43 protein-coding genes (2 of these 43 only partly in view) are annotated in these 57,671 nt (G+C 47.3%); 29 read left to right on the forward strand and 14 right to left on the reverse strand.

Annotation, left to right across the window (positions count from 1 at the left end; genetic code table 11):
- Positions 1–254, reverse strand: the 5' portion of a protein-coding gene (locus ACYVF1_RS14350) for a Gfo/Idh/MocA family protein (protein WP_461079847.1). Its footprint begins 844 nt before the window's first position; the window shows 254 of its 1,098 coding nt (coding positions 1–254); the start codon lies at positions 252–254; its stop codon lies beyond the left edge, outside the window.
- A 202-nt stretch (positions 255–456) separates the two neighbouring features.
- Between ACYVF1_RS14350 and ACYVF1_RS14355 the strand changes: the two genes are divergently transcribed.
- The 6 genes from ACYVF1_RS14355 (at position 457) to ACYVF1_RS14380 (ending at position 7,748) form a co-directional block, all read left to right on the forward strand.
- Entirely contained in the window at positions 457–2,121 is a 1,665-nt protein-coding gene (locus ACYVF1_RS14355; protein WP_461079849.1) for an SBBP repeat-containing protein, read from the forward strand.
- Between the two features lie 353 nt (positions 2,122–2,474).
- Positions 2,475–3,347 carry a carbon-nitrogen hydrolase gene (locus ACYVF1_RS14360; RefSeq protein WP_461079851.1) on the forward strand — a complete coding sequence of 291 codons (873 nt, stop codon included), beginning with the start codon at positions 2,475–2,477 and terminating at the stop codon, positions 3,345–3,347.
- 80 nt (positions 3,348–3,427) lie between these two features.
- Positions 3,428–5,038, forward strand: a complete 1,611-nt coding sequence (locus ACYVF1_RS14365) for a hypothetical protein (RefSeq protein ID WP_461079853.1) — start codon at positions 3,428–3,430, stop codon at positions 5,036–5,038.
- Positions 5,039–5,126: 88 nt separating this feature from the next.
- The gene (locus ACYVF1_RS14370; protein WP_461079855.1) at positions 5,127–6,059 is read left to right on the forward strand and encodes an ROK family protein; all 933 of its coding nucleotides are present in this window, start codon (positions 5,127–5,129) and stop codon (positions 6,057–6,059) included.
- Between the two features lie 67 nt (positions 6,060–6,126).
- Positions 6,127–6,699, forward strand: a complete 573-nt coding sequence (locus ACYVF1_RS14375) for a D-sedoheptulose-7-phosphate isomerase (RefSeq protein WP_461079857.1) — start codon at positions 6,127–6,129, stop codon at positions 6,697–6,699.
- 101 nt (positions 6,700–6,800) lie between these two features.
- Complete coding sequence (locus ACYVF1_RS14380; protein WP_461079859.1) at positions 6,801–7,748, forward strand: glycerophosphodiester phosphodiesterase; 948 nt, start codon at positions 6,801–6,803, stop codon at positions 7,746–7,748.
- Positions 7,749–7,860: 112 nt separating this feature from the next.
- Here ACYVF1_RS14380 and ACYVF1_RS14385 read toward each other — a convergent pair whose 3' ends face one another.
- The 5 genes from ACYVF1_RS14385 to ACYVF1_RS14405 all read right to left on the reverse strand — a co-directional run bounded on the left by ACYVF1_RS14385 (position 7,861) and on the right by ACYVF1_RS14405 (position 16,803).
- Positions 7,861–8,553 carry a sulfite oxidase-like oxidoreductase gene (locus ACYVF1_RS14385; RefSeq protein ID WP_461079861.1) on the reverse strand — a complete coding sequence of 231 codons (693 nt, stop codon included), beginning with the start codon at positions 8,551–8,553 and terminating at the stop codon, positions 7,861–7,863.
- Positions 8,554–8,648: 95 nt separating this feature from the next.
- Positions 8,649–9,722, reverse strand: coding sequence for a prephenate dehydratase (gene pheA, locus ACYVF1_RS14390; RefSeq protein WP_461079863.1), 1,074 nt, complete (start codon positions 9,720–9,722; stop codon positions 8,649–8,651).
- A gap of 178 nt (positions 9,723–9,900) precedes the next feature.
- A complete protein-coding gene (locus tag ACYVF1_RS14395; RefSeq protein WP_461079865.1) occupies positions 9,901–11,379 on the reverse strand; it encodes a RagB/SusD family nutrient uptake outer membrane protein in 1,479 nt (492 codons plus the stop codon).
- Between the two features lie 14 nt (positions 11,380–11,393).
- Positions 11,394–14,579 (reverse strand): SusC/RagA family TonB-linked outer membrane protein, encoded by a 3,186-nt coding sequence (locus ACYVF1_RS14400; protein WP_461079867.1) that lies wholly within the window; start codon positions 14,577–14,579, stop codon positions 11,394–11,396.
- A gap of 328 nt (positions 14,580–14,907) precedes the next feature.
- The gene (locus ACYVF1_RS14405) at positions 14,908–16,803 is read right to left on the reverse strand and encodes a DNA topoisomerase IV subunit B (protein WP_461079869.1); all 1,896 of its coding nucleotides are present in this window, start codon (positions 16,801–16,803) and stop codon (positions 14,908–14,910) included.
- Positions 16,804–17,210: 407 nt separating this feature from the next.
- Here ACYVF1_RS14405 and ACYVF1_RS14410 point away from each other — a divergent pair, with 407 nt between their 5' ends.
- The 16 genes from ACYVF1_RS14410 (at position 17,211) to ACYVF1_RS14485 (ending at position 37,211) form a co-directional block, all read left to right on the forward strand.
- Entirely contained in the window at positions 17,211–19,565 is a 2,355-nt protein-coding gene (locus ACYVF1_RS14410; protein ID WP_461079871.1) for a polysaccharide biosynthesis/export family protein, read from the forward strand.
- Positions 19,566–19,581: 16 nt separating this feature from the next.
- Entirely contained in the window at positions 19,582–20,700 is a 1,119-nt protein-coding gene (locus ACYVF1_RS14415; RefSeq protein WP_461079873.1) for a hypothetical protein, read from the forward strand.
- A gap of 102 nt (positions 20,701–20,802) precedes the next feature.
- Positions 20,803–21,642 (forward strand): ABC transporter permease, encoded by an 840-nt coding sequence (locus ACYVF1_RS14420; RefSeq protein ID WP_461079875.1) that lies wholly within the window; start codon positions 20,803–20,805, stop codon positions 21,640–21,642.
- An 84-nt stretch (positions 21,643–21,726) separates the two neighbouring features.
- On the forward strand, positions 21,727–23,007 hold the full coding sequence (locus ACYVF1_RS14425) for an ABC transporter ATP-binding protein (protein ID WP_461079877.1): 1,281 nt from the start codon (positions 21,727–21,729) through the stop codon (positions 23,005–23,007).
- Between the two features lie 59 nt (positions 23,008–23,066).
- Positions 23,067–24,170, forward strand: coding sequence for a DegT/DnrJ/EryC1/StrS family aminotransferase (locus tag ACYVF1_RS14430; protein WP_461079879.1), 1,104 nt, complete (start codon positions 23,067–23,069; stop codon positions 24,168–24,170).
- A gap of 76 nt (positions 24,171–24,246) precedes the next feature.
- Positions 24,247–26,313, forward strand: coding sequence for an ArnT family glycosyltransferase (locus ACYVF1_RS14435; RefSeq protein WP_461079881.1), 2,067 nt, complete (start codon positions 24,247–24,249; stop codon positions 26,311–26,313).
- Between the two features lie 16 nt (positions 26,314–26,329).
- Positions 26,330–27,034, forward strand: coding sequence for a WbqC family protein (locus tag ACYVF1_RS14440; protein WP_461079883.1), 705 nt, complete (start codon positions 26,330–26,332; stop codon positions 27,032–27,034).
- A 112-nt stretch (positions 27,035–27,146) separates the two neighbouring features.
- Positions 27,147–27,800, forward strand: coding sequence for an acetyltransferase (locus ACYVF1_RS14445; protein WP_461079885.1), 654 nt, complete (start codon positions 27,147–27,149; stop codon positions 27,798–27,800).
- Complete coding sequence (locus ACYVF1_RS14450; RefSeq protein ID WP_461079887.1) at positions 27,800–28,993, forward strand: glycosyltransferase family 4 protein; 1,194 nt, start codon at positions 27,800–27,802, stop codon at positions 28,991–28,993. Before ACYVF1_RS14445 ends, ACYVF1_RS14450 begins: the two co-directional genes overlap by 1 nt.
- 250 nt (positions 28,994–29,243) lie before the next feature.
- On the forward strand, positions 29,244–30,488 hold the full coding sequence (locus tag ACYVF1_RS14455) for a glycosyltransferase family 4 protein (RefSeq protein ID WP_461079889.1): 1,245 nt from the start codon (positions 29,244–29,246) through the stop codon (positions 30,486–30,488).
- A complete protein-coding gene (locus tag ACYVF1_RS14460; RefSeq protein ID WP_461079891.1) occupies positions 30,489–31,490 on the forward strand; it encodes a glycosyltransferase family protein in 1,002 nt (333 codons plus the stop codon).
- A 114-nt stretch (positions 31,491–31,604) separates the two neighbouring features.
- Entirely contained in the window at positions 31,605–32,432 is an 828-nt protein-coding gene (locus ACYVF1_RS14465) for a DUF5672 family protein (protein ID WP_461079893.1), read from the forward strand.
- A 9-nt stretch (positions 32,433–32,441) separates the two neighbouring features.
- Positions 32,442–33,464 (forward strand): glycosyltransferase, encoded by a 1,023-nt coding sequence (locus ACYVF1_RS14470; protein ID WP_461079894.1) that lies wholly within the window; start codon positions 32,442–32,444, stop codon positions 33,462–33,464.
- Positions 33,465–33,573: 109 nt separating this feature from the next.
- On the forward strand, positions 33,574–34,596 hold the full coding sequence (locus ACYVF1_RS14475; RefSeq protein ID WP_461079896.1) for a hypothetical protein: 1,023 nt from the start codon (positions 33,574–33,576) through the stop codon (positions 34,594–34,596).
- 112 nt (positions 34,597–34,708) lie between these two features.
- Positions 34,709–35,818 carry a glycosyltransferase family 4 protein gene (locus tag ACYVF1_RS14480; protein WP_461079897.1) on the forward strand — a complete coding sequence of 370 codons (1,110 nt, stop codon included), beginning with the start codon at positions 34,709–34,711 and terminating at the stop codon, positions 35,816–35,818.
- A 7-nt stretch (positions 35,819–35,825) separates the two neighbouring features.
- Positions 35,826–37,211, forward strand: a complete 1,386-nt coding sequence (locus tag ACYVF1_RS14485) for a hypothetical protein (RefSeq protein ID WP_461079899.1) — start codon at positions 35,826–35,828, stop codon at positions 37,209–37,211.
- 123 nt (positions 37,212–37,334) lie between these two features.
- On the opposite strand, the gene ACYVF1_RS14490 is transcribed toward ACYVF1_RS14485, so the two are convergent.
- Complete coding sequence (locus ACYVF1_RS14490) at positions 37,335–38,441, reverse strand: acyltransferase family protein (protein WP_461079901.1); 1,107 nt, start codon at positions 38,439–38,441, stop codon at positions 37,335–37,337.
- Positions 38,442–38,570: 129 nt separating this feature from the next.
- Between ACYVF1_RS14490 and ACYVF1_RS14495 the strand changes: the two genes are divergently transcribed.
- Complete coding sequence (locus tag ACYVF1_RS14495; RefSeq protein ID WP_461079903.1) at positions 38,571–39,740, forward strand: glycosyltransferase; 1,170 nt, start codon at positions 38,571–38,573, stop codon at positions 39,738–39,740.
- 20 nt (positions 39,741–39,760) lie between these two features.
- Positions 39,761–40,912 carry a glycosyltransferase gene (locus tag ACYVF1_RS14500; RefSeq protein ID WP_461079904.1) on the forward strand — a complete coding sequence of 384 codons (1,152 nt, stop codon included), beginning with the start codon at positions 39,761–39,763 and terminating at the stop codon, positions 40,910–40,912.
- 109 nt (positions 40,913–41,021) lie between these two features.
- Here the strand turns inward: ACYVF1_RS14500 and ACYVF1_RS14505 are convergent, their stop codons facing one another.
- From ACYVF1_RS14505 to ACYVF1_RS14515, 3 genes are all read right to left on the reverse strand, one after another.
- The gene (locus ACYVF1_RS14505; RefSeq protein ID WP_461079906.1) at positions 41,022–41,876 is read right to left on the reverse strand and encodes a polysaccharide deacetylase family protein; all 855 of its coding nucleotides are present in this window, start codon (positions 41,874–41,876) and stop codon (positions 41,022–41,024) included.
- A 96-nt stretch (positions 41,877–41,972) separates the two neighbouring features.
- Positions 41,973–42,737 (reverse strand): methionyl-tRNA formyltransferase, encoded by a 765-nt coding sequence (locus tag ACYVF1_RS14510; protein WP_461079908.1) that lies wholly within the window; start codon positions 42,735–42,737, stop codon positions 41,973–41,975.
- A 61-nt stretch (positions 42,738–42,798) separates the two neighbouring features.
- Positions 42,799–44,790, reverse strand: a complete 1,992-nt coding sequence (locus ACYVF1_RS14515) for a sialate O-acetylesterase (protein ID WP_461079909.1) — start codon at positions 44,788–44,790, stop codon at positions 42,799–42,801.
- A gap of 138 nt (positions 44,791–44,928) precedes the next feature.
- Between ACYVF1_RS14515 and ACYVF1_RS14520 the strand changes: the two genes are divergently transcribed.
- From ACYVF1_RS14520 to ACYVF1_RS14540, 5 genes are all read left to right on the forward strand, one after another.
- Positions 44,929–45,861, forward strand: a complete 933-nt coding sequence (locus ACYVF1_RS14520; protein ID WP_461079911.1) for a glycosyltransferase family 2 protein — start codon at positions 44,929–44,931, stop codon at positions 45,859–45,861.
- Positions 45,812–46,468, forward strand: a complete 657-nt coding sequence (locus tag ACYVF1_RS14525) for a WcaF family extracellular polysaccharide biosynthesis acetyltransferase (protein WP_461079912.1) — start codon at positions 45,812–45,814, stop codon at positions 46,466–46,468. The genes ACYVF1_RS14520 and ACYVF1_RS14525 overlap by 50 nt, the downstream gene beginning before the upstream one ends.
- Positions 46,465–47,235, forward strand: a complete 771-nt coding sequence (locus ACYVF1_RS14530; RefSeq protein WP_461079913.1) for a glycosyltransferase family 2 protein — start codon at positions 46,465–46,467, stop codon at positions 47,233–47,235. Before ACYVF1_RS14525 ends, ACYVF1_RS14530 begins: the two co-directional genes overlap by 4 nt.
- Before the next feature lie 164 nt (positions 47,236–47,399).
- On the forward strand, positions 47,400–48,608 hold the full coding sequence (locus ACYVF1_RS14535; RefSeq protein ID WP_461079914.1) for an MraY family glycosyltransferase: 1,209 nt from the start codon (positions 47,400–47,402) through the stop codon (positions 48,606–48,608).
- Between the two features lie 196 nt (positions 48,609–48,804).
- Complete coding sequence (locus ACYVF1_RS14540) at positions 48,805–49,125, forward strand: hypothetical protein (protein ID WP_461079916.1); 321 nt, start codon at positions 48,805–48,807, stop codon at positions 49,123–49,125.
- A gap of 653 nt (positions 49,126–49,778) precedes the next feature.
- Here the strand turns inward: ACYVF1_RS14540 and ACYVF1_RS14545 are convergent.
- The 4 genes from ACYVF1_RS14545 to ACYVF1_RS14560 form a co-directional block, all read right to left on the reverse strand.
- A complete protein-coding gene (locus ACYVF1_RS14545; RefSeq protein ID WP_461079918.1) occupies positions 49,779–51,731 on the reverse strand; it encodes a KUP/HAK/KT family potassium transporter in 1,953 nt (650 codons plus the stop codon).
- Between the two features lie 1,018 nt (positions 51,732–52,749).
- Entirely contained in the window at positions 52,750–55,188 is a 2,439-nt protein-coding gene (locus ACYVF1_RS14550; RefSeq protein ID WP_461079920.1) for a glycoside hydrolase family 2 TIM barrel-domain containing protein, read from the reverse strand.
- Between the two features lie 6 nt (positions 55,189–55,194).
- A complete protein-coding gene (locus ACYVF1_RS14555) occupies positions 55,195–57,393 on the reverse strand; it encodes an alpha-amylase family protein (RefSeq protein ID WP_461079922.1) in 2,199 nt (732 codons plus the stop codon).
- A 127-nt stretch (positions 57,394–57,520) separates the two neighbouring features.
- On the reverse strand, positions 57,521–57,671 hold the 3' portion of the coding sequence (locus tag ACYVF1_RS14560; protein ID WP_461079924.1) for a sugar porter family MFS transporter. The gene runs 1,232 nt beyond the window's last position; the window shows 151 of its 1,383 coding nt (coding positions 1,233–1,383); its start codon lies off the right edge, out of view; its stop codon occupies positions 57,521–57,523.

Consider the following 57,671-nt stretch of genomic DNA (forward strand, 5'->3'; position numbering starts at 1 on the left):
TCGGGAATATTGTACTGTTTCTTCCATTTTTCGGCTTTTTCGGGCGTACCAGTTACAATACCAGCGAGGTAGCAGTGTTTTGTTTTTTGCAAAGCCGGGGCCAGTAAATCGGTACTGTAATAACCCAAGCCGACCAACGCCACACCAAGCCGGTCTTTGGCGGGTTTTGTAGCAGCCCAGAGGGCATTGGGGAGTATCGAAGCGGCAACTCCAGTAAGGGCAGTTGTATGCAGGAATGTTCGTCGCGTTGTCATATCATGCGTTTTGCTGAATACTACGTTGGTTAGACAATTTAAAGTATTCACAGCTGAGGTCCTACTATGTTTCTGACGTAACGCTAAAGCCATTTGTTACGTCAATTCATTTGAAATGAGCCGAATTTGACTTTTGAGTAAGCGGTTTGGCAGGCTGGGAAGGATTCTATAGTATTGTTCTGGTTATGAACAAATTACCCTTATGTCTATCAAACTCAACGGCTTCTATAAACTACGCCACCCCAAGTATCTGCTGTATCTCCTTGTGGCCTATTTAAACGTAGTTGTTTCTGCTCAGGCTCAGAACCTTATCTGGGCGAAGCAGATGGGGGGCGTAGAGCGTGATTATAGTAACGCCGTAACTGTCGACGGTTCAGGAAATGTATACACGACCGGTTATTTTGGGGGAACAGCCGACTTCGATCCGGGTCCTGGTGTAGCGAATCTCACCTCGGCAGGCATGGAAGATATTTTCGTCAGCAAGTTAGATGCATCCGGTAACTTTCTATGGGCTAAACGAATGGGTGGAACAGGGTACGATCAAGGAACTGCGATAGCCGTTGATCGCTCTGGAAATGTCTACACAACCGGTCAGTTCGTAGGAACAGTAGATTTTGATCCGGGGGCAGGCACGGCCAATCTCACTTCGGCAGGCTCGGAAGATGTATTTATCAGCAAGTTAGATGGGTCGGGAAATCTGGTCTGGGCCAGGCAAATCGGCGGAGCAATGGACGATAATGGTTTGTCCATTGACGTAGACCTGACAGGCAACGTTTACACAACTGGCCGTTTTGCTGCCACTGCCGATTTCGCACCGGGGCCATCTACTGCTACTTTGACATCGGCGGGCGCCAGCGACGTTTTTGTTAGCAAATTGAATACATCGGGGATGTACGTTTGGGCCAAGCGAATGGGTGGCCTATCAGGCGATGTTGGGAAATCAATAGCGCTTGGCAGCTTTGGTGAAATTTTAATCACCGGCCATTTCTACGAAACGGCCGATTTCGACCCTGGTCCTAATACATTTAACCTGAATTCGACTGGCAACAGCGACATATTCATTACCAAACTTGACGCGTCAGGGAATCTCATCTGGGCCAGACGCACCGGAGGGTCAAATTTTGATTTTGGTATCTCCTTGGTTTACCGAAGCGGCTATATCTATACCGTTGGCCAGTTCGAAGGAACGATAGATGCCGATCCCTACATTTTAGGATTATATAATCTCACTTCAGCGGGTGACGACGATGCTGTCCTTAGTAAACTTGACGAGTCGGGAAATCTGGTCTGGGCAAAACAGTTTGGCGGAACAGGGTCTGATTATGGCAGTTCAGTCGCCGTAGATGGACTTGGAGACGTTTATCTGGCAGGATACTTTGAGAACACCGCTGATTTTAACCCTGGTACCGGTTTAGCCAATCTTACATCGGCAGGGCTTCGAGATATTTTTGTGGTAAAACTCAATGCATCAGGAAATTACATTTGGGCTCGACGGATGGGCGGCAGCAGTCATGACGAGTGTTTTGGCATGTTTATCGATGAACTGGGAAATGCGGCTCTGACTGGCCAATTTGGCGGTACATCCGATTTTGACCCCGGTCCCAACGTAGCTAATCTAACATCTGCCGGGATATACGACGTTTTCGTGCTTAAGTTCAGCGGAAACCCCGTTTCGATAAGGGACGGTGCCTGGACTAACCCCACTACGTGGTCTTGTACCTGCATTCCTACAGCTACTGATGTTGTATTTCTCAGGCATTTAGTCAACATACCTAGTGCCAGTACGCAACCAGTCCGTCGAATTATTTACACCAATACAGGTCGGCTTGCTTTCGGAAACGGAGCTACTATTGAGGTATCATATTAAACTCAACGTATTTCAGAAACGACAATGAATACCTTCACAGTTACCATTTTTAGCTTACTCGTTGCTTCGTGTGTCTTTTACGCGCTCAGATCACGTTCTAATTGGTGGGAGCTGGCAGCGGCCTTGTCGTGTCTGTTAGCATCAATTCTCTGCTTGTGGAATAGTAAATGGTTTGTGTTTAATAGCTCGCTGGCAACCGGAATTTTTACGGAAATTTTATCAATTAGAGGTTTATATAATTGGTGGCTCAGGAGCAAGTTAAGTTGAGCTACTCCCGAATTTTTCGAACCCAGCCAGCACGCTTTTTTGTTATAGATAGGGTCTGATCATGCAGAAGGTCCTATTTTTGCTCCATGTCTAAAAACGTCAATATCGGTTTAGTACAAATGAGTTGCTCGGCAGATGTCGAGGCCAACATTCAGAAAGCCATCGATGGCATCCGCGAAGCAGCCCAGAAAGGCGCTCAAATTGTTTGTTTGCAAGAATTATTCCCCTCGCTCTACTTTTGCGACGTAGAGGATCATCATAATTTTAGTCTGGCCGAAGCCATTCCCGGCCCCACCACCGACCGGCTAAGTAAACTCGCGGGTGAACTGAACGTAGTGATTGTGGCCTCACTTTTCGAGAAACGGGCGCAGGGGCTGTATCATAACACAACTGCCGTACTCGATGCCGACGGTACGTATCTGGGTAAATACCGCAAAATGCACATTCCCGACGACCCCGGCTATTACGAGAAATTCTACTTCACGCCCGGCGACCTTGGCTACAAGGTGTTCGATACGAAGTTTGCCCGTATTGGTGTGCTCATTTGTTGGGATCAGTGGTATCCGGAAGCGGCACGTATTACGTCGTTGATGGGTGCCGAAATTCTGTTCTACCCGACGGCCATTGGTTGGGATACCAACGAACCCGACCCGAAGCAGAACGAGGAGCAATACAATGCCTGGCAAACCATTCAGCGGAGTCATGCCATCGCCAACGGTGTACACGTAGTGGCCGTGAACCGCGTCGGTCGCGAAGCCGATCAGCAATTTTGGGGCGGTTCATTCGTGGCAAATCCGTTTGGTTCATTGCTGTATCTGGCCCCGCACGATCAGGAACTGGTCCACGTACAAACCGTCGATCTGGCGCTGTCTGAGAAATACCGTACTACGTGGCCCTACTTCCGCGACCGACGTATCGATTCCTACCAACCCATCACCCGGCGGTACATCGACGAATAGAATACGGTTCTGAGTAACCGCTACGTTAGTTATGGTACGTTCAGGTGAACGTCGTAATCTCTATTTCTTTGCGAGCAGTAATGAAACTTCCCATCATTTTAGCCATGACGGTGGCAGGCAGTCTAGGTTTCTGGTACCTACGTCCTCACGGCCTTCCCGATCCAGATCCGGTGTATTTGACCGGTTCGTTGCCCCCGCAAACTGCCCTGACCCCAACACCTCGTTCGCGTTTTACGCCTACCACACGTAAAGGTTATTACAACATCGACGTAGTAGACGACTTTACGTTACCCGCCACTAAAACCATTACGTTCTGCGGAGCCGGTAGAAACTTACACGTATCAAAAGACCGAAATAAGCTGTTCCGACGCGGTTTTTCGGCGGTGGATCAGAGTCGGATGGTACCCAACGTAGAGATCTGGAAAGATGGGTTTCCAGCCAAAGGTTGGAAAAGTGCGCTGGATATTCGGCAACGGGCATGGATTGTGTATCGGAATTATTTTACGGATTCGTTTGGGTTAAACTGGGCGATCAATAGCGATATGGGCAACGAGACGATGTACAAAGCGCCTGCGCCCAAGCCCGGAGCACGTATCAACCGTAATACGTTGTATCAGGCTACGTCTGAATTAAGCGGTGGGTGCGTTGGGTTTGGCGATTGCCCGCCGGGTGGAATGAAAAGTACGTATGGTTTCATTTTTCTGGATATTGAAAACGAAACGTATACGGTAAAAGATCGTCAGGAACAGGCGAATCTGTACATATTCATGGTGAAAACCATTAAGGATAATTCCAGTCCGCAAACCCATGTTGGCTCCATTGATCCAGTTGCGCACAACAGTTTCGGATACTCGCGCGCTGAAGATTATACAGACACCATACGTTGGTTGTATGACATGCCCGCCAAACACACGGCCACCAGCCGCCAGCGGGGCATGACCGACGATATTCTGGGAAAATCCTTTGCCGATTTGGCTGATTTTCAGATGCCTGGTACGTATTTTCTCTATCCAGAATTTGATTATTCGTTTCCGCACACCGGCAATGGCGACCGTCACTGGCTGGCTGCCGTATTGGGTGAGCAGGAAGTAAACCGGAAATTATCGCCCAAAAAAAGGATTGCCTGGCAGTGGGTTTTCAACACACAGGGCGACTTTCCAAAGAGCGCCAAAGCCGAACACCCGGCCCCACCTGCTGTAGCTGAAGGAACCGCTATTTTCTATTGGTTTACAGGTGCTTACGGGGCATTATTCTGGGATGACCACAACGAATTAACGCCCGACCAGCCCTCTCCTACCGACCCAGCTTTGCAAGGCCTTGGCAACGACCGCAACTATGCCTGCTACGAACATTACATCCACGGGTTGTGGCGTTTATTTAAGCATCACGGCGATCTGTTCAACGGCAAAGAAACTTACCTCAACGAAGCCACCGAATGTTCGTATGATGGGGGCAAAACCTGGTACAAATACAATGCGAATCAAATCAAAACGCACGACGTACCGTTTGTGCGAGCTATTGTAAATGGCAATCAGGTTCTGATAGCAGCCACAAAAGCCTACGCACAGCCTCAGCAAAATAGCCAGGTTATGTTCCGCTATATTCAGGGTGGTTATTCGTTTTATACGACAATCAGCCTGAAAGGCGACGAAATTTATTTGGGTCGGGCCACGATGAACCGCGCGAAATAAAGCAACTAGTCCGGTTTCCTATTTTGCCAGTATATTAACTTTCGGCTCTCCTCTTTTTTCTGGCAACGTTCTATAGTTATTTTACCCCATGAAGCTTGGTATTGAAATCGGTGGCACAAAATTACAACTCATAACCGGCGACATGACGGGCCAGATTACCCAGCGATTTCGCTACGCTGTTGATCCGAAAAAAGGGGCAAACGGCATTTTAGCGCAAATCGCGGCTACCATCCAGCAATTACCCGAGCCGCCACAGGCCATCGGCGTCGGCTTTGGCGGACCGGTTGATTGGCAAACCGGACGTATCGCTACGTCGCACCAGATTGGTGGCTGGTCGGGATTTGAGATGGTAAACTGGCTTCAGCAACAGGCTCCAGGTGCTCATGTGCGTGTGGAAAACGACGCGAACGTAGCAGCGCTCGGCGAAGCTCGTCGGGGAGTAGCGGTTGGATTTAAGCACGTCTTTTATGTTACGCTGGGTAGCGGTGTAGGCGGAGGGATGGTCGTTGACCGTCACCTTTACCACGGCGCATTGCCAGGAGAATCTGAAATTGGCCATTTGTGGCTGGTTCCTCCCAGCGCCAATTCAGACGGGCAAACAATAGAACAAACCATTTCCGGCTGGGCTATTGATAAGCAAATTCGTGATTTGTTGCCTCAACTGCCAGAAGATTCAGCATTGAAAATAGCCGTTCAGCAGAGCCATGAAGCCGGGTCAGTTGGCAAAGAAGCCCGGTTTCTTCACCCAGCCTATGAAGCCAGCGACCCAGCCGCCCGAATGCTGATCGAACAGATTGGCTCAGTGTTGGCTCTTGGCCTGTCGCACGTAGTACACCTGTTTCACCCGGATGCGATTGTGCTCGGTGGTGGCTTGTCGATGATCGAAGAACCGTTACGTGCCGCCGTTCGACAGGCACTTCCCAAATTTGTTATGAAAGCGTTTCACCCTCCGCTGGTTCTATTAGCGAAACTGGGCGAAGATGCCGTACCAGTCGGCGCTCTTGAACTGGTCTACGATTGATACGTATCGAATCGAAAATTTAACGTAACAATTACTGCTACGTCCTTATAAACTAAGTTTTTGCAGAATGAATCAGGCCTATTTTCAGACGTACCTTTCCAGCCAGAAAGCTACTTACGATGCCATTCCAGTAGATCGGGTGGAACGGATTATTCAACTCATGAAACAGTGCTGGGAAGACGACCGGCAACTGTTCACTTTTGGCAATGGAGGGAGTGCGGCCAACGCTTCTCATTTCATCACCGATCTAGGTAAAGGCGCTTCTGACGTATTGGGCAAGCGTTTTCGCTGCATGTCGCTCAATGATAACGTAGCCTGGATAACGGCCCTCGGTAACGACTATGCCTACGAAGACATATTTGTTCGTCAGCTCGAAAATTACGCTCGTCCGGGTGATTTAGTCCTGATGATGAGTGTTAGTGGAAACTCGCCGAATTTGGTGAAAGCGGCAAAATGGGCTAATGATAATGGTTTATTAACCATCGCTTTGGTGGGTGCCAAACGAGGTCAGTTAGCAGATTTGGCGAAAGAAGTTATTGTTATTGAAGACACGCACTACGGCCGGGTCGAGGATGCGCAAATGACGATTTGCCACATGCTTTGCTATGGTTTTATGGAAGAAGAGATATCAGGTCAATAAGCTTATTCTCGTAAAAACTCATTTCGATTATGAAAAAAACAGGTATTTACTTTATATGGCTCTTTTGTATTACCCTCTCGGGGGTTTCACTTGCTCAGCCTATGCTTTATCTCACCAATTACACCTATTCGCCGACGCAACTTATTGTGGGTACGCTTCAAGCAAAGCAAACCGATGCACGCTATGTTGTGAGTGGCCCAAACGCCAATTTGTTCAGTATCGACAAAGCGAATCAGCTGTCAATCAAGCCTGAAGCGGCTAAATCTTCAGAACCTTTTTATGATGTTACCATAGAAGTCAAAAACAAGTCGGGTGCGCAAAAGGCTGAATTTCGACTAGTTAAAGACCAGTTTATCCGTAACCAGGTTATTGCCCACCGGGGGGCCTGGAAGCAAAGCAATACAACCGAAAATTCGCTGACGTCGCTGAATAATGCCGTTAAGCTAGGTTGTATGGGAAGTGAATTTGATGTACACATGTCGTCCGACTCGGTCATGTTTGTACATCACGACCCCACCATCGACGGTATCAACATCGAAAAAACATCGGCTCAGGAGTTAGCGAAACTCAAACTGAGCAACGGCGAAAGTTTACCCACGCTCGAAGCCTATTTGAAAGAAGGCATGAAGCAGTACAAAACCAAGTTGATCCTGGAAATAAAAACCTCGAAGCTGGGCCGATCAATTGAACTGACCGACCGTGTAGTAGCGATGGTTCACCAGTTGAAGGCGCAAGCCTGGGTAGAGTACATTGCGTTCAGCTACGATGTGTGTAAACGAGTGAGAGAACTGGACCCGGTTGCTAAAATATCTTACCTGAACGGCGACAAAACCCCAGCCGAACTAGCCGCCGACAAGCTGAATGGATTCGACTACTACCTCAGCGTGCTAAAGAAAAACGAAAACTGGATTCAGGAAGCCAAACAGCGTAACCTGACTACAAACGCCTGGACAGTAAACTCCCGTTCCGACCTTCAATGGTTTCTGGACCAAAAGGTTGACTACATAACAACTAACGAACCCGAATTACTGCTGGATTTAGTAAAGTAATCTGAACCGGGATTAAACAGATTTAGGGATTTACACGATTTTGTTTTTCGCTTCATTGAAGCGAAAAACAAAATCGTGTAAATCCCTAAATCTGTTTAATCCCGGTTCAGAATTACGAATACCGATCATTTCGCCAGGGGTAGGCGGTGTTGGAATACCCGCGCTCTTCCCAGAAACCAAGCTGGTTTCGTGTTAGAAATTCGATACGTTTTATCCATTTGGATCCTTTCCAAGCGTAAAGTTGCGGGGTTATCATACGTAGCGGTCCGCCATGTTCCCGAGTAAGCGGTTGTCCATCGGCCGTATGTACCAGCAATACGTCTGGTTTGAGTGCCTCCTCGAGTGCTACGTTGGTGGAGTAACCGTCATAGCCGTAACACATGATGTGCGTAGCCGTACCTTTCGGATCGGCCAGGGCCGCTACGTCCATAAACCGAACGCCCACCCACGGTACGTTCAGCCGCGACCAGGTCGTTACACAGTGAAAATCGCTGGTATCTTCAACTTGTGGTAAGGCCATCAAATCGTCCCATTTTAAACGAATTGGATTATTGACTTCCCCGTCAATGTTAAGCTGCCATTTATCGAGTGGAATACTCGGTTGATAGCCTAAATCCAGAACTGGCCATTTGGCTGTTACGGTCTGACCTACTGGCACTTCGGGCATCCCATGTCGATTAATCGGCCCCGAACCGCGCGGTTGTTCATCCTTAACGGATGGCGTTTGCGCCATTTTCTCCTCAAACCGACGCTTGAGTTTCATTCTGGCCTCTACAATTTTATCAGTCTTTTCGTTGGCTTCCATATCTGTCTTAAACAGGTGCTTACTACATAAACCCCGATTTTGATTTTGTAGTTTTACACCAACGAAAAACGCATGCTTCGGCCGTTCGTTATTTTCTACGCTACCCGAACGTAGCTACCCAACAGTTTCACTTCGGCAGCATGGTGATTTAGAATATCCTGTAAATCTGGGTCAGTAGCGTGGCCTTCGCACTCCAGCAAAAACCAGTACCGGAACGTAGCACCTTCACGTAGTGGGCGACTTTCAATTTTGGTGATATTGATACGTCGTAAGTTGAATTCCTGTAAAAATTCCGCCAGCACACCCGGCCTGTCTGTATTGGGCAGACGAGCAATCATGGTCGTTTTATCGTGCCCACTTGGTTGGTTCACAAAGTCTTTTGCCAGAATCAGAAATCGGGTACGGTTCAAATTGCTGTCCTCGATGTTGTCGAAAAGGATGGGTACGCCGAAAAGTTTAGCGGCAATGGTTGAGCACAGGGCAGCGGAATTAGGATTCTGAGCCGCCATTTTTGCCGCTTTTGACGTCGACTCCACAGGAACCATTTCGACCTGTAGCCCATCAAATGAATCGTTCAGGAATTTGCTGCACTGTCGGAAAGCAATATCCTTCGAATAGATGTGCGTAATGTCAGCGAGGTTTTCAGCTTTGGTAGCGAACGTAAAATGAACCGGAATCTGTGCTTCGGCGGCTATAGCCAGATCTTTTTCGAGCAATAAGTCAATGGCCTCACTCACTACCCCTTCCTGATTATTCTCGATGGGAACCACGCCAAACCGAACCCGCCCTGTTTCGACACTTTCGAATACCGAACGTATCGTAGGGAGCGCCACATACGTACTCATCGCTCCGAAACGGCTCTCGGCGGCCTGATGCGTAAAACTTCCTTCAGGACCAAGGTAAGCCACCCGTTCTGGTAATTCAAGGTTACGCGAAACGGCGAAGATTTCCAGAAAAATAGCTTCAATAGCTTCTCGATTCAGCAAGCCGCTATTTTGTTCGTGAAGCCGATCCAGAATCTGCTTTTCGCGTTCGGGGCGGTAAATAACGGCGTTCGTTGAGCGTTTGAGTTCGCCAACCCGACGTACCAGTTCCATGCGCTGATTCAGCAGATTTAACAATTGGTCGTCGAGGGCGTCGATTTCGTTACGAAGGGATTCAAGACTCATTCTAGAAAGTAGTGCGCTACGTAGTCTGCAAAAGTACGTTACTGACCGCCTACTGCAAACTATAATCCATGAAAAGCATAAATCTTCTCTACTACATACCTTGCATTTTTTCAGAAATGACAACGGGCCAGACTGGATTATCAGTCTGGCCCGTTACGTTGTTTGCCTCTTTATTCAACTAAAGCGGATTCTGCACAATTTTCGCGTTGGCGTTAATCTCGCGTCGTGGAATCAGAAATTCCCACTGGTTATCACCGGCTTTTACGTCGAAGAGAACCACAACCGCACTGCTGAGGTTGGCCCCATTGCGGTTTAGTGGCTGGTTCATCCGTTTCAGGTCAAGGAACCGGAATCCTTCGCCCCACAGTTCGATACGTCGGTTGAAGATAATTTCATCGATTAACGCAGTGCCCGTTTTGGTCGACAGTTTGTAAGACGGATCGCGTTTACTCACCAGATCAAACAGTACGCTGGCTGCGGCCGTAGCATTACCCAAACGAGCTTGTGCTTCAGCTTCAATCAGGTACATTTCAGCGGCCCGCATGTACGGAATGTCACCCATCGTGCTCGTTGACGGCGTACCGGGCAGACGAAACTTCTGGTTCAGGTAAGGAGCCCGCACACCACCCGTTGGCACAATCGAGTTAGCGGCCGTTGCATTTTTCACCCACATTTTCGAACGCACATCTGTGGTAGGTATCTGATCGTAAAGTGTGCTGTTGATGACTTTTGGCGTTACGCGAATGTTGGTCGAGTTAAAATTGCAGGAGATATACGAGTGATACGCTCCAAAAAACTCCGATTGATCTTCGAGGTGATCGAAGCCCCACATCCATTCCGGATTGCTGATGTCGGCAAAACCATCCTGATACTGCGTCACCGTCATGGGTGTATATCCTTTACGCGCTTCAGCCGCAAATTTGGCAGCATCGGCCCAGTTTTGCTGCGTCAGGGCAACCCGGGCCTGAAGGCCTTTTACGACCTCAAGATTAATATGCGACTTATAGGCACGTGTCGACGTAAGTAGTGCGGCAGCATCGGCTAAGTCCTTGTTTATCTGCGTATAAACTTCTTCAACAGTTGCTCTGGGCAGACCTTCGGTTGTTGGCGTTAACACTAAAGGAACACCAAGTTGGCTGTTAGGCTTGTTCGCAGAATCGTACCGTTTGCCATAGAGTTGAACCAGGTTGAAATACGAAAAGGCACGTAGCGCTAAAGCCTCGCCCTTAATCTGGTTTTTCTCCGTTTGCGCACCCGCTGCATTGTCGATATTAGCAACGGCGATGTTGGCATTACCAATCAATCGGTAATACATCTGATACCCTAACTGATCGCCTACCGCCGTTTCGGAGCGGTGCGCCTGCCAGCGCGTTTCGGTCAGGTGCCACGTATTCGACGTATTACTGATCACTACGTCTTCGCCCAGTACGTCCAGAATAATCATCATGGCCGGGTGCCCAAAGTGTCCCTGCGAATCCAGGTAACGTACTACCATGGCGCGGTAAATTCCGTTGATGGCTGCGGCCGCATTTTTTGTGGTCGCATAAGCGGCACCGGCATCGATACTGCCCGTTGGCGATGTTTCTAAATATTCCTGCTCACAAGCCGTTGTCATCAGGCCCAGAGCAACTAGTATGGTCAGAAATTGCTTTTTCATGAGTTTGTTGCTACTTAAAGTGTGAATGAAATACCTAATACGACGCTCTTAGCCGGGCTGAATACGTTGCTGGTAACACCCGTGAAAGTCTGCTGAACGTTCATCCCTTTCCGTTTGGAAAGGATGAGGAAATTTTCAGCACTGACGTAAACCTGTGCATTTTCCAGGAAAACCTTCTTCGCCAACGTAGTAGGAATGGCATACGAAAGTGTTACCGCACGAAGGTTGAGGTAACTGGCATCGATGAGCCAACGATCCGACTGAGCATCGAAATCTGAAGTCCGGGCTGCGTCCATACGGGGCACGTCTGTTACGTCGCCCGGATTCCGCCAGCGTCTCAGGATATCCACCGATTTGGCACTGCCATAACCACCTGAACTCATCAATGAAGCGTAGGCCGCATCGTAGGTTTTTCCGCCTAGCTGATAAACAAATAAGGCCGAAAGCGATAATCCTTTGTATTTGAACGTATTGGTGAAGCCCCCCGACAGCGCCGGAATCGACGAGCCGTTGTAATGATACCGAGCATTGTTGAAGTTAGTCGTCAACGTATCACCGCCCTCAGTAACACGTGTGCTACTGGCTACAAAACTTGCAGCCTGATACTGAGCTTCTCCAGTAGCTGGGTTCACACCCCGGTATTCACGAAGCCAGTAGTCGTAAATTGACCGCCCCACGGCCAGCTTTTTGGTACCGTCGATAATTTCAGGGTTTTCGGCAGGCATCTTCGTGATTTTGTTCTTTAAACTCGTCGCGTTCAAATCAAGGCGCCATACAAAATCTTTATAGCGAACAGGTTCAAGACCAAGTTCGATTTCAATACCCCGGTTATACATGGTTCCAATGTTCCGGGTAACGGTCGAAATACCAGCCGATAAGGGAAGTGGTACGGCAAAAATCAGGTTCGACGACTGGCGATCAAAGTACTCAACCGTACCCGATACGCGGCCTTTAAACAGGCTGAACTCCAGGGCTACGTCGAATGCGTTGCTCGATTCCCAGGCCAGGTTGGTGTTACCCAGACTCGATTGTAGAATACCCGCTTCCGAAGCGTTGTTCCAACCCAGGTTGTACAGCGGCTGCCAGGCGTAATAGCTAATCGTGTTATCCTGCGCAAATTGAGCCGTATTACCACCACCATCATTACCCGTTTGTCCGTATGAACCTCTCAGTTTCAGTAAACTAATCGAAGGAATTGACCGAACAAATTCCTCCTGGTCTAAACGCCATGCGCCACTGACTGAATAGAAGTTACCCCAGCGCACATCTTTGTAAAACTTACTCGAACCATCGCGCCGAATCGAAGCGGAGAAGAAATATTTCTGATCGTAATCATAATTGATACGCGAAAAATACCCCTCCACCCGGCGGGTGTTGTACACCGAAGCCAGGTTGGTGGTTGTCGTAAAGTTAACCAACTCATAATTTCCTTCCAGAATCAACTGCGACCGCGAGCCTTCCAGGTTATTATCGTTAATCTGGAAGTTTTCATGCCCAAACAAGGCTTCTACATTATGTTTCCCGAACGACTTATTGTAGTTCAGCAACTGGTTGAAGTTGTAGCTGGAAATATTCTGAAACTCATGCGTGGCCCGTCCAGCCGGAGCACCATCACCAACTTCAGGGTTACCGAACGTGTAGCCGTTGTAATTCGTAATATCGGTACCGATGTTGGTCGTGAATTTGAAATCTTTTAGAAACGTAATCTCAGCATATCCACGGGCACCCAGTACGTTCCGACGGAAATAGTTTTGGTTCAACGTCGTTTCAGCCACCGAGTGTCGTCCACCAAATTGAGGGCGGGCGGGCAATCCCAGCGCAGTCAGGTTACCATAATCCCAGCGACGATTACCGTTGGGCAGCGTCAGGAACTGGCCTGGATTGTTGGGATCGTAGGCATAAACCGGATAAATCGGTCCAATATTTCGCGAGAAGTAGAACGGATTCACGAACGTAGTACTGCTGGCTACGTCAGCCTGATTCGATTTTGTAATGGTTGTTGAAATGTTCGCTCCCGCCCGTATCCAGGGTTTCAATTGTGAATTGATATTGAGTCGACCCGTAAACCGGTCATAATCGGAACGTATCAGGTAGCCTTTATCATTCAGGTACGTCATCGACAGGAAGTAGTCGGTTTTATTCTGCCCTCCCGCAAAACTCAGGCTTACTTCATCGCGATTGCCCTGCCGCATGATAGGCTTCTCCCAGTTCAGATCATCCTGCGAAAACTTAAGTTGCGCATTCGGGTTCATCTGCCCGTTTACGTCGACTACCTGATTGTCCGGTACATTATATACGTTGTATCCAACCAGGCTAATCAGTCGAGACGTAGCATCGGCGTTGGCGGCTGATAAAGACAAAGGATTTGTAGCACGGTAAGCTACACTGTTCCGGTACGTTTCCCACATCAGCGGGTAATATTCCGATACGCCCACCCGGTCATATTCGGGCAAACCGCGGGTGCTGAACCCTTTCGTGTAGCGTACATTGATCGTATTACGATCTTTCTGGCCTTTTTTCGTCGTCACAACTACCACGCCGTTGGCCGCCCGTGCGCCGTACAGCGCCGTTGACGCTGCATCTTTCAGTACCGAAATGCTCTCGATATCGTTCGGGCTCAGGTTAGCAATCGAACCTGAATAGGGTATCCCATCCACAACGTAGAGCGGATCGTTACCCGATGAAATAGAGCCGAAACCACGAATCCGGATATCCGGCGCCGAACCTGGCTGGCCGCTACCGGCGGTTGTCTGAACACCGGCGATAGCGCCCGAAAGCGCCTGCGCAATATTCGTCGTTACGCGATTTTTCAGTTGCTCTGTATTAATCGTACCTGCTGAGCCTGTGAATGAAGCTTTCTTGGCCGTACCAAACGTAGTAACGATAACCTCGTCCAGATTGGCGGCATCCGGTGATAACGTAACATTAATGGCAGACTGATTTCCGATAGCAACCTCCTGTAACGCAAATCCGATGTAGCTAAAAATCAGTCGACCGTTGGTTGGAACGTTAATTCGGTAGTTTCCTTCGGCATCGGTCGTAGTACCACGTGTTGTTCCTTTGAGCTGTACACTTACTCCAGGTAGTGGAGTGCCATCCTCAATAGACGTGACACGTCCACTTATGGCAACGTCCTGCGCTAGTACAGGCAGGCAAAAAAACAAAGTCAAGAGCCAAGTGCTCAATAGAAGTTTTCTCATGAAGTGTTAAGAAAGAGTTTATTTAATTTATTTTTAATTCAACAAAAGTAAGGCAAGAATTAGTATTCAACAATACATTATTTCGAAATAACTCATTTCGATCTATATAAAATATCGAATAAATATCAATTTGTATAATTTTACGAAAATCTATAATTTTCTGTTTTTACGTTATCCGTTACGTATTTTTACTCATAGTCTAAATGAACTCAAAAATTACATTTCTAGAACTCCTACCTTTTATACGTAGTGAATTGTTACCCATAAAAAAGCGTCTACTGAATAATCAGTAGACGCTTTTTGTGTCATCCAGAAATGTTCTCTGTCCTTAAGCTACTAACGCGGCTTCATCTATGTCTTTTTCGATACGTAGATTATCGATTATAAAACGCTGCCGATCGGGTGTGTTTTTGCCCATGTAATAGCTGAGCAATTTCGGCACCGACGTTTCTTTTTCCATAATTACAGGTTCCAGTCGCATATTTTCGCCGATAAATAAGCCAAATTCTTCGGGTGAAATCTCGCCCAATCCTTTAAATCGAGTGATTTCCACCTTCTTACCGCCCTTGGTCAGCTTATCAATGGCTTTCTGTTTCTCTTCGTCCGAGTAGCAGTAGCTGGTTTCTTTGTGATTTTTCGGATTGCGAACCCGGAAAAGTGGCGTTTCCAGAATATACAGGTGGCCGTTACGTACCAAATCAGGGAAAAATTGAAGAAAGAACGTGAGCATTAACAAGCGGATGTGCATACCATCGACGTCGGCGTCGGTCGCAATCACAATTCGATTATAACGCAACCCTTCAAGGCCATCTTCAATATCGAGCGCGTGTTGAAGCAAGTTAAATTCTTCGTTTTCGTAAACCACTTTTTTTGTCAGTCCGAAGCAGTTAAGTGGTTTTCCGCGCAGACTGAATACGGCCTGATGCTGCACGTTACGCGACTTGGTAATGGAACCACTAGCCGAATCGCCCTCGGTAATAAATAACGTAGACAGGTAGCGATCATCAGCTTTCGGATCGGGCAGGTGATTGCGGCAGTCACGTAATTTTTTGTTGTGTAAGCTCGCTTTTTTGGCACGATCATTGGCCAATTTCTTGATACCGGCGAGTTCTTTACGTTCCCGTTCCGACTGCTCGATACGCTTTTTAAGGGCATCCCGAACGGATGGATTGATATGCAGGAAATCGTCCAGGCGTTCTTTCACAAAATCGAGCACAAAGGAACGTACCGACTGACTATCGGAATTCGGCGCCATGTTGATCGAGCCCAGTTTTGTTTTCGTTTGCGACTCAAAAACCGGCTCCTGAACGCGGATGCTGATGGCCGCAATAATCGATCCGCGAATATCATTGGCGTCGTAATCCTTGCCAAAATGTTCACGTACCGTTTTTACGAAAGCTTCACGTAGCGCGGCCAGGTGTGTGCCGCCCTGAGTGGTATATTGGCCGTTGACGAACGAGTAATATTCTTCGCCATACTGATTTCCGTGCGTTAGGGCAATTTCAAGATCCTGCCCTTTCAGATGGATAATCGGGTAACGTAGCGAATCTTCGTCGGTTTTGTTACGTAGCAGATCGAGCAGACCGTTCTGCGAAAGATATTTCTGCTTATTGAACGAAATAGTAAGGCCGGCATTCAGATAGCAGTAGTTCCAGATCATGTTTTCCAGATACTGCGGAATGAAATGGAAATTCTTAAACACCGAATCATCCGGTTCGAAGCAAATCAACGTACCGTTACGTTCGTTGGTAACGTCTTCGCCCTGATACTTGAGTTCGCCCCGCTCAAATTCAGCCCAGACAGTACGTCCTTCCCGGAACGACTGTACCCGAAAATAACTGGATAGTGCATTGACGGCTTTGGTACCTACGCCATTCAGACCAACCGATTTCTGGAACGCGCCCGAATCGTATTTACCGCCCGTATTTATTTTAGAAACAACCTCAACTACTTTACCTAGCGGAATACCACGACCAAAGTCGCGAACTTCGACCCGGTGATCAGTTACACGAACATCAATGACTTTACCGTGGCCCATTACGTGCTCATCGATACAGTTGTCGATGGTTTCTTTGAGCAACACATAAATACCGTCGTCGGCGGCCGATCCATCGCCGAGTTTACCAATATACATGCCCGGACGCAGGCGAATATGCTCGCGCCAGTCGAGCGAGCGGATACTATCTTCGTTGTACTGAACGGGTTGATTTAGCAAATCTGCCATACAAAATGGATAACAAATAAAAAGGGATAAGCCGTTAACGAGCTTAATTAGTTTTCACAAACATCGGAATAGTTATACCAAGCTACCAGTATGTCCGAAAACTCTCCGGACAATAGAAAAGTATTCATAATCCAACAAAAGTTCGCTTACTTTGCCGAATGAACTGTAGTGTGTACTTATAAAGCCCTAGATAACGTTACTTATAAAGCTTTGTCTCAACCCTTTTCAGGATTGTTCGACTTCTTAAAATTATGCAAAATCCGTCAATTTATCGCGACTTTCCAACAAAATATTTTCTTTCTCTTCCTTCATTTTCCAGTCGGATGTTTCGTTTGAGCGTAGTCACGTTAATTCTTTCGGCAGCTTGCCTGATCGCCCAGGCTCAGGTTATACCCTCTACGGGTTCTATGCCAAATTTGCCAGCTGGTGTGAATCCGAATAATCTACCAGCCAACGTTCGCCAGCAACTTAACCAGCGATCTGGGAAAACCGGCCAGAATATACAAACGGCTCCCGATGGACGTACATTGGTCGACCCTGCCGATACAACCATTCAGGCAAAGCCAGACAGCGTAGCCCTCAGTAACGAAACTGAAGCCGAACGAGCGCAACGTCTAGAAAAGGAATCCACTCGCCGGCGTTTGTTTGGGTTTTCAATATTTAACGATCCCAATCTAAAACAAACGTTCACGCAGAATATGAACATTGCCACGCCCCGTAACTACATCATTGGGCCCGGCGATCAGTTGAATATTCAGTTGTATGGCTACACTGAAACCGATTTTAGCCAGAAAGTGTCGCCCGATGGCAATGTATATTTTGCACAGGGAACTGGGATTGGGCCCGTTTTTGTATCGGGCTTATCGATTGAGCAAGCAAAAGTTCGTTTGACCGAGCGGCTGTCGAGACGTTTTGTTGGTCTGCGTAAATCAACGTATGGCCCACAGAATACGTATCTTGAAGTATCGCTGGGTGGCCAGATTCGCAGTATTCGTGTTACAGTTACTGGCGACGCTGTTCGGCCTGGTACGTTCACTATGTCGTCGTTATCTACTGTCATGAACGCCATCTATCTGGCTGGCGGCCCCAGTGAACTAGGGTCATTCCGAAAAGTCCAGTTGATACGTAACAACCGAGTTGCGGCTACGCTCGACCTTTATGATTATCTCCTGAACGGTACGCAACGTAACGATATTCGTTTGCAGGATAATGATAATATCCGTTTCACTACGTTTATCGAACACGTCGAAATAACGGGGACGGTTAAACGGCCCAATATTTTTGAGATGCTGCCGGGTGAAACCATGGAAAGGCTCCTCTTTTACGCTGGTGACTTCGCGGCTCAGGCTTATAAAAACCGCGTAAAAGTATCGCGACTGACCGACCGTGAAATTAAGGTTATCGACGTAACGCGCTCGGAGTTTGGTACGTTTGTGATGCAGGATGGTGACCTTGTTACGGTTGAACGTCTGCTGGACCGTTTTGAAAACCAGGTTACCATTGAAGGAGCCGTGTATCGCCCAGGGCAATATTCGCTCGACAATAGCTCAACGCTGAAACAACTTATTACAGCGGCAGAAGGGTTGAAAGGCGATGCATTTACGGGCCGGGTTAATATTGTTCGTACGCGTGACGACCTGGCGCTGGAAAACATTACGGTCAACCTCGCCAATATTCTGGCTGGCACGGAGGCCGACTTGCCGCTACAACGTGAAGACCAAGTCATCATTGCCTCACGCTTCGACCTGACCGAGCGGGCTATTATTTCCGTCCAGGGTGAAGTTAATCTGCCGAACACGGAGATCCCTTACATCGTCAACATGACGTTAAATGATGCCTTGTTACGTACAGGCGGCCTGAAAGAATCGGCTGCGGCCTCGCAGGTTGAGGTAATTCGCCGGAAAAAAGACGCTGATCCTCGTTCAGTTTCTGCCCAGACAGCCGAAGTATTCCGGTTCAATGTCAATCGCGATTTATCGCTCAGTGCGGATGATAATAAGATCGTTCTGGAACCTTTCGACCAGGTTGTGGTACGTAGATCACCTAACTATTTTGTGCAGACCTATGCTAATATAGAAGGCGAGGTAATTATCCCCGGTTCATACCCGATACGTAGTAAAGACCAGAAAGTATCGGACCTGATTAGCCAGGCTGGTGGATTGACACCCCAGGCTTACGTAGAAGGCGCTACGCTGGTACGGTCAGTCAAACTGAGCCCAGATGAAATTACTCGTCGCAAACAGGCACGTGAAGATCTGGCAGATGGCCTCTCAACCACTAAGTCTACGGTTGAAACGGATACGATTGCTGCTATTAGTCAGGAATCGATTGGTATAAACCTGAAGAAAATTCTGGCGAAGCCTGGTTCATCGGAAGATATTATGGTGCAGGAGGGCGACATATTACGTGTTCCCAAATTGCTCGAAACGGTACGTATTCAGGGTGAAGTACTGATGCCAAATACTGTAAAGTATCGCTCTGGACAGAATTTCCAAGACTATATTTCAAACGCAGGTGGTTTTACGGCCAAGTCACAACGTCGTCGCTCGTTTGTGATTTACGCCAATGGTTCGGTTGACCGGACACGAAAATTCATGTTCTTTAACGTGTATCCACGTGTTGAACCCGGTGCCGAAATCGTTATTCCGAAGAAGACATCCGTGCCACTAACGGCCCAACAGGTTCTGAATTCGACCGTTGGTATTGCTGGTTCCCTGTTAACCCTGGTCACGACCATTTTAGTTATTACCCGAGTTCGCTAAACGGCTTTTCTTACCTATGAATCCAACTAATTCAACGACAACCACCACCGCCAACTCACCGACTGTATCGCGTGCGTTGCCGCCGGATCAGATCTCACCGAAATCGGTGGTGCTACGTCTATTTAAGTTGAAAGACGTAGCTAAACGTAACTGGAAACTGCTCCTGATATTGACCGGTATAGGGGCCGTCATTGGCTTTATTTTTGACATAACCCACAAGCAGGCCCCCATTTATAATTCGTCCATCATGTTCAACCTGGGCAGTGGTTCATCGAGTGGCGGCCTGGGCGAATTAAGTCAATTGGCTGGAGCTTTTGGCTTGGGTGGTGGTGCTCCGGACGCAAATATTTTCTCTGGCGACAACTTCCTCATTTATGCCCGGTCGCGGCCGGTGGTGGAAAAGACGCTTATGAAGCACGACACCATCAACGGAAAAGACACGCTACTCGTCAATTATTACATCCGTCACAGCGGCATTCGCGATAAAGAGTGGGAAGACAACGATACGTTACGTGCTTTTTATTTCCAGCGCGCCAAACTACCGAGTGAGTATACCCGCAACGAGCAAATCGCCATGTCGACGATTTATTCACGTATTATTAAAGAAATCACCGTAAAACAACCCGAACGCAAATCGTCGTTTATGACGCTTAGCTGCGGGATGGAAGACGAACATTTGACAGCCTCCTTTCTGACAACACACCTCAAAACGATTGAGGAAGATTATCAGAGCAAGCAAACCAAGAAAACCCGCGAGATGTACGACCTGCTCAATTCGCGAGCCGATTCTATTGCGAGGATTCTATCAGGCACTGAAAATCGACTGGCTCAATACCTCGATCAAAATCAGCAGGTCGTTGTAGCTCAGGCGCGTATTACGGAAACCAAATTAACCCGCAATTCCAGCTTCCTGACTACGCTGTATTACACAGCGCTTCAACAGGCCGACAATATGCGTTTATCGCTGATTCGGGAAACTCCCCTGTTTACGATCATCGAGCCGGTAGCTTTCCCGCTGTATAAAGAGATAAAAGCCTCGCTAGGGTTACAGGCAGGTATCGCGGTCGGTTTATTTTTATCCATCATTATCATCTTCCTGCGCGAAACGTATCGCTCAATCATGAAGGAAGGATGAGTTGTAAAGTTATAGAGTTGTAGAGTTATAAAGTTTGGCGTAAAGCCCACTAACTCTACAACTTTATAACCTTATAGCTTTATAACTCTACAACTTTACAAATTGAAGAACTACGAAGTACTCATACAGCCCGGCCGCTCCGAACGGCATTATTGGCGAGATTTGTGGCGTAACCGGGAACTGATGTATATTCTGGCTATGCGCGACGTATCGGTGCGTTATAAACAAACCGCGCTTGGCACAGCCTGGGGCCTTATCCGCCCACTCACCACCATGCTGATTATGGTGTTCGTTTTCAGCAAAATTGCCAAACTCCCCTCCGATCCTGGCGTTCCATACCCACTGATGGTTTTGGGCGGGATCACAGTCTGGACGTTTTTCTCAACGGCTTTTACGCAAATCAGTAACAGCGTAACGATGAACGCCAACCTGGTGACAAAAGTCTACTTTCCCCGACTTATCATGCCAATCAGTTCAATTGCCATTAGTTTTGTCGATTTTCTGGTGTCGCTAGGGCTGTTCATTGTCATCGCGATCTGGTATCGGTTCATACCCGACTGGCATTTGCTGATGCTCCCTGCTTTTATTCTCTTGGCGTTGCTGGCTTCGCTTGCCTTTGGTTTATTCTTTGCGGCCATTAACGTCCGCTTCCGCGATATTGGCCAATTGATTCCGTTCATTGTTCAGGTGGGTTTTTACATCTGCCCCATTGCGTACAGCAGTCGGTTAGTCGCTGAGAAATCAAATGAATGGTGGGCTCCATTTTATTGGTATAATCCGATGGTGGGTATTATTGACGGCTTTCGGTGGTCGCTACTTGGGGAAAAAGCTTACTTTAATCCTCAGAGTTTATTCATATCCGTCGCTATTGTCGTCGTTTGTTTAATTTTATCGCTTTATTTTTACCGGAGCCGCGAAAACTCGTTCGTGGATGACATTTAAAGTTATAGAGTTGTAAGGTTATAAAGTTGTTGAGAAAAACTCTACGACTTTATAACCTTACAACTCTGCAACGTCCTTAATACTATGTCTGTAATTACAGTCGAAAATATTAGTAAGCAATACATCATTGACCACAAAAAGGGCAAGGGTTCTAATACGTTACGGGACGTTATTGCGGAAAATTTTCGGTCACTTTTTGGTCGTACGAAGCAAGAAGATGCCATTACTCAGGAAGAGTTCTGGGCGTTACGTGATGTAAATTTTTCGATTGAACAGGGCGACCGCGTGGGTATTGTTGGCCACAACGGCGCCGGGAAATCGACCATGCTCAAGATTCTGAGCAAAATTATTGAACCCACTACGGGTAGCGTGCGGATACGAGGCCGGGTTGCAAGTTTGTTGGAAGTCGGAACTGGATTTCACCCGGAATTGACAGGTCGTGAAAACATTTATCTGAACGGCTCGCTGCTCGGCATGACACGTAGTGAAATCCGGAAGCAGTTCGATGAAATTGTTGCCTTTGCGGGCGTCGAGAAATTTCTGGATACGCCTGTAAAACGCTATTCTTCAGGAATGTACGTTCGGCTGGGATTTGCTATTTCAGCCCACCTCGACCCTGAAATCATGATTGTGGACGAAGTGCTGGCTGTAGGTGATGCTGAATTCCAGAAGAAAAGTCTTGGCAAAATGCGGGACAACTCAGCCAGTGGACGTACCATCATCTTCGTAAGTCATAACCTGACAGCGGTTCAGGCGCTTTGTAACAAAACGCTTTATTTCGAAAAAGGGCGGCTTATTGAACAGGGCGAAACCAATCAGGTTATCGCTTCTTACCTCAGCAAAGTGTCGAAAGTTCGGCTGTTACGTCAGTGGGATACACCTGAAGAGGCCCCCGGTAATGACCTGGTACGTATCCGCCGAATTGAGCTCATCCCTGAGTATGAGGAAGATTCGAACAGCATCGACGTTCGAACGCCCATGAAACTTCAGTTCGAGTTCTGGAATATGATGGACCGGGCCAACCTGAATTTGAGCTTACACCTTAATTCACTGACCGGCGAATGCATCTTCAACATAGGCACCCAATCGACGGCCTACGAGAAAGGTCTTATCATGGGCGAATGCACCATTCCAGGCTACTTCCTGAACGACGGTACGTATACAATCTCCATGATGATTGTGAAGGATACCGTTACCGTGCTGTATAATATGGAAGAAGGCATTACCTTTGACGTAGAAGATTATCGGGAAGGGATTGCTTGGTACGGTAAGTGGCCAGGTTATGTGCGGCCTCAGTTTCCTTTCCAAACAAAAATGCTGGAATCAGCCGTCACAGAACCAGCCGCCGTAAGCAGTAAACCGTAATTTAGCCAACGTAGTACGTATCACTACGTCGACTACGTTCAGCAAACCGCCATTGATTAATGATTAACGTAACGAAGTCTTATCTACCTGATATTGAAGAGTATAATAAATATCTGGCAGAAATCTGGAAAACGGTACATCTGACCAACGATGGGCCTTTGCTACGCCGACTGGAAGACGAGTTAAAGGAATATTTGGGCGTAAAGCACCTGAAATTCTGTTCCAATGGTACGGTCGTTCTTCAGATGGCGCTCAAAGCCCTGAATATCACCAAAGAGGTTATTACAACCCCTTTTTCATACGTAGCAACTACCAATGCGCTGCTGTGGGAAGGCTGTACTCCTATTTTTGCTGACATTCTTCCCGATGATTTTAACATCGACCCGGAGAAGATCAGACCGCTCATCACCGAAAACACGCAGGCCATTATGGCTACGCACGTGTATGGCAATGCCTGCCGAATTGACGAGATTCAGGCGATTGCCGATGAGTTTAACCTAAAGGTTATTTACGACGCAGCGCATACATTCGGAGCTAAGTACAATGGTAAATCCCTCCTGAGTTATGGCGACCTCAGTACGTGTAGTTTTCACGCAACTAAGGTATTTCATACAGTTGAAGGAGGCTGCATTGTCACTGACGACGACGAAATGGCGGAGAAATTACATTTCTATCGTTCATTCGGGCATAAAAACGACGATTACAGAAGCATTGGGATTAATGCCAAAAATTCCGAGTTTCATGCAGCTATGGGGCTGTGCGTACTTCCCAAAGTGCCCGATTTGATTGCCGCCCGTAAAGAACGCTTTGGCCTATACGACAGTCAGCTTGATTTTAGCCGAATCAAACGGCCAACGCTCCTCCCCGGCATGGACTATAATTATGCCTATTATCCAGTCGTGTTCGAATCGGAGGAGGTTTTATTACGTGTTATGGAAGCGCTCATAGCACAGGATATCCTGCCACGGCGGTACTTTTATCCATCTCTCAACATTCTGCCGTTTGCGGTCGAAAAAACGGGAAAGCAACCCTGTCCTATTTCGGAAGAAGCCGCTATTTGCGTGCTTTCGCTTCCTATGTACCCCGACTTACCTGCGGAGGTCATTGACCGAATAGCTACTATCGTCAACGAAACGGTTGCCCTTGTGGACGAAAATGTATAATGTATTGACCGGGCCGGTTTCTGATGGCTGGTTTATCTGAAATCAGCGATTCAACAACCCCACCCGGGCATTCCGTATGGTCATTTTATATCTATTTCTCCTTTCGCTTTTTCTTGTTTACGTGGGTTACCTTGCTACTCACATTAGTCGTCCGTCCTTATCCGAGTGGTGGTTGACTACGTTTTTGCTGGGAGCAGGCAGCGTCATATTAACTGGATTTATTTTATCGGCTCTCTACCAGACCGCCAACGCCCCAGTCTGGGCTGGCTCAGTAGTAGTTATGGCTGGTGTATTGGGCATGATACTCAGGCGACTGATTCCCAGAAACCAACCTTCTTCACAGAGACGATTTTCACTACGTCAGTTAATCAGCCAACGCAGACAAACGTTTAAAGATTGGTTTAGAGGTCTTTCGACTTATTCACGATTTCTATTTGTTACCTTGTTCGCTACGTTAGCGATCATCGCCTTCACGAATTTGGTGCTGGTTTTCTTTACCGTTCCTAACGAATGGGACAGCATGACCGGCCACTTGAATCGGGTGATGCAGTACGTTCAACGGGGGACGATGCGTCATTTTGGGGGCACCAACTGGAACATGGATACGTACCCGAAAAGTGTCTGCACGCTCCAGATTTATTCGTTTCTGATGACGGGGCGCTTCGAGAACGCGTTCAAATTTATTCATCACCTGAGTTACTGGACAGCTATTGTGGCTGTTTTTGGTATCGTTCAGCGAATTGGTCAGAATCGGCTATCGGCTAGTTTTTTCTGCGCATTAGGGTACGCACTCCTGCCCGATTTTTTAATGCAGGCCATTACGACCGAAACCGATATCGTCCTGACGGCTTATTTGAGTGTACTGCTTTACATGCTCTTCATGTATCGCCAGACGCAGGATAACCGCTATTTATATATGGCTGGCATGGCATTTGGCATGGCATTCGGCCACAAAATCACCTTTGCGCTACTGCTGCCGTCCGTGTTTGTCATAATGATTTACACCGTTTTTCTATCACCTTCCTGGATCGTTACGTTTGGGCGAGTTTGGAGATTAGGAGCAGCTATTATACTAGGTGTCTGCCTGTGGACATTACCAACGGGTTACCTGAAAAATCTGGAAGTGTTTGGGCACCCGATCGGTCCGCCGACGGCGCTGAAACACCAGTCGGTTGAACGGGCCGGCTCGTTCAGGAATCTGCTAGAACAAGGAAGTCGTAACGTAGTACGATATGGTTACGATCACATTAATCTGGACGGCATACGGAATACTCAAACGGGAGCGGCATTGAATCATACCATGCGTCAACCGCTGGTCTGGCTGGAAGATAAACTGCATTTGCGGCTGGATGAAGAAACCGACTTTTCCATCATGCCTTTTACCTTCGACCGCCGATTTGTGTATTACAATGCCAATCCGTACTGGGGTATTTTCGGCTTCGGCTTAATTTTCCCCTTACTGATACTGGTGCTAGTCGGTTTTCTACGTTCAACGCCCCATTTTTTTCTGGGAATCGCCCTGCTGGTGCATTTTGCGGCCCTCTCCTACTCCGCGCCATACGATCCTTTCAAAGGACGATATTTCATCGAAACAGGATTATTCGGCATTACATTTCTCGCGCTTGTATTCCTCTCACCCCGCTTGAACGTAGAGCAATCAGGACGTAGTATCTGGAAGGGCTACGTGGGTTTGGCTACCGTATTGGGCTGTCTATCAGCGTTAATGTGTGTATTCTTGAACATTCGTGCACTACCTTTTGCCTGGACATCGCCCGACGGAAAACAGTTTTCGTCTGTATTTGAATCGGATCGCATTCGGCAAATAACCATCGGACGCCCTGATACGTATATGCCTTACAAACGGTTCGATGAGCTTGTGCCTGATAACGCAACGGTGGCGCTGGCAACGATAAATGATGATTACGAATATCCGTTGTATGGCCCTCACTTATCGCGTCGGTTGATTGCTATCAATCCGTTTGAGAAGGGGTTGCAACCAATTCCCAAAAACGCTGATTATCTTTTCTTTGACAAATCCGTCATGAAACCCCAACCCGGTGACGTACGCCTGGGAACCGACACAACAATGCGGGCCATCATGACTGTACCAGGAGAAGATTATTACCTACGAAAACTGAAATAGCCATAAGTTTCTGCCTATGACACTCGCCATTATGCAGCCTTATTTCCTGCCTTACATTGGCTATATGCAGCTCATGAAGGCTGTCGATACGTTCGTTCTCTATGATGACGTAGCGTTTATCAACCGGGGCTGGATAAATCGCAACCGACTGTTAATCAATGGACAGGAATTTATGTTTACGGTTCCATTGAAAGACGCCAGCCAAAATAAACGTATCAACGAAGTACATTTGGCCGACGACCCAAAGTGGCGAAGTAAGCTCCTGAAAACCATAGAACAAGGCTATCGGAAAGCACCCTTTTACCAAACGGTGATGCCGTTGACCGAAAAAATCGTCAATTTTACCACCGATTCCATTGCCGATCTTGTGCATATCGGCCTTGTCGAATTAAATCAATACTTGGGACTGACCACTGAATTGGTCAAATCTTCGTCGATTTACGACAACGTAGCATTGAAAGCACAGGAGCGAATTCTGGATATTTGTCGACAAACCGGCGCAACCCAATATATCAATCCGATTGGCGGCACCGAATTGTACGATAAGCCTACTTTCGCGGAGGCCGGAATTCAATTGAACTTTATCAAGTCGAAGAAAGTCGAATACTTACAAGCCAGCAAAACGGCTGAGTTTGTACCCTGGCTGTCTATTATCGACGTACTGATGTATAATGACGTACCAGCGGTTCAAGCTATGCTGGACGAATATGAACTAATGTGAAAGAGCGAAAGAGCGAAAGAGTGAAAGAGCGAATGACTGTCTAATATGGCAATAATCGACCTCTTCTCACTCATTCGCTCTCTCACTCTTTCGCTCTTTCGCTCTTTATGAAATGGCTAAAGTTGTAATTTTTGGGGTGATGGATACCGCCGAACTGGCGCATTTCTACCTCACAAATGATTCGGAACACGACGTAGCGGCTTTTACTGTCAGCCGTGAATACATGAATGGCACCGAATACAAAGGGTTGCCGCTTGTGGCGTTTGAAGAAGTTGAAACGCTGTTTCCGCCCCAGGAATATAAATTTTTTGCTCCCATGACTGGTCGAAACATGAACCGCAACAGGGAGCGTATCTATCTGGAAGCCAAAGCTAAAGGTTACGAATTCATTTCGTACATTAGTTCAAAGGCCACAGTTTTTGGAAATCAGATTGGCGAAAATTGCTTTATCCTAGAAGATAATACTATCCAGCCTTTCACTACGATTGGCAACAACGTAGTGCTTTGGAGCGGCAATCACATTGGTCACCACGGCCAGATTAAGGATCACGTGTTTTTTACATCACACGTAGTGATGTCTGGCCACTGCGTTATTGAGCCATACTGCTTTTTTGGGGTCAATAGTACCATCCGAGACTACCTGCATATCGCAACCGGTACGTTGGTTGGTATGGCATCAGCCATTTACAAAGACACTGAAGAGTGGGGACTTTACCTCGGTAATCCTGCCAAAAAACTTCCCAAGCCCAGCTACGAAGCCTATTGATGAACGTTCTCTTCATCGGCCACGATGCCAACCGGGCTGGAGCTCAATTAGTTTTACTGAATCTGATGCGCCTTCTTAAAGAGAAAGGAGTTCAGATGCACCTTTTGCTAGGCGACGGCGGACCACTTTTGCCCGACTATCAGGCTATTTGTCCCGTAACAATATGGCCTGCTTCGGAACGATACGTCGTTGGTGCCATTGCTGATAAAGCACTTTGGAAATTGGGACTGTGGCAGCGATTTCACGACCGGCAGCGAAAAGCGCAGCAACAGGCCGTTCAGGCAAAGCTCAGTCTCGATTCATTCGACCTCATTTTGGTGAATACCGTTACCAGCGGTCATTGGTTCAGTCAATTGGCGATTCCCGACACTACGCCAGTCACTACGTTCGCGCATGAGCTGGCTATTTCGGTACGTATCTATACCAAGCCGGATGAGTTGGCTTATCTGCTACGTCGCACCAACCGTTTGCTAGCGGTATCCGAAGCCACGGCTCAATACTACGTTCAGGAACACGGTTTTCCTGCGGAACGCATCACGCTTTATACGCTCATTGATACGCCCGCATTGGCACGTAACGTAGCGACTGCACGTCAGCAAGAGAATATATACGAAACGTTAGGCGTACCTGCTGATGCGCTGATTGTAGGCGGTTGCGGTAACGCGGAGTGGCGCAAAGGCAACGACTTGTTCGTTACGCTGGCCCGACAGGTGATTGGCCGTTTTCACAGTGCTGACCAGCCTGTTCATTTTGTGTGGGTGGGTGTACCACCGGGTTCGTTACGTGACGATTTACTGTTGGATATTCAAAAGGCAGGTTTGTCTGATTACGTCCACCTGATTCCGCCTACACCCGACGTACTACGTTATATGACTGGTTTCGACGTATTTGTGTTGTGTTCACGGGAAGACCCCTATCCGCTTGTGGTGTTCGAAGCTGGGCTTTGTGGCGTGCCAGTCGTATGTTTTCAAGGTGCTGGCGGCTCTCCTGAACTGGTAGAAAATGATGGGGGATTTGTTGTTCCGTATCTGGATATGGACACCATGAGTCAACGAATCCAGGAATTGCTAAACCAACCCGAACTTCGAAACAAAATGGGCGAGCGATTAAAGGAAAAAATTTTAATACGTCATCCGGCTCAACAAAGTATTGAGTCAATTGTGACCTTATTTAATCAGCTTACTCTCAAATAGAACACCATCGCTTTTCGGCTAGGCGGCAGATATTATTAACAATCTGATTTTCAAGAGCCTTAAAATCAATTTTAATTATATAAAATCATTTTAGTTCAATATTTCGTAAAAAACCTGGAATTGAGAGCTAACTTTCCGCTTATATACGTGTTCACCCTATAACTCTCACACTCCCATACGATTGGCGGCAATTTTAACTATTTACTTTCCGAGATAATCATGCAAGTGGCTATTTCTTAAACAGTTTCGTATGAGAATTGCAGTATGGCATAATCTTCCAAGTGGAGGTGGAAAACGCGCAATGTTCTATCACTTAAAAGGACTAAAAGAGCGCGGTCATCAGATTGAGATATGGACCACCCCATTGGCAGATAACCAGTACCTTGACTTTCAATCAATTGGACCTATACATATTGTCCCATTAGCTCCACCTGCCAACCCAATTCCGGCTAGTGACCGAATCGGCTATTTGAGTTTTCAGCAAGACTCAGCTATGAGAGCAATGGAGGCTCACAGCCGAACCTGCGCGGAGCAGATTCAGGCGGGTGGTTTCGAGATTCTGTTTGCCAATAGCTGCATGACCTACGCAGCTCCTTATATTGCTCGCTTCGTGTCGATCCCGACGCTTTTGTACCTGGGCGAACCGCTACGCTACCTGCATGAAGCGCAGCCTACATTACCATGGACTGCTCCTGAAGAAACACCAAAATGGACTAGTTTGGCTTACTGGCGTATGCTGGGCAACGATCTCTGGCGGGAGCGTCGCTTTCGGGTGCTTATGCGGGAAGAACGACAGAATTTCTGGGCTTACGATCAGGTTCTGGTCAATTCAATTTATTCAGCCGAAACGTGTGCACGGGTTTATGGTAAAGATGCCGAAGTAGGCTATCTAGGTGTCGATACCGAAATTTTCCGGCCGCTCAATTTAGAACGAGAGCCGTTTGTGATCAGTACGGCCAGTTTTCAGGCCCGGAAAGACCCTGGTTTCATCATTGATGCATTGAGTTATATACCCGCAGCCAGCCGCCCAGCACTGGTATGGGTGGCTAATTACACCAATCCTGATTATGAGGCCCAGATGCAGCAGTATGCGCTGGACGCTGGCGTCGAACTGACACTGAAAAAAATGGTGTCGGATGAAGAACTGGTTACGCTGCTCAATCTGGCTAGTGCCTTTGTGTATGCCCCCCGGCTTGAGCCTTTCGGACTGGCCCCGCTGGAAGCCAATGCTTGTGGTTTGCCCGTTGTAGCGGTAGCGGAGAGCGGTGTTCGTGAATCAATCCAGCACCTTCAGAATGGTTTACTCGTCCATCGGAATGCTCGTCAGATGGGCCGAGCCATTGAACGAGTGCTTCAGGATGACGAACTTTGGCAAAAATTATCGACGGAAGCACTGGAGCAGATTGAAAACAAATGGTCGATGAAGCACTGCATTGACCGGATTGAAGAAGCTCTTTACAAAACAGCGGTGCGCAAGAAAGAAACTCAGCCTTAAATGGTACTTGCTTTTACAATTTGCTCGGTTAATTACCTGGCGCAGGCCCGAACGTTGGGCGATTCGCTCCGTCAGACTAACCCTGAGTATAACTATATAATTGGCCTGGTCGATAGACTGGACGTAGCAAATTTACCCAACGACCTCATACCAGAGTACCCAATGGTTGAGGTCCATAACATTCACATTCCTGACTTTCAGGCGATGTGTGATCGCTACGACATTACCGAGTTGAATACGGCAGTTAAGCCTTTCTTCATCGACTATTTTTACAATACATATCCAGACGTTACACAGGTCATTTATTTTGATCCGGATATCATTGTTTACCAGCCCCTTACACAATTAAATCAGGCGCTGGACAAGCATAGTATTGTCCTTACTCCGCACACCTGCTCCCCCACCCCTGACTGGAAACGGCCGAACGATCAGCATCACCTGAACACGGGTATTTTTAACTTAGGATTTATCGGCCTACGTAACGACGAAACCGCTCGGCAGTTTGTGAACTGGTGGAAACGGCGGCTGGTTTATGAGTGCCGGATTGACCTTTGCAGCGGCATGTTTGTCGATCAGCAGTGGGTAAATTTTGCGCCTGTTTATCACGATAACGTATTGATTGATAACAATCCCGGTTATAACGTAGCGTACTGGAATATTCACGAACGGTATCTCTCACTGAATGAGGCTGGCCAGTGGCAGGTTTCTAATACGGCTGATAAATCTGGTCCACTTTTGCAGTTTTTTCATTACAGCGGCTACGATCCTTACAAGCCCGACAACGTATCGAAATACCAGGATCGCTATACATTTGATGAACGGCCAGATATAAAGCCAGTCTTTGAACTGTATAAAGATCGGCTGATAGAAAACAACAACGAGCAGTACCGGAAATACCCTTGTGTTTATATCAAGCCGCCAAAAATGCTACGTTACCGGCGCGTTCGTAAAGCGATTAATATGCCGTTCAATCAGTTGATTTCGCTACTGGAATCGATCTGAGTAGCTTTTTGATTTCATGTTTTGGAGAGATTTCGGCAATTGTTACGTCCGTATGGCCACATTTGCGAAATTTGCAAAATAACTTGCTCGATTCGTCAGGGAATCATCCATTGAATGAAGTCACCTGCTTCTGTTTCTGTTAACGTAGTAATTCCGGTTTATAAGCCGCAACTCACTGAATACGAACGTGTTTCACTAACTCAGTGTCTGCGTGTGCTGGCCGATTATCCTATCTGGCTGGCGGCTCCGCACTCGCTCGATATTTCGGCGTATCAAACCCTGGGGCCAAACTTACAGGCACGAACCTTCGACGACCATTATTTTACAGACGTGCAGGGCTACAATCGCCTAATGCTCTCGGAAGGATTTTATCAGGCTTTTGCTGACCAGGAATATGTATTGATTCACCAGTTGGACGCTTTTGTTTTTCAGGACGACCTTACCTTCTGGTGTCAGCAGGGTTATGATTATGTTGGGGCGCCCTGGTTGCGGGATCGTGATTTTACGGGTTTATACGACCGTGTTACGTTCCAAATCCGGCAGCAAATCGCTACGTGGCTCATTTTAAAAAAAGAGGACGGCATCACGCCCCGTGAAATTATTAATCTGAATGGGGTTGGTAATGGCGGTTTCACCCTTCGGCGCATACCGGCCATGCTACGCTGCCTAAAGCGATTTCAGAAAAAGATTGCGGAGTATGAACGCATTCACATGCACCAGTACCATGAAGACGTGTTCTGGGGTATTGAAGTGAACCGCTACTGGCCCAATCTGCGTATTCCAACCTATCGAAAAGCCCTGCATTTTTCGATTGAGTTTTTCCCAAAATGGGCTGTAGAGCATTACAACGGTGGTCTATTACCTTTTGGATGCCATGCCTGGGACATACACGGCACGGAATACTGGCGTCCGATTTTTGCCCGTTATGGTTACCAAATTTAGCTTGATTCAATGACCTTACCGGACCGCCCTCGCATTTCTATCGCCTTATGTACGTACAATGGCAGCGCCTATCTACCAACGCAATGGCAAAGCCTGCTTGATCAGCAGCTACGTCCTGATGAGGTAATTATCTCCGACGATTTATCGACAGACGACACGCCAGATTTACTCAAGAAGTTAGCCGCCGAAGCTCCATTTTCAGTACGTATTCTAAACAATACAAATCGGTTAGGCTCAAATAAGAACTTTGAACGGGCTTTAGCGGCCTGTACGGGCGATTTGATTTTTCTCTGTGATCAGGATGATAGCTGGCTTCCGGAAAAAATCAGCACGATGACCCAATACATGAATCAATTTCCTGAGGCTCAGGTCGCTTTTTGTGACGCCTGGGTCACTGATGAGCAGCTCAACGGCCGTCAACAGCGGTTCTGGGAAGTGGTCCGGTTCGACAAACGCGCGCAGAAGCGGGCTCAAAACGGCGAAATGATGGAAATTATCCTCGATGGAAACCGTATGATGGGTTGCGCCACCGTTGTCCGTCGTTCGTTTCTATCAACAACATTACCAATTCCAGCCGATATACCCGGTTATATTTATGACGGCTGGCTGGCTCTCGTGGCTGCTTTATCCAATCAGCTTTATTTTATTGATCAGCCGTTGCAATTATATCGAACACATGTGCAGCAGCAGGTAGGCGTCCGTGAGCAGGAAGCGCCACCAGTCGTGCGTTTACAGGACCGCTTTGCCCGGCGCAGAGAAGGAAAATTAGGTCCACTACGTGAAAAAGAAGCGCTTTTCGCCAGAATCGATCAGCTTTTAAGCAAACGTATCAACACAGAAACACCCGGTATGCCGATGCTACGTCGACGACTGACCCATTACAGGATGCGGAGTCATTTGCCAGAAAATCGGTTGAAACGAATCGCCCCCGTCTTTACCAGTATTTTTAAAGGAAATTACCATCGTTACGCCGACGCTTCAGCAAACTGGATGGCACCTTATCTGGCTATTTTGGGCGATTTGCTGGAATAAAAGTTGTATAGTTATAGAGTTGTAATGTTATAGGGTTGTGTGGCTGTCAAACCTAACTTTACAACCCTACAACCCAACAACTTTACAACTTTTCCTTAGTTTTGCCACCGTGTTACTTACCGTCTGTACAATTCATCAACTGCCCCAGGCTTACGCGCTGGCCGATAATTTCCGTCAATTTGCCGCTACGTCGACTGGGCAGGCAGGTCCTGTGCTTATCGGATTGGCCGACGATCCACACCAATTGCCTGCCAATTTTGTATCGCCATACCCATTACTTCCCATTAGTGAGCTACTTTCAGTTGATGAATTAAGTGCGCTGTCTGCTACGTATACGCCGACCGAATTTGCCGCTGCCTGCAAGCCGTTATTCATCAAAGAAGCGTTCCGACGCTACCCGAATGCCGCTACGTTGCTGTATGCCGATGTTAATCTTCGTTTTTTTGCCTCGTTAGCTCCTATTCAGGAACTGCTCAATACAGCTAATCTTGTACTGACGCCCCTACTGACCCGCAGCCTGGATGAGTCGGATACATATTGGCCTGACGAAAAAGCGTTTCAGAACGTAGGGCTTTACAGCGCTGACTTTATGGCCTTTCGACGTTCTGAGGAAACAGATCGATTGCTGGCCTGGTGGGATGATCGCGTTCGTACCCGTGCTTACGTCAATTTCTGCGAAGGGCTTTGCACCGATCAAATTTGGCTTATGCACATGCCGGTTTATTTCCGGAACGTAACGGTTATTCGTAATCCCGGCTGGCACGTAGCACTCTGGAACTTACCCGAACGAGCGCTTCGACAGGAAGGTAGCGGCTGGTTGGTCGATGGCCCGGCCGGACGTAATGAGCCCCTATTATTTGCCAATTTTAAAGGGTTACACAATCCCGATGAAGGATTTTTTCCGTACCAGACCCGACATAAATCAGGCAAACGAATTGATGTTATGACGCTGCTCGCTACGTATCGTCAGGCGCTTTCACTGCAAAAATTACCAGCTCTCTCTGCGATTAAACCTGCTTACGGGCAAACGCCAGAACCGGTGGTGTTACGTGGCTGGCGATACGTAACGGTTAACATGTTACGTTCTATAACTGGGTTCGTGAATCGAGTGCCACTTCCGGTCATTAAATAACGCATCCTCCGAGGGCAACGGTTTCGGCAAGGTTTTATCAACAAATAGCACTATTTTTGCGGGTGTACTATCTCAGAAAAATACAACTGAGTGTGTACGTATCACTCCCTTTATGAAAGTCCTGTTCGACCATCAAGCCTTTACGGGTTTGCCCTACGGGGGCGTTTCCCGCTATTTTTTCGAGCTGATGCGTTCGTTTGCCAAATGGCCTGAGATTGAGTTCGATTTATCGCTCCGGCTATCGAATAATGAGTATCTGGAGCAGGAATCGTTCAGCAATCACCTGCGTTATCGTCGCCTGTCGGGTTCCCGAAATATTAATCGCCTGGCTTCTTTATTGAACCGTTTATATAGCCAGCAACGTATTCAGGCGGGCAAATTCGACGTTTTTCACCCAACGTATTATCATCGTTATTTCTTGGATTCGATTGGCTCTAAGCCCTTGGTTATTACGTTTCACGATGCAGCCAGTGAGCGTTACGGAGATCAATATCCTGAACTGGGGAAAGGACTATATGATATTAAAAAGGAGTTGATACGTAGAGCCGACTGCATTATCTCTGTTTCCGAGTATTCGAAGCAGGAAATCCTTCGGTATTTTCCGGTGAATCCTGAAAAAATTAAAGTGATTCATCTGGGAACCCGGCTGCGGAAGCAATCGGCCGGGAAAGCGCCTATGGGACGGCCAATTCCTATGCCTTACCTGCTTTACGTGGGTAAGCGGGAAGTATATAAAAACTTCGACGTTTTTTTTCGAGCCATTCAGCCTGTATTACAGCGTCATCCTGATTTGCATTTGGTTTGCGCAGGGGGCGGTCCTTTTTCGCAGCAGGAACATAATTCGTTTTACGCTGCCCGTCTCGCCGATCGGGTTCTCTATCGTTCGGCATCCGACGAGAGCCTACTCGCGCTATACCAACACGCCCGGGCGTTTGTTTTTCCGTCTCTGAACGAAGGGTTTGGCATTCCTGTGCTGGAAGCCTTTGGCAATGAGTGCCCGGTGGTGCTTAGTAATGCTAGTTCTTTACCCGAAGTGGCGGCTGAAGCGGCTTTGTATTTTGATCCGGAAGACGACACTTCCATAGAGCATGCTATCGAACGTATTGTTACGGACGATGAACTCTGCGCCGATTTGCGCCAGAAAGGCACCGAACGCCTTCGTGATTTTTCCTGTGATAAAACAGCCCGGCAGACGCTGGACGTGTATCAGTCGTTAGTTTAACGTAATCATGACTAAGTTTTTTCGCTTTCTGCAAACGATAGACCTCATTCGCTTAGTGGTGGGGATTTGCATGTTGCTCGATGGCTACCCGATTATCTTTTTCTTTCGCGATACGTTGCATCTGGCTCCCAACAGCACAGCGTTTACGGCGGCTGGTTTTGCAGGTGGCCTTTTGCTGATGGTACCCTTTACGTTTCTGCAACGTCTGTATCGACCGAACATAATGATGCTGACGCTTCTGATCGGGTTCCTGGCCATGAGCATTTTTTACATGTTTTTCTTCAATGGTAACCCTCACTTTGAAGATTATGGCAAAGACCTGATTTATTACGCCTACGTGCTGATTTTCATGTTTTTGCTCATCAATATTCCGAATGACATCATTCGGGTATTCATTCCGGTTGTCGTTTTTTTTACCCTCGTATCGAATATGGCGTTGCTGTATTCGCTCATTACCGACCCCACCTGGACCGTTGGACAACGGGCAACTATCTCGCTGGGTGACAATGACGACGGGTCGGGTAACCCGCACGTATTTGCCCGTAATGCGTTTATGGGAATTGTGGCCTGTGGCATCTGGATTATGCGGCCCAATACGCACATCCTGTTCAGGCTGCTTTCGTTTTTTTCGGGCTCCTTCAGTCTCGCGATTCTCATCCTGACACAAACCCGTTCGTCGATCGTGGGTCTGATTCTGGCGGTTATCTGCTTTCTATATTTCAATGCCCGGCCTGCTCAGATACGCTCAACTATTCGGGGACTATTCAAGCCTATTCCCATCACTATCATGCTGGTTGGGGTTGTCAGTATCATCGTTTTTTTTCAGCGAAACTATGATACGTATGCGGTACTCTATGGCTACGTGATTGGATTCATGGAACGTAACATGGACAACATCTATGCGCTGTTAGGCATGAAAGCCAAAGGCGCTGATTATAGTGCCGTTCTGGATGAATCAGCGGCTAACCGCTCAACCAGTGCAGGATTCTTTTACATCGTAATCACGGGTCACCTGCATATGCTCATTCTGGGGTATGGCTACAAATATTTTTACCTCGACATCCCGATGATAGAATCACTGATTGACCAGGGTATTTTTGGCTTTCTGTTATTTGGTGGCATAAACGTGATGGCGATCTATTACTGCTACAACATCATGCGGACAAACCCTAATCCGCTCAGTACGTTTCTGGCCTACTTTTACACGCTCATTTTCGTGCTGGTCTTTACGGGTGGGCGTCCTTACGAAATTACGTTCCTGTTTCCGTTAGCTATGATGACCCGATTTATGGGCCAGGAGCATCTATTCCCGGCTTATCTGGTAGATCATCCCGAAGAAAGCAACGATAATTATCTGGTTGTGCAGGAAGAAATGGTAGGTAGCCCTGGCTGATTCGATAAAAGCTTTTTGCAGAGAAGTTAAAAAGTTATAGAGTCGTAAGGTTGTAGAGTTTTTAGCTCATGCGAAGCCAACTCTACAACTTTACGACTCTATAACTTTTTAACGTCAATCGCACTAGTTAGCTCGGGGACGTACCATTCTGGGGTTCCAGCGTGTTTGAATGAATGTTTGAGCCGGTTTTTCAATAAGATGGTAGCAAACCATCGTCACAACAAATAAGGCCACAAACGTAAATATATCCCGTAGGAATGTATCCCCAAGCGCGAGGGGATCAATCTGCTTAAACAACCTAATTACAGGCAGTTGCAGAATATAAATGCCGTAGCTGATTTCACCTAGATACACCAGAGGACGCCAAGAAAACAGCTTTGTTAACGGCGTATTCGTTTGCAGGCTCAACCCAGTTATAAAGAGAATAAAAACGGGCGTCAGTACTCCTCCCTGCGCGTATTGCATGATGAAAATGTCAGAGCCAAGCCCAACGATTCCGACAGCGCCGAGTAGCAGCATTCCCCAGGAAAGCCGGTTGCGGTTGGCAGAAGCGGGATTCTGACGGACGTAGCGCCAGAAAAGCAGTCCGCTTATACATCCGTTAACAAAGGACGCTACGTGTATCCAAGGCGAATAATTCAGTAGATTATGATGCGCTTCGGGAGACAAATTAATCGGTATCAGATGATCCGCTATCGCGTAAAATAAGCCAACGCCAACCAGCCAGCAAACAACAGTCATTCCCAATAGCAGGCGATTGGACAACAAATCTAAGCGAGGTAACAGCCAGGGGAAAATTGCGTAAAAAAACATTTCAACCGATAGAGACCAGCCCGGCCCATTCAACGTATCGGCCAGCGACGGAATCCAAGCTTGCGTCAGGGTCAGGCTAGCTATTACTGAAGCAGGCGTTACGGTTTGGGCATACAGAACCGTCAGCACGAATAAAGTCAGCAATAAGGCGAAAAAATAAAGCGGAAAAATCCGGGCGAAACGAGCCAGCCAGAACTGTCGCCGGTTGATGGTGCCGCTACGTTCCCGTTTCGACTGATACGTTATGGTCAGGATGAATCCGGATAAGACGAAGAAATAAACGACGGCTACGCTGCCATATTCAATCAGGTATCGTCCCGGATAAACCGTAAAGGGATACGTTCCGCGAGCGCCATGAAAAACCAGGACAACGGCAGCCGCAATAAACCGCGTAAACGTAAGCTGGGGTATCTGCATGAGTTGGTTATAACTAATAGCCTGATCACGACAGACACGCTATCGACACAAACACATTTACAAATTTATCGACGCGAGCGCAGGAATGATGCTTTTTTCGTCACAAATTTGTGTTTCTTTTTCCTATAAATGCGTATTCTCATCGTCCATAATTTATTATGGGCTCATTATAAATCGGCTGTCTTTCAGGCACTTCAGCGTTTGGTCGACCAACGGACTGACTGCTCGGTACACGTATTGCAGATTGCCCGAAACGAGCGTTCACGGGCGGGACTTGAAGCCACGGCCAACGATCCATCAGCACCAACGTATCAGTACGACTACGAGCTCCTTTTCGACCAATTTCTCGACGACATTCCTTTAAAAGAACGAGCGAAAGCGCTGCTACGTCGTGCCAGAGCGTACCGTCCCGACGTAATAAACCTGACGGGATACTACGACCCGGCGCAGATTCTGCTGCTGCTTTGGGCAAAACTGAACGGCGTGAAAGTCATTCTACAAAATGAAAGTACGGAAACTGATCATCAGCGTGGTGGTTGGAAAGAGGCCTTAAAAAGATGGATTTTCGGACGATGCGATGGTTTTTTTTGTTTCGGAAGCCAATCCGCCGACTACTTAATTCGTTTAGGCGTTCCTGCCCATAAAATTTTACTACGTAAAAGTGCCGTCGATAATGACAGCCTTCGGACGGCTTATGAGCACGCGCTACGTTCCCGCACAGAAACTCAGAACAGCCTCAAATTACGACCGCATAATTTCATTTTCGTAGGTCGGTTGATTCCAGCTAAAAACTTATCAGCTCTGGTAACGGCATTTGCCGATGCCCAAAAGCAATCGGCTCAGGGCAAACAATGGGGACTGATTTTCTTGGGCGACGGCCCCGAACAGGCTTCGCTTCAGCAGCAGTCCGAAAACCTGGGCATTACTGACACGATTCATTTTCTGCCCGGTCGTCCCTGGTTTCAGGTGCCGGATGTACTGGCACTCAGCGATGTGCTCGTGCTGCCGAGTTTGTCTGAACCCTGGGGGTTGGTTGTCAATGAAGCGATGGTGTGTGGTTTACCCGTTATTGTTTCCGACCGCTGCGGCTGCGTTCCTGATTTGGTTCGAGACGGCCAAACTGGTTTTATTTTCGATCCCTACCAGCCCGAATTATTGATACAATTGCAACGTCGGTTCATGGACGAAACGGTCGACGTAGCATCGATGCGTGAAGCGGCTCGCGAACGTATCGCGCCGTACTCACCTGAAGCTGTTGCGCAGGAAATGCTCGATGGCTTTATGAAAATTGCAACCTAAGCGGTTATTTCGCCTTATCTATGCGAATTTTAAACATCTGCGCCTACAGTTGGGAAACCGGCGGCCCTCCCAAAATTATCTTCGATCATACCCAGGTTGCGCTACGTCTGGGGCATCAGGTTGACATTCTAAGCCCAATTTCGCCCAACGAAAAACCGTATACCGTCCCCGAAGGCGCCCGACTGATTCTCTGCAAACGTACCACGCCTATCAGTACGTTTTTTCGGGAGTTTTCCGTTGAGTTATACCAATATCTGAAAAAACACATTCACGAATACGACGTTGTGCATTGCCACGGTTTATGGCATTTTGGTACGTTGGCCCCGTTCATGATTGACCGTAACGTAGCGAAAGTCATTACCATTCACGGTGTGCTCGACCGTTGGGTGTATGCGCATAACAACTGGAAAAAACGGCTGATGGATACGTTAGCCCAGAAAGCCTATCTGCGCCGGGCCGATCTTGTCCAGATCAACAATACCGACGAGCGTGCGGATGTGCTACGTTATTTGGGGTATCAGCATCCGAACGTAGTGATTATTCCGAATGGGGTGAAAATGAGTGATTTTGCCAAACTTCCTCCGCGTGGTACGTTCCGGGCAAAATTCGGTTTTCCGGCTGACAAAAAGCTGGTGCTGTTCATGAGTCGATTGAACGTAAAAAAAGGCTTGGATCTGCTTTTGCCCGGTTTTCGGGATTACGTACGCAACCATCCGAACGCCATGCTTGCCCTGGCCGGTTCCGACGATGGTTATGAAGAAACAGTACGTCAGTTTATTGCGCAAAATCAACTCGGCGATTCGGTAAAGCTGGTTGGTATGCTCACGGGCGATGATAAAAAAGCCGCTCTCGCCGACGCCGATTTGTTTACGCTTCCCTCCTACTCTGAAGGTTTTTCGATGGCGGTACTGGAAGCAATGGCGGCTGGTACGCCCGCGTTAGTTTCAGACCGGGTCGGTTTCGGCGAAACGATACGTGAGCACAAAGCTGCCGAACTCGTAGATCTATCCCCCGAAGGGGTCCGGAAGGGGCTGGAAAATATGCTGGGCAACGATGCGCTACGTCAGCAAACCAGCCAGAACGCTACTGCCCTGCTGGAAGCCCAATACGACATCGACATTGTTGCCAAACGGCTGCTCGATGAGTATGCGAAGGTGGTGAAGCCTGAGTAATTATAGAGTTGTAAGGTTATAAAGTTATAGGGTTGTAAAGTTGGCTGACGCCTAGATTGCTTTCGCGTCAGCCAACTTTACAACCCTATAACTTTATAACCTTACAACTCTAGATATCTACAACCCTCCTCGTTACGTTCTTCCAGTCAACTTGTCGATCAGCTTCGGCCAGGTCAGTGAACGGGAACTCCTGCAATAACTGCTTGAGTTTGGGCCAGCATCCCCGCAAACCGTAGTACGATTTAAACTGACGCACTCGGCTCAAGCCCGGAATCATGGGCTGGTCGGCGTCGAAATCGCGGGGGTGAAAATACGTCATGACGTACTTTGAGCGATTGGTGAGCCGCTTGATGAGCTGGTAAGGAAACAGTCGAAAATAGCCACCGCCCGAAAAAATCAGGTCCTGGCCGAAAACAGCGGCTGTATTGATAGGAAATTCTTTCAGCAACGTACCGTTTACATCCAGATAACCCGGTTCGAACATGCCCAGCGACGCATCGCCCCCGTGCGCCCGACGAGCGGAAAATACCGAACAATCAATCTCGATACCATTCTCAATCAAAATCGGGAACACCCAACGATTATACTCCTTGATAGAAAAACCGGGAGCCCGGTACGCCCGAATTTTTTTACCTGTCAAATCCTGCAAATGCTTGATTGACCGCTCCAGATCAGCCTGAAACTCGGCGGGGGTTTGCTCGTAGGCAAGCTGGTGCGCATACGAATGCGTAGCAATTTCGTAACCAGCCGCATCGATTCGCCGAATTACGTCGGGATGTTTGTCAGCCACCCAACCCAGGCAGAAGAACGTAGCGCGGCTGTTGGTTTCGTCCAGAAGTCGGAAAATCTGGTCCATATTCTGATGAATTCGGGTCTCGTACCGACTCCATTCAGCCTCGGTACGGGTAGACGAATTGTCTAGAATATGAAACCATTCTTCAATATCAAATGTCAGGATGTTCATTGTTAATAAATAATGTGTAATGAACGATGGATAATGAATAATGAACTTGGCATCAATTGGATACTTCCGTGTCGATTATTCATTACACATTATTAATCAATAAAACCGTTTGCCAGCCGCTCGAAATGCTTTTACGTCGTCGCGGGTCGGGAAGGTGAAATAGGTCATCTGTGAGGCATCATTCTCGATGAGTTCGTACTTCCCAGAATGTATTTTTTCGATGGATTCCAGAATGGCATCCATACCCATCTTCTTCGTTACGTCAATCAATTCGGCCTGACTCATGTTGCCGATGGCCAATTTGTTCTGTACCAGAATTGGTCCACTGTCAATCCCTTCATCCACAAAAAACACTGATACACCCGTATGCGTCTCGTTATGACGTAGCACCCAGAACGAAGGCATCAGGCCCCGGTATTTAGGTAATAAAGCCGTATGCAAGTTGATACACCCATACGTAGCAACATCTAGCAGCCTTTGCTTAAATATCTGATTACCAGCAATAGATACAAGTAAGTCTGGCTTATATTCTTTAATCTTCGCGAGATTTTCTTCTTTATTAATGTTGCCCTCGATATGAATAAGTGGAATCGAACGCTCGGCTAACACCTTTCGGACATTGTTACGGCTATCTAATTTTGACGCAACGAATTTAAGGCCGTACCGAATGAAAAAGGACGGGCCGAAAATGTCGTACGTTTTTTTCATTTTATCCCGAAAACTCTCCCGCTTTCCAAACGGCGATACGTCGAAAACAACCGTGGCTACAACTTCAGCGTAGGGCGGTAATTTTTTCAGCAGGTAATCAATATTTCGGGCGAGGTAAAAAGGGTCATCCTGCGTAAGAATCACAAGGCGCATAACTCATGGAGACTGGTAAAGTCGCAAAACTACGCATTCCCGCCGAAAGACGGTGATTGACTTATTCAGCGATAATCACTTTCTGGCTGATTATCTGGCCACCCGTCGTTTGCACTCTGACTACATAGGTACCGGTCTGAAGACTCTCTAAAGAAAGTACAAGAGCATTCGAAGCCGTTCCTTGCCAGCTTTTTACGCCCCGCCCCATAATATCGTACAGAGCAACTTTCGTAAATGCCATTTCGTAGGCGGTCACGTTTAACCTCCGGTCGGCACCAACCGGGTTGGGGTAAACCTGTACACCTGGCTCTGGAGTTACTACCCCTGACGGACGGGCGCTTACTACGTTGCTATAGAGCGACTCCGACGTAGCACTGAAACCACGCAACCGGTAATAGTACGTACCGGAAAGATCGGGCAGGGACGTATCGATGAATGAATTGACCGTTCCGTTCAACGAGGCAATCTGTTTGTAATTAGTTGCTGTTGCGTCGGCACGTTCCAGCACCTGCGTCTGCGCGTTGGCCGATGCCGTCCATTTCAATTGAATCTGTTTATCAGAGAAGGCAACCGCGGTCAGGCTAGTTACTGGTGCAATGGCGTCGGCAATTGGTACGTTGTCGAACGAGAAGGCGCGCATTCCCCGTGTATTGCGGAGGGTTGGCCCGTCATAATAGGTTGTCGTGAAATCGGCGAAATAATCGGGCAGGTAACGTAGCGTTTTAGCGGAAGCTGGTTGTTTCAGGCCCAACATAATTCGGTTACCCCGCGCTACGCCCCCCGTCACCAAACCGGATTGCTGATCGAGATAATAGAAATCTTTCTGCTGGCGTGTGGCAATAACTTCACCCGTAGCAAAGCTATAGAACGTAGTGTCGGCTTTCCAGACCATCTGCATCTGATCGTCAAAAACCAGCGAAATAGAATCTTTTCGGGCATTGTAAAATACCTTTTGTATATCCGGCGAGTTAATCTGGAGCGTATCTTTCGAGCCGTAAATATCCCGGCTGATTTGCCGGAATTGCTCAAAAGCCAGCCGTTGATTGGCTTCTCCATCGTAATGAACCCCATCGAAACCCGGCGTTCCGACCGTGGCGATGGTTTCCACATTTTTGAACAGATACTTCGTCCGACGCTGGAAATCACGTAGCGCCGAAGCGCCCGTACTTGCCGACATTATATTAATCTGGCCAATGTAAATTCGGCAATCGCCGTAGTCCTCGCGAAACTGCTTGTAAAGCGTCGTGAATTTTGCATCATAGCCCGGTATACCCGTACCAGCGTCTTCTTCGCCCTGTTTCCAGATGATGGCTTTAATGACTTTAGGGTTGGCGGCCCACTGAGTTCGGTAAAGTAATCGGCCATAAATATTGGTTAGGCTAGCATGATTAGTATCAGTACGAACCGACAGATCAGCGATGGACGTTCCTCCCTGAGCCCCGTTGATCACGCAGGTTGGAATACCATGTGTTTGCAGAATCAGCCGTTGAAGCGTCAGTCCAAATCCCCCGACACTACCATAAGGATCTTTAGCCGGATACCAACTCATCGTAGCAGGAATATCGGTCAGCGGGACCCCATACGTATACGTACAGTTGCGTAGGTATTTATCATCGAAATTAAACGAATACAACGTTCCCAGTCCGGCAGCCGCCAGTGCGTTTGACTGCCCATGAATGATATAAATATCGCCACAGACAATACGTTCACGGGTTGTAAAAAGCGTTGAATCAGCGTCTTTATAAAGGAAGACACGAAATGTGTATTCAGCGGGTTCAGCCTTTATTGTAGATGCTAGGCGGAACGTAGCGCCATTATCGGTTGGTGAAAGAGCCTGACTAACCAGTTTGGTAGCGACACCTTCCCGTAGCATCTGCACCGCGATTTTGGTGTAACCCGCTGCCGTCATTTTACCGCTTACGACGACCTCGGCCTGGTTCGTTGCATCGCGCGGATAGAGTTGTAAGTTGCGGGGTACCTGCTCGAAAGTAAGTTGGGCGTTCGCTGAGAAATAGTACAAAAACAATATAACACTTGCGTAAAGTTGCTTCATTGGCTTTGTCCCCTATAAAAAAAGTTATAATATTGCGTGGATAAAATCTCTGGCAAAGGGAATAGTAAAAATAGCACCTTTTTTCATATTTGCCGATACGCCTTCTGGCGATTTGTGAACTAATAGTTACTCTGGAGTATGCCTGATGTTTCTGTCATCATATTGACTCATAACGAGGAAAAACACATTACCCGCTGTATTCAGAGTTTACTTCCGTTTACCAATAAAATTTTTATTGTTGACTCATTTTCAACCGACCGTACCGTTGAGATTGCCCGGTCGCTGGGGGCAGTGGTTGTGCAGAATGCCTGGGTAAATTACGCTACGCAATTTAATTATGGGATTGCTAATACGCCATTTGAGACGGATTGGCTAATGCGGATGGATGCAGATGAGTACGTAATGCCCGAATTAGCCGCCGAAATCAACAGTCGAATGGCGAGTTTACCGGCGAATATTGGTGGTGTATACGTGAAGCGCCGGGTATTTTTTCTGAATCGGTGGATGCGCCATGGCGGTTTTTATCCTATCTGGCTGCTACGTCTGTGGCGCCGGGGCGATGGTTTCTGTGAGCAGGTCTGGCATGATGAACACATCAAACTGACCAAAGGCGAACCTATACAGTTTACCAACGACATTGTTGACCATAATCTGAATAACCTGACCTGGTGGACGCAGAAACATAATCATTACACCATTCTGGAAATGGTAAACCTGCTCAACTATCGTCACCATTTCGACCGGGCCGAGAAAGTACAACCTCGTCTGTTTGGAACCCAAGAGCAACGAATTCGATTTTTAAAAGAAAAGTATGCTTCGGCACCGCTGTTTACCCGACCGTTTATCTATTTCGTTTACCGATATTTTATTCGGTTAGGGTTTCTGGATGGACGCGCAGGGTTGGTCTGGTGTTTTTTACAGGCGCTGTGGTACCGTTTTCTGGTCGATGCCAAACTCATGGAAGTAAAACTCAGGGTTGGTGATGATAAAGAAGCCATTATTAACTATTTCCGAACGGAATATGGAAAAGACCTCCGACCGACTCAACGCGAACGAGTTGATCAGGACTAACGAGCGCGACGCAGCGGGTCTACCCCAGTCTAATGAACCAACCGTTCAGGAAAGCCAGGGAAAAACCGATTTATCGCGATTCGACAATAGTTGGTATAATCCGGGCTCGCGGCTGAAGATTGTGCTATGGTTTCTGGTCAACGCCTTTTTTCTGAATACGTACCTGCCCATTCCGGTGCGATTTAAGCTGGCCGTGCTACGTTTGTTTGGCGCAAAGATTGGGAAGGGCGTAATGATTAAACCGGCGGTTAACATCAAATATCCGTGGTTACTACGTATTGGTAACTACGTCTGGATTGGCGAACAGGTTTGGATCGATAATCTTAGCGAGGTAAGCATAGGTGATAATACGTGTTTGTCGCAGGGCAGTATGTTGCTGACGGGTAATCATGACTACCGTCGTTCGACATTCGATTTGACAACCCGCCCCATTACGTTAGCCGATGGCGTCTGGATTGGCGCCAAATCGGTTGTATGCGCGGGCGTTTCCTGCGAATCGCACGCGGTGCTGGCCGTGAATTCGGTAGCAACGCGCACGTTGAACGCGTATGGAGTTTATCAGGGAAATCCGGCGGTTTGGGTCCGACAACGAACCATTACTACGTGAAAGTTTCTATTATTACAGTTGTTTACAACGGAGCGGCTCACATTCGGGATTGTATTGAATCAATTGTGAATCAGACATATCCAGATATTGAGTACATTATCGTTGACGGAAAGTCGACTGATGGCACAGTGGAAATTGTGCAATCGTACGGCACGAAAGTTGCGCGATTTATATCGGAACCCGACAAAGGTTTATACGATGCTATGAATAAAGGTATTCGTATGGCTACGGGTGAGGTGATCGGATTACTGAATGCGGACGATTTTTACCGGCATAATCGAGTTATTGAAAACATGGTCGCTACGTTCGAACGAACGGACAGCGATGCCGTTTATGGCGATATGCTTTACGTCGACCGGGACGATACCCGCAAACTTAAGCGCTACTGGCGGTCGGGTTGGTATACTGACAATGCGTTTAAGTGGGGATGGATGCCTGGCCATCTATCTTTTTTTGCGAAACGATGGTTATATGAGCAGTACGGTCTGTTCCGAACGGATATGAAGAGTGCGGCCGACTACGAATTGCTCTTACGATTTATTTACAAAAATAAGGCCAAACTTGCCTACATGGACGAGGTTACGATTGTGATGCGAGCAGGTGGAGTCAGTAACAGCAGTTTATCCAATCGGCTTCGGGCCAATCGCGACGATCAGCTCGCCTGGCAACTCAATGGACTGAAACCTTATTTTTTTACGATCTGGCTGAAGCCGTTACGTAAATTAACGCAGTATGTTACTAAACCGCCTGGCTGGCCTGATGAATAACCGGTTAAGCCGTTCAATCAGTTTTTTGCAAGTGGCAAAAATAAAACTGAGATTTTTACCTATCATCGTACGGAAAACTGTATGATGGTATCGAAATAAATAAAACGCTCGTCTCACATTGAGCGATCCCAGGTGAGAACATACACTTTTACCTGTTCTGACTCATGAATATTGATTTATTTATTGCTTACCTGCAACATAAATTCGCCGACGATCTGTTTACACTTGGTCTGTACCAGTGCATACTTTCGTTTTTGGTAGCCTGTTTTGTATCAGTCGTCTCGATCCCGGTTGTTATTAAGATTTCGGCGTTAAAGTCGCTCATGGAAAAAACCGGCGAGCGCCGTTCTCATACCACACCTACCCCGACATTTGGTGGGATTGCCATTTTCGCGGCCATCCTGATTGGTTATTTCCTTTGGCCCAGCATCGACCAGACTGATATTTATCGCACAAATTTATCAGTTGTGGGTATGACCATCCTGTTTTTCATCGGTATTAAGGATGACTTAGTAGGTATAGATCCCACCAAGAAAATACTCTTTCAGGTTCTGGCAGCTATTATTCTGATTTTCTTTGGAGACCTCCGTGTCGACTATTTATATGGCATTCTGGGTTTCTATCATATCAATCCATTTGTAGGAACCGCACTTACTTGTTTCATTTTCATCGCTTTAACCAATGCTATCAACCTCATCGATGGTATAGACGGTCTGGCGGGTGGTATTGCTACGATTGCCAGTGCCACGTTTGGCGGGTGGTTCCTCTTAACCAATCACTTCACAATAGCCTGTCTGGCCTTTACGTTAGCTGGCGCCCTCATTGGTTTTCTCCGATTTAATTTTTCGCAGACAAGCAAAATTTTCATGGGTAATACCGGCTCGCTGATTATTGGCTTCATGCTGGCATTTTTCGCTGTACGTTTCGTAAGTCTGAATGCCTCTTATCGCTATGAGCCAACAGCATTCTTCAATGCACCCATCATTGCCATTGTTATTCTAATTGTACCTATTTTCGATACGTTGCGGGTATTTCTGGTGCGCATACTGTCTGGCAAATCGCCGTTCTCAGCCGATCGTAATCATATGCACCATATCTTGCTGGACAACGGATTATCACACGCTGCAGCTACCACCATATTGTGTGGCGTATCGTTATTCAACACTGTCCTGTTCCTGCTACTGCACCGGAATATTTCCAATACGTTATCTGTGGTTATTCTGGGATGTTTGTTCGGTTGCTATATGCTGGTAAGTTTCACCCTTAAGTTACGAATCAAATACGTGGGCACTCACCCCCGTCACCGCCGGGTTGTACTACGTCGGGAATTCCAGAAAGGTATTTCCGGGAAGCGTATTGTCGAATATCTTTAAGCACTACGTAGCAAGTTGTTAACAATTTGCTACGTTCGCCACTCCTACCACAGGCGTTCTGCCAAATACTTCGGGAAATGCTCTACTTATCAAGCCAGATTCTCCAGTTATAAAGTAGTGATGGTCAGCTTGATTTGGTGAAGTTAGATTTGCTTCATCAAATTACTTAACAGCCCGAATAGGGTAACCGCTGACGATGGCACTTCTTTGGCTTTTCTGGGGTATTGATGTTATTACGTTTCTGGCTGCTGTTTATTTTTTCTTTCGGGCGGTAGAGACAGCTCCCTCATTCGACCCCTTTTTTATGTTGGGATGGTTTGGGTTGATTATAACGCCATGTAGTATCGTTTTAGGTAGTTTCTGGCTTTATACCTGCAATTTTAATGTGCTCGCTGTGCTAGTAGCAGCTATTCCGGCCGTACCTGCACTTTTTTACACCTGCCTGAATTTGTTGCTGATTACGTTTGAAACGAACGTAGCAGGTTATCCAGTTCGCAGCCAGATATATGCAGAATAAAAGAAGAGTCCATTTTGGTAGTAGGCTATAAAATAAACTAGCTGTCTACCGACGTCTACGCCTTTTGACTAACCACCAAATACCTACCACAACTCCAATAAGTACGCCAACCGGTATCCAGAGACTCCCTTTGTAGATTGTACCAAAATAGTCGCCAGGTAGCGACTCCTGACTTGACTGTAGAAGAGGATTTGCCATAATCTATTTTCACATAAGTTTATAATGCTTGTCTCGTCAAAGCAATCAAAGAAACTTGATTAAATAAAGAGCCAAATTATGACTATTTACCTAATCAGGTTTCAGCATTTTGATGCTCATTTCTACTAAAAAAAGACGACAATTCCTTCAGGAATTCTTATAAGCTATTCTCATTCTTCCTCAACAAAACGGGACTTAATCAGTATATATTGGCCGTTTTGATACGTTAGTCTAGCATCACTCTCAACTAGATCATAGGTCATCGTCACGACACGGTCAGACTTATGTATCGTGGAGCCCATGCATCCTGTTGAAATTAAGAGCCAGGGCTGCGTGAGCAAAGCTCGAGAGCTGTATGAGTTCTAAAGTAGAATCTAACGATCAATTGGTTGTTGTGAAAAATTTACGCCCCATACTTAATTAAATAAACCTGCAGTTAATAGTAGCACACACTATTAGGTAGAAATTCGTTTTAACTGAATGTTTTCCACAGGCCGAATGACTAACGGTACTTTTTCAATTTTAATGGAGCTGCTATCCAGGCCAAACCAACGGGCTTCAGGTGTGGTAAAAGACTTTATCGTGAAATATATATTCATGATTAGTCGTTCGAGTTGGGGCAGTTCATTCTCAAAAGAAAGGAATTTCTCGAGGACAACAAACCGAAAATCGCCAATAACATTCTGACGACTAAGCGATTCATACCGACTTGTAATGTCAACCTCTTTGTTGCGCACCATATCTTCAATTACTTTACGAAAGAATAGATTAATTCGCTGTTCTACCCGAAAACCTAACCGGAAGGTTACCTTATATGCATCGTCTGGTGCAATTGTGTTCACCTTATATTCCATTGTGTAGGGATCGTCTGTAATATCGACATGGACAAACCAATAGATGTCAGCCCTTTTGGGTCGTTTTTGAAAAATCGAATAAATAATTTTCGATTCAATTTCTGACTGCCGAGCTGCATTGCTCATGAATACCAAGTGAGTTGCATATTTGGGAATACTAATGTCGCGGCTAAGTTCTTTGATGGACTTTATGTAATGGTCGATGCGAACGTATTCGGTTAGCCTGAGTTTAATACGAAAGGCTTGCAGCCAAATGTACATTACACTCGCAATCGATGACCCGATCAGAACGGATACCCAGCCTCCGTGTGGAAATTTGATCAAATTAGCTACCAAAAAGCTTCCTTCCAGGCCTAAATAGACAGTCAGAAACAAAACGATACCCCATCCCTGATACTTATGGGTATAGAGATAATACGACATAAGTAAGGTTGTCATCAGCATCGTTAAGGTAATAGCCAGCCCATAGGCAGCCTCCATATTAGACGATTCCCGAAAGTAAAGGACAACACCAATACAACCGCCCCAAAGAAGGAAATTGATACTTGGCACGTAGAGCTGGCCCTTTTGTGCACTGGGATAGCGAAGTTGCACCTTGGGCCAGAAATTAAGCCGAATAGCTTCACTAATAAGCGTGAAAGAGCCCGTAATTAGAGCCTGGCTGGCAATTACAGTGGCAGCAGTAGCAATAAGAATACCCAGAGTTAAAAACCAGGGAGGCATAAGTTCATAAAAGGGTATTCTGTTTTGTAATTGTTGTCCTTCCTGACTCAAAAGCCAGCTTCCCTGACCGAAATAATTCAGCAACAAACACGTTTTGACAAACACCCAGCTCACCCGAATGTTAGCCCGACCGCAGTGCCCCATATCTGAATACAGCGCTTCAGCCCCTGTAGTGCAGAGGAATACAGACCCCAGCAGCCAAAATCCACCGGGGTACTTGGCTAACAACCACCAGGCATGATAAGGATTGAGTGCAGATAGAATAGACGGCGACTGAATAATTTGTATCCCTCCCAGCGTGCCCAACATAATGAACCAGATCAACATAATGGGGCCAAAAGCAGTACCTACCACACTGGTTCCAAAACTTTGGATCAAAAACAGGATCGTTAGGATGCCAATGACGATCTGAACAATTCGGTCATCGCTGATAGAAGAATCTAGCAGCCGTAAACCTTCCACGGCCGAGGAAACAGAAATAGGTGGCGTAATGATTCCATCCGCCAGTAGAGCGGCACCACCAATGATAGCAGGCAAGGTAAGCCAGCGGGCGTGGCGACGAATCAGTGCATACAAGGCAAAAATCCCCCCCTCGCCCCGGTTGTCAGCTCGAAGGATCAAAATAACATATTTGACTGATGTTTGAAGGGTGAGTGTCCAGAAAACGCAGGAAATAGCCCCCCGAACAAGCTCAGCATTAATCCGGTTCATTGGCCCGATTATGGCCCGTAAAGTATACAAGGGAGAGGTGCCAATATCACCATATATAATGCCTAAAGCGACCAAAAGTCCTGCCGCTGATACGGTATCAAGGCGATGTTTATTATTCATAATGAATGAAGATTAATCCAGTATGACTGGAACATAAGACTAAATTTGCTGACCATCGTCAACAGAAAATGCCGGGGTTAATTCAGCAGCATAGGTGATCGAATGCAGCTTTGGAAGGGTCAAAGACCGAATAGAGAAGAAGTACGATTGAGAAAATAGCCGAAAAAAGATGCCATTTTATTCCTGCCAGCTCAGTCAGGCTGCCCCTAATTTCTGATTGTGAAAACAGCACATGGAAAATGCCTCACCAGACCTCGTACAGTTCGCAAGGAATGGACAGAGGTTTCCGGAGACAGTCTGGAATCAGGAAGATCTAGATCGATCTAAAAAAGTAAGCCAGGGGAGCACAATGACTTCTCAAATAAGCCACTGACAGCATCGGAGGTAGATAAGTCGGTAGCTATTAAAAAAAGGGCTGCTACTATGCCTAAAATAAATAGAAACCGGAAGGAAGAACTGACTACCAAACGGATTGGTCTTACCAATAGAGTCAGCGGTACGTTTAATGGCTACTCTACTCGATTGAACCGAATTAGAATTGGCGACATACTTGACGGGCAGATAAGCTTGATAACAGTCTCCCCAAGTATTGACGATCACCCGGGTATTCACTTCAAGAGCTGAAATGAAGCAACACAGGGTCAGCAAGTGTAAAATCCAAAGACGCCAGCGAGTTTTCACACGGCAAAGATAATAATTGAGCAAGCTGTAGCATTAATATGGTTGGTAATCTTTGTTACCCCTTTGCCAACATTTATTGATTCTGCCCGAATTGATAGTTCATTCTTCTACTATTAAGCTGATTCAGACACAACTTCGTCGAACGTTAAATACCAATTTTTGGAGCAGATAAACGACACTTCTTTAGTCTCAGGTTAGAACCTTTTGCGACAGAAAATCAATGTCACGTATTTTGATTGAACTAACCCTGATCTTAATATGATATTCTTGTGAATAGCTCATAAGCTCCAGAGTTGAGCGTATTGACATGATTGGGATTCTCCTGTATTTAGGTTAGTTAGCGTACCATTATTTTTAAATCCACCGATGGCAAACTGGGGGAACTTGCAGTTAGTGAGACGCTTCCAACAGACCCTGTCGGACGAATGACGGCTAAACATCGACCACGGAACGTAGTTTTTTGCGCTTGTTGAAAACTGCTCAGGTCTGTAGGATTCGCGTTTCCAACGCCCGCCAATTCACCTCCACCTGATAGTTGAAACATAATAGGAAGGTCTGCCGTAGGAATTACATTGCCATGCTCATCCAATATTTCAACCGTTACGTAGCACAGGTCGTTACGTGAAGCACGTATCACCGGTCGATCGGCGGTTAAACGAAGTCGGTGCGGCTTTCCGGCGGTACGCAGTTCGACAGCCCCCGTTGGTTTGCCATTTTCAAAACTTGTTGCTTTCAGAACGCCCGGCTGATACGGAACAGAAAAAGTCGCCGTAATTGTGGTATCGGGAAGGCGCTGTTCGCCAACAAGTTTGCCATTCAATTCCAGACGTATCAACGAACTACGCGAGAAAACACGTACCTGGAGTGGTTTCCCTTCAGCGCCCGGCCACGTCCAACTTTGTTGTTCGTCGGGCCACCCCCAGTTGGTAACAGTTTCTTTCATACCATCAGGAATGGGACTATGAACGGCTAGCGCAATGGGGCGATTTCGCCAGACGACATCGCGGTAATAAGATTGCGGCTTTTTAAAACCAATCAAGTCCAGATCACCGCACCAAGCGTTAAACCAGGGCCATGGCAGCACTGCTTTGGTACTGTCTTTGTCGGATTTCGGCTGAATAATTGTGTGTCCAATAGCCGTTTCGCCCATGTAATCCATCGCAGTCCAGACAAAATCACCGATGACGTAGGAATGTTTTTCGACCTGCTGCCAGTTTTCAAACGCTTCTTTGGCAAAGGTTTCCGTACCGACTATAATCCGTTCAGGATGCCGCTTATGATCTGATTCATTGTGTTTCCACTCGTAATTGTAACCGCCCACATCCAGCAGCGCAAACGCCTTATCCGAATCTTCCCAGACTTTGCCCGGATGCTCCCAAAATACGCAAAGCGCTTCGGTAACCGGGCGTGTTGGATCTAACCGGTGCACTTCATCAGCCAGTTTTTTGGTGATCTCCAGCCCCGACGGATCAGCTCGCTCATTGATTTCATTACCGATGCTCCACAAAATGACAGACGGATGATTTCGGTCGCGGTGAATCATAGCCGTTAAATCGTGCTGCCACCACGTATCGAAAAAGCGATGATAATCCTGCGGCTTTTTGGGTCGCTGCCACATGTCGAACGCTTCATCGATGACCAGCATGCCCAGCCGGTCGCAGGCGTCCAGTAACGCGCTGGAAGGCGGATTGTGGCTGGTACGTATCGCATTAAACCCATTGGCTTTCAAGAGTTCTACTTTTCGTTCTTCGGCCCGGTCGATCGCTGCGGCCCCCAACGGTCCATTGTCGTGATGAATGCAACCGCCTTTCAACAAAACGCGTCTACCATTCAGAACAAAACCTCGCTCAGCACTGAACTCAATCGACCGAACCCCAAACGTAGTGACTACACTATCCAGCCGTTTCTTGCCCAACAAAATCACTACGTTCGCCTTATACAAACGGGGCCTTTCGGGCGACCAAAGTTGTGGGTTCGCCAGGTTCAGTACGTGTTTACTCTCGGCTTTACCATTGGCAGCTAAGGTTATAGATTGCCGGGACGTAGTACTTACTGATTTACCGTTTGGTGCAATCAATGTAGTCTGAACGACAATCGGCATTGGCTTCTCGCTGACATTGTCAATCGACGTAGTAAGCTGCACCTGAGCCGATTTTTCGGTAATCTGGGACGTAGTGATTGCTACGCCAAATGGAGCGATATGCACCGGCTCAGCGACGGTCAGCCAGACGTGCCGATAAATGCCCGATCCAGTATACCAACGGCTATTTTGACCCAGATTTTTTACTCGAACGGCCAGCACGTTTTTACTTCCCGGCAGAGATAGATGAGGGGTGAGATCATAGCTGAACGGCGTGTATCCATAGGCATGATAGCCAAGATGATGCCCATTCAGCCATACATCGGTTTCGGTATAAGCCCCATCGAAATGAATGGTGACCGTCTTCCCTTTTTCTGCCGAACTGAGCGTAAAGGATTTACGATACCAGCCTGTTCCTCCAACGGTAAAACCCGTAGACGTACCGCCAACACTCGCTCGTGAAAACGGCCCCGCTACCTGATCGGGTTTCTGGTTCGGCAAATCTTCGATGCTCCAATCGTGTGGCAAATCCAGCTTTCGCCACGTAGCGTCGTTATAAGTTGGTTGCTCCGCCTGAACGGTACTGTCTTTCAAAAACCGCCAATCCGAATCGAAAAGCCGGGTTCGAGTGGATTTTTGTTGCCCAAACGCGTACGTAGTAACAAGGACGTAGCACGCTAAAAATAATCCCTTCATAATTACTTATTGGTAAACCAGAAACCCGTTCAACGCGGGGTTATTCTGTAAACTAGTAGCCTTGATTGTCAACGTACCGTTTTTCCATTCCCACGCGCTGAACGGTTTTTCGACTTTATTCAAAACAGCCACAATTTTGGTTGGTTTCTTTGTGAGAGGCAATTCCACAAAACCACCATCAAACGGAATCAACGCTAGTTTTTTGGTCTCAAAAATAGGCTGCTCGTCCTGCGAAATTAAGGCCCATCGGCCCTGCCATTTCATGTTCTTAATCGCCGATTTGTCAAAGGAAATCTGACTTTCCCGTAGCGCCAGTGCCGTCAATCGGTTGTTTTCCAGACGTCCCCAGCAATTGGGTATAGGTTCCTGCGAGAAACTGCCTTTATGGCTATTCAGCCACAACGGCGTCCAGCCAACTTTCGTCCGATGCCACAGAGCTAGCGCCATTCGTTTACTAATTTTCTGAAGCGGCACCGGCGATCCATCGTCCAGTTTACGGGGCAGCACCGCACTCTGCCCACCAATAATGGCTGTATTGAGTAAAACCTCCGCGTCGGCGTTCCAATCGTAGCCGCTCGACGCCGTAATAGCCGTATTCTGCTGCCCCGCCAGCGAACTCCAGACACTCCATTGTCCGTGGCCTTCAATCTCGTGTCCGCCCGCATCGCCCATATCATCCAGCGCCAGCAGATTCTGAACGGGTCGAAACAGGGGATGAATCGAATAGTATTGAATCGTGATGTTCGGATTGATTTCGCGGGCCGCTTCCGACACCAGCTTGAGCAGCGTATACGCCAGATTTTCGCCCCGCAACGCCGGATTTCGGGACGTAGCAACATCAGGACTGGGAATCCCATAACCGAAATCCAGTTTCAAAAAATCGGGTTTGAGGTCACGAACAATGGCTTGCGTCCGACTTCGAATCAACGCCACTGCTTTCTCTGAGCTAGGGTCCAGACAGTAAGCCCCATTCCCGTGCGGATTCATATTCCAGGCAGTTTTTACGGGTTTGCCATCGGCCCCACAAAGCAAATCCTCGTTCGTCAGACCAAATTTTTCTGGTTCGCCCAACCAGATGATATTCTGCCAGTAACCGGTTTTTAAGCCTTTCGAGCGAATGTAAGCCAGGTCTTCTTTGTAGTCCGGGAAACGCTTTTCATTCCAGATACCGCTTCCCTGCGCACTTTCCCAGGAATCGTCAATGGCGAGAATGTCGGCTTTAAAATCCAGCGCTTTGTCGGTGATCGCTTTTAGATTGAAATCTCCATTTTTGAAGTCGCCCCAGGTGTTCCAGACATTGAGTTGATGATTTCCGGGGGCCGGTGTAAATGGTCCAAACGAATCGAAGTAGGCTTTGTAAGCGTCATAAGCCGTTGCAGCCCAGGTGATACGTAGCGGCTCGTTCCAAACCCGTTGGTTAGCCGTCGACTTACTCCATAAATCTTCCCGGTAGAGATATTGCAAACACCCGTTCGACGATTGAATTTTATAGACCATAGCCGCGTCAAGAATGCTACCGGCTCCCAGCACAATCCAGCCGGGCTGGTTACCCATAGCACAACTGTAGAAAGGACGCGGGAAAGCTGCTGCATAGGGGGTACCTAAACTCGGCCCGAAACTGCCCAGCGGCAACGTAGCATGGCCCAAATCCCACATCCGAAAGAAGCTTTGGGTGGGATTGCCTTTGGCGCTGGGAATGCAAATGCCGGCGGCTTCCCAGTCGGGCCAGAACGGATATTCCTGCGTCGGCGCGCGAACTTTCTCCTCCGCACTCATGAGCGACGTACCGAAAAACATCGAAATCAGTTTGGGTGGCGTACCGTTCCAATCAACGGTTAATTTCGTGATACGTATCACACCCTGCGAGTAGCTGATTTCTAGGTTTCCACTTCCTAATGTACCAAAGGCCAGTTTTACCACTCCCCCATTTTCCCGCAGATTGCTGGCATCAACAAGTGTCGCCTTAACGTATTGGCGCCCCGCTGGTTCGGTTTGGAGCCAGAAAGCGGGCAAAAGGCTTCCTTTCCAAAGCTGTTGACGGGGGGTTTCTTTACGTAACAAAGCCGAATCTTTGGCGATGTCCCAATAAAATACGTAGCCATCGGATTTAACAGAAAAAATATTTCCAGCCAATACGTTGCTGGATAGAAGTAGATATAGGCAAGCGTATAAATAGCTTTTGAAAGCGAGAAAGGAAAGCTTCATCTAGTGTTGTTTACGGTTTGTGAAAAGTAGACTGAAGCAGGAGCCCTTTAAAAAAGAACTCCTGACTTATAACCAACCTAAGATTAATAAAACGTAATACTGAATGTCTCCCGATATAGCCGAAAGATTACGAGCGTTTTGTAAGCAGTTGTTCGATTTCTTCCAGTGACTTGCCTTTGGTTTCTGGTACGTTTGCCCGCACAAAAACAAAGTAAATCAGGCAGATAGCCGCATGAATACAGAACGTAGCAGGAAGGCCCAGATACGTTTTCATCACC

Source organism: Spirosoma flavus (assembly GCF_054778555.1).

Excerpts from the sequence above, each read along its gene's own strand:
- ACYVF1_RS14355 (WP_461079849.1), top strand. The coding sequence starts at position 457 with ATGTCTATCAAACTCAACGGCTTCTATAAACTACGCCACCCCAAGTAT.
- ACYVF1_RS14360 (WP_461079851.1), top strand. The coding sequence starts at position 2,475 with ATGTCTAAAAACGTCAATATCGGTTTAGTACAAATGAGTTGCTCGGCA.
- ACYVF1_RS14365 (WP_461079853.1), top strand. The coding sequence starts at position 3,428 with ATGAAACTTCCCATCATTTTAGCCATGACGGTGGCAGGCAGTCTAGGT.
- ACYVF1_RS14370 (WP_461079855.1), top strand. The coding sequence starts at position 5,127 with ATGAAGCTTGGTATTGAAATCGGTGGCACAAAATTACAACTCATAACC.
- ACYVF1_RS14375 (WP_461079857.1), top strand. The coding sequence starts at position 6,127 with ATGAATCAGGCCTATTTTCAGACGTACCTTTCCAGCCAGAAAGCTACT.
- ACYVF1_RS14380 (WP_461079859.1), top strand. The coding sequence starts at position 6,801 with ATGCTTTATCTCACCAATTACACCTATTCGCCGACGCAACTTATTGTG.
- ACYVF1_RS14385 (WP_461079861.1), bottom strand. The coding sequence starts at position 8,553 with ATGGAAGCCAACGAAAAGACTGATAAAATTGTAGAGGCCAGAATGAAA.
- pheA (WP_461079863.1), bottom strand. The coding sequence starts at position 9,722 with ATGAGTCTTGAATCCCTTCGTAACGAAATCGACGCCCTCGACGACCAA.
- ACYVF1_RS14395 (WP_461079865.1), bottom strand. The coding sequence starts at position 11,379 with ATGAAAAAGCAATTTCTGACCATACTAGTTGCTCTGGGCCTGATGACA.
- ACYVF1_RS14400 (WP_461079867.1), bottom strand. The coding sequence starts at position 14,579 with ATGAGAAAACTTCTATTGAGCACTTGGCTCTTGACTTTGTTTTTTTGC.
- ACYVF1_RS14405 (WP_461079869.1), bottom strand. The coding sequence starts at position 16,803 with ATGGCAGATTTGCTAAATCAACCCGTTCAGTACAACGAAGATAGTATC.
- ACYVF1_RS14410 (WP_461079871.1), top strand. The coding sequence starts at position 17,211 with ATGCCAAATTTGCCAGCTGGTGTGAATCCGAATAATCTACCAGCCAAC.
- ACYVF1_RS14415 (WP_461079873.1), top strand. The coding sequence starts at position 19,582 with ATGAATCCAACTAATTCAACGACAACCACCACCGCCAACTCACCGACT.
- ACYVF1_RS14425 (WP_461079877.1), top strand. The coding sequence starts at position 21,727 with ATGTCTGTAATTACAGTCGAAAATATTAGTAAGCAATACATCATTGAC.
- ACYVF1_RS14430 (WP_461079879.1), top strand. The coding sequence starts at position 23,067 with ATGATTAACGTAACGAAGTCTTATCTACCTGATATTGAAGAGTATAAT.
- ACYVF1_RS14435 (WP_461079881.1), top strand. The coding sequence starts at position 24,247 with ATGGTCATTTTATATCTATTTCTCCTTTCGCTTTTTCTTGTTTACGTG.
- ACYVF1_RS14440 (WP_461079883.1), top strand. The coding sequence starts at position 26,330 with ATGACACTCGCCATTATGCAGCCTTATTTCCTGCCTTACATTGGCTAT.
- ACYVF1_RS14445 (WP_461079885.1), top strand. The coding sequence starts at position 27,147 with ATGGCTAAAGTTGTAATTTTTGGGGTGATGGATACCGCCGAACTGGCG.
- ACYVF1_RS14450 (WP_461079887.1), top strand. The coding sequence starts at position 27,800 with ATGAACGTTCTCTTCATCGGCCACGATGCCAACCGGGCTGGAGCTCAA.
- ACYVF1_RS14455 (WP_461079889.1), top strand. The coding sequence starts at position 29,244 with ATGAGAATTGCAGTATGGCATAATCTTCCAAGTGGAGGTGGAAAACGC.
- ACYVF1_RS14460 (WP_461079891.1), top strand. The coding sequence starts at position 30,489 with ATGGTACTTGCTTTTACAATTTGCTCGGTTAATTACCTGGCGCAGGCC.
- ACYVF1_RS14465 (WP_461079893.1), top strand. The coding sequence starts at position 31,605 with ATGAAGTCACCTGCTTCTGTTTCTGTTAACGTAGTAATTCCGGTTTAT.
- ACYVF1_RS14470 (WP_461079894.1), top strand. The coding sequence starts at position 32,442 with ATGACCTTACCGGACCGCCCTCGCATTTCTATCGCCTTATGTACGTAC.
- ACYVF1_RS14480 (WP_461079897.1), top strand. The coding sequence starts at position 34,709 with ATGAAAGTCCTGTTCGACCATCAAGCCTTTACGGGTTTGCCCTACGGG.
- ACYVF1_RS14485 (WP_461079899.1), top strand. The coding sequence starts at position 35,826 with ATGACTAAGTTTTTTCGCTTTCTGCAAACGATAGACCTCATTCGCTTA.
- ACYVF1_RS14490 (WP_461079901.1), bottom strand. The coding sequence starts at position 38,441 with ATGCAGATACCCCAGCTTACGTTTACGCGGTTTATTGCGGCTGCCGTT.
- ACYVF1_RS14495 (WP_461079903.1), top strand. The coding sequence starts at position 38,571 with ATGCGTATTCTCATCGTCCATAATTTATTATGGGCTCATTATAAATCG.
- ACYVF1_RS14500 (WP_461079904.1), top strand. The coding sequence starts at position 39,761 with ATGCGAATTTTAAACATCTGCGCCTACAGTTGGGAAACCGGCGGCCCT.
- ACYVF1_RS14505 (WP_461079906.1), bottom strand. The coding sequence starts at position 41,876 with ATGAACATCCTGACATTTGATATTGAAGAATGGTTTCATATTCTAGAC.
- ACYVF1_RS14510 (WP_461079908.1), bottom strand. The coding sequence starts at position 42,737 with ATGCGCCTTGTGATTCTTACGCAGGATGACCCTTTTTACCTCGCCCGA.
- ACYVF1_RS14515 (WP_461079909.1), bottom strand. The coding sequence starts at position 44,790 with ATGAAGCAACTTTACGCAAGTGTTATATTGTTTTTGTACTATTTCTCA.
- ACYVF1_RS14520 (WP_461079911.1), top strand. The coding sequence starts at position 44,929 with ATGCCTGATGTTTCTGTCATCATATTGACTCATAACGAGGAAAAACAC.
- ACYVF1_RS14525 (WP_461079912.1), top strand. The coding sequence starts at position 45,812 with ATGGAAAAGACCTCCGACCGACTCAACGCGAACGAGTTGATCAGGACT.
- ACYVF1_RS14535 (WP_461079914.1), top strand. The coding sequence starts at position 47,400 with ATGAATATTGATTTATTTATTGCTTACCTGCAACATAAATTCGCCGAC.
- ACYVF1_RS14540 (WP_461079916.1), top strand. The coding sequence starts at position 48,805 with ATGGCACTTCTTTGGCTTTTCTGGGGTATTGATGTTATTACGTTTCTG.
- ACYVF1_RS14545 (WP_461079918.1), bottom strand. The coding sequence starts at position 51,731 with ATGAATAATAAACATCGCCTTGATACCGTATCAGCGGCAGGACTTTTG.
- ACYVF1_RS14550 (WP_461079920.1), bottom strand. The coding sequence starts at position 55,188 with ATGAAGGGATTATTTTTAGCGTGCTACGTCCTTGTTACTACGTACGCG.
- ACYVF1_RS14555 (WP_461079922.1), bottom strand. The coding sequence starts at position 57,393 with ATGAAGCTTTCCTTTCTCGCTTTCAAAAGCTATTTATACGCTTGCCTA.